The sequence below is a fragment of the Ruegeria pomeroyi DSS-3 genome (genome assembly GCF_000011965.2).
Taxonomy (GTDB): domain Bacteria; phylum Pseudomonadota; class Alphaproteobacteria; order Rhodobacterales; family Rhodobacteraceae; genus Ruegeria_B; species Ruegeria_B pomeroyi.
Genome location: NC_006569.1, coordinates 166,767 through 223,990, shown reverse-complemented (window position 1 = coordinate 223,990; position 57,224 = coordinate 166,767). Strand labels below are relative to the sequence as shown.

Sequence of the window (57,224 nt, the reverse complement as noted above, 5' to 3'; positions counted from 1 at the left end):
GCCGCCGCCGGTCGAAAACGTGGGCGATGTGATCTGGGACCTGTGCCGTGCGCATACGCCGCCGCTGGCGGATCGCAACTGGGCGCTGCGGCTGATCAAGGCCGACCGGGCAATGTCGCGGTTCGGGGTCACCGGGGCCGGGCAGCGGATCGGCCAGCCCGATACGGGCGTGGCCGCCCATCACGAGCTGAAACACGGTGTCGACAAGGCGCGCGGATACAACTTTGTCGACAACACGCCCGACCCGACCGACCCCCTGTTGCCCTCGATGGGATCGCCGGGCCATGGCACCGGCACCGCCTCGGTGGTGATCAGCCGCCGCTCGGGCCGGGTCAATGGCAGCGCGCCGCGCGCCTCGCTGGTGCCTCTGCGCACCAATAACGCCGTGGTGATCGGATCCTGGGCGCCGGTGGCGCGCGCGTTGGACCACGCACGGGCACAGGGCTGCCGGATCGTGACCATGAGCCTGGGCAGCGGCTTTGCCCCCCGGCTGATCCGCCGCGCGGTGGCGCGCGCGGTTTCGGCCGACATGATCCTGCTGGCGGCGGCGGGCAATTGCGTGCGTTTCGTCACCTATCCCGCCTTTGACCGCAACGTGATCGCGGTGGCCGGGGTGGATCATGCCGGCCGGCGCTGGCGCGGGTCGTGCCGGGGCCCCGAGGTCGATATTGCCGCTCCGGCGGAGAATGTGCATGTGGCGCGCCGCCGCCCGGGCGAGACCGATCTGAGCGATGTGACCGATACCGGGCAGGGTACCTCGTTTGCGGTGGCGCTGACGGCGGGGGTGGCGGCGCTGTGGCTGGAACATCACGGCTGGACCGCGCTGCGACAAGAGGCGCGGCGCCGGGGCCTGCCGCTGCAGGAACTGTTCCGCGCCGCCCTGCGCCAGAGTGCAAATGCGCCTGCCGGGTGGGATCACTCCCAGATGGGCGCGGGCATCGTTGACGCCGAGGCGCTGCTGGCGCTTGATCCCGCCGATATCATGGTCGGCGCCGCCCCCGAAAGCGCCGGTCCCGCCGAACTGCTGTTCGGCGCCGATTTCGACGCGGGTGGCCTGCAGGCCGAGGCGGAATACCTTGCCTTCGACTGGCGGCTGCGCGAACGGCCCGAGGCCTCGGCCACGGTCGAGAACGCGATGCGCGAAATGCCGTCTCCGGCGCTGGCTGCGCTGCTGGGTGACCGGCAGCCGCTGGGCGAGCCGGGGCTGGTGTTGGCCCCCGCCGCACCGCCCGCGCCGCTGGACCGTGCCTTTCGCCGGCTGGCCGCCGGGCGCGGCGGCACCACCGAAAGCGCCGCCGATCTCAGCTATGAGGCCTCGGTCGACCGGCTCAGGGGCGAGGGGCTGGACACGGTGATGGAGACGGTGAACGAGCTGTTCCAGGCCCGTGCCGAGTCCGCCCCCGACCTGGTCGACACCGACATGCAGGCCGAAGCGGCGGACAAGATCCGCCAGGCGGTGCAATCGCATCTGGACCCGGATCGCGACGTGCGCCTCAGCCCGGGCGAGGTGGGCTTTGCGCTCGAGGCGCTGGTCAAGCTCAGCGGGCGGCCTGCGATCCGGGTTCAGGCGGACGGGTCCGAACTGTTCGATCCGCTGCTGGGCACCTGGCGGGCCGATCTGCTGACGGCGGTCAGCCGCTGGCAACCGCTGGTGCGCGCGGTGGGCCGCATCGACGCGCGCAATCCGCAAGGGGTCTGGGTGCATGTGGGCACCGGGTTCCTGCTGGCGGACGGGTTGGTGATGACCAACCGCCACGTGATCGACGCCTTTGCTGAGCCGATGCCCGAGGAGAACGGCCAGCGCCCGTTCAAGCTGCGCTTTCCGGTCTCGATCATCTTCGACCCGGACGCCGCCGACGAGACCACCCGCTATACCCTTACCGAGGTGGCGACGGCGGGCGGGGCACGGATCGGGCGCACGGTCAACATGGCGCGGCTCGACATGGCGCTGATGCGGATCGACCCGGACAATGGCCATGCTCCGCCGCCCGACCCGATCGACCGGGGTCTGATCTCGACCACCGATCTGGCGCTGACCAAGATTCTGGTGGCCGGCTATCCGGCCGAGCCGCGCAATGTGCGCGGCCCCGACCCGCGTCAGGACCAGGATACCTATCTGGCGTTCTGGGCGCGGCTGGGCGAGCTTTATGGCGACCGCTACGGGGTGAAATACATCAGCCCCGGCATGATCGAGGCGCGCCCGGGCGCGGTGACGGGCGATCCGCGCGGCTGGGCCTTCAGCCATGATGCGACCACCTTACCCGGCAACTCGGGTTCGGCCATCCTGTCGCTGCACAATCCGGGTCAGCTGTGCGGGCTGCATTTCGGCGGGCAGTCGCTGGAAACCAACCTGGCGCATGATATTCAGGCGGTGCTGGGGATGGGCGACGGGGCCTTTGCCACCGGGTTGCTGAACGGGCAGGGGGAATGACGGAACAGGACTGGACCGAGGAACGGCTGATCTCTTGCGTGCTGGGCGTGGTGCGGGGGCTTCATTTTGCGCGCCCGCAGCTGCGCGGCTGGTACGATGGCTGGCTGGCCGCCAGGCGTCTGCCGGGGGCACCGGTCAGCTTTGCCCATGCGATGGTGGTGACCGGGCGCGGCGGCGGGCTCAACCCGGCCCGCGACGGCGATGCGCTGTGCCTGGCGCTGGCCGCGCTCGGCGGGCCGCAGGCGGTGGCCGACTGTTTCGCCGCCGCCGTGTCGGCGGGCCTGTTCGATATCGGTGCCTCGGATCCCTTGCCGGTGCATCGCCGTCAACTGGCGCAAAAGATGATCAGCGCGCTGGGGTTGAAGCGCGCCCATGCCACGCTGCAACGGGCCAATACCGAAGCCCTGGTCGACGAGACCGCGTTCTGGACCGATCCCGGCAACATCCTGCCCGGCATCATCCTGGGGCGCAGGCGGCTCTGCCGGGTCGAGGCCCTGAACGAGATGGGCGACCGGGTCACCGGCAGCGGCTTTCTGATCGGGGCCTTCGACGGTGCTGACCAATTTCCACGTGATCAAGGATATGATCGACCTGCCGCTGGAGCCGGGCGATCTGCAGATCCGCTTCGACTATTCCGCGACAACCGGCATCGAAGAGGGCAAGGGCGCGGTGTTCGACGTGGCCGAGGACTGGTTGATCGCCCACAGCGAGACCGGGCCCAAACTGGAAGAGGATTACGCCTGGGACAAGCTGGCCAAGCGGCGCGCCTGGCTGCGCGCGGTCGATGGGTTCTGGGACTATGCTGCGATCCGGCTGACCGGCGCGCCGGGTCTGCAACGGGGTTGGTTCGATCTGGCGCGGGTAACGCAGGACGTGCCGAATGGGGTTTGGATCCTGCATCATCCGGGTTCGGAGGAACACACGATCACCGGCGGCAAGGTGGTCTATGGCCAACCGCGCCAGCAGCGGTTGTTTCATCAGGCGACTACGGCGCGTGGCTCCTCGGGCGGGCTGGCGCTGGACCAGAATGGTCAACCGGTGGCGCTGCACTATCTGGGGCTCGAGGCCCTGACCCCTCCGCCCGATGCCCGTCATCATCCCGCGCTCAACGTGGCGGTCCCGCTCACCGCCGTCGCCGCCGATCTGGCAGCCAAGGAGGTGCTGGGCAAGCTGGCCGAGATCCCCGGCCTCAGCCCGGTGGGGGGCTGTCTGGACGGGCGCCGACCGGTCTTTGGCCGCGCCGATTACATCGCCGCGCTCGAGCAGCTGTGGAAGGGCGACCGCCGCATTCTGCGCGTGCATGTGGAATCCCACGAGGAGGTGGCGGTCACCCGCCCGGGCAAAAGCTTTTCGGTCGAGATCCTGCGCGCGCTCTTTGCCGCGCCCGAACACCATCATATCGTGTTTCGCGCCGGCGACGTACAGGTCGATGCCTATCGCATGGCCTGCGATACGCTGGCCAGCTTTGCCCCCGATGCGGTGGCCAGCCTGCCCGAGGCACCCGACACCACCACCCCGGCCTATGTCAAACGGCTGGTGTCGAAGTTCATGCAGCAGGTCAGCGACCGGCTGGGCGACCGCATGGTCTGGATCCTGCTTGACGATCTGGACCGGCACGACCTGTCCGATGCCTCGGGGCGCGAATTCCTGTCGACGCTGTATGAACAGATCGGGCGGCAGGACAATCTGCGGCTGGTGTTGATCGGCTTGCGCGAGGATATCCAGATCAACGGGCTCGACCCCCAACTGGTGCTGCACTCGGCCATTCGCCTGAGCGACCTGTCCGATCCGGGGCAGATCTTTCGCGAATGGCTGAACATGCGCGGGGCGCGGGACAAGCCCTTTGACGAGACCAGCCTGCGTTTCCTCAGCAGCATCATCGCCTCGCTTGCCGGGTCCGAGGCGCCGCTGGAGCGGATGTCTGACTTTGTCGAAACCCATGTGGCTGGCGCGGCGGATGCGCTGTTCGGGCGGGTCGGCGCCCGCGATCCGCAGGGTCTGGAGGGCGAGTGATGCGGCAGGCCCTGATCGACCTCGCACAAGAGCTGAGTGCGGTGTGCGGCTGTTACGAACCCGACGCCTTGTGTGATGCGCTTGGGGTCGAGGACCGGCCCGACCTGCGCCATGATGTTCTGGGCGCGCTGTCGCGCGGCGTGACCGAGGTTCTGTGCCCGGTGCCGGAAGCGTCCCCCCGCTATGGCTGGATGTTGGCGCCCGATCCGCGCGCCGCCGCGCTGCGCCGGTTTCTGACTCGGGCGCAGCTGGATCAGGCGCTGGAGCTGGCGCCCACGCCCTGGCAGGACGATCTGTTCGGGCAGGTGCTGCATCAGCTGCTGGCCGGTGCGCAGGTCGAGGTGGCCCGGCCCAAGGGCAGCGACAACGAGACCCGCCTGCTGACCCATCTGCGCCACAACGCGGCCATTCTGGACGCGGTACAGTTCGCCCGCGCGGTGCCGGCGCTGGATGCTCGCGCACTCGAAACGCTCGAAAGCGAGGCCAAGCGGCAAATCCAGGAGGTGCAGAAATGGCGCGATCTGGTCATCGTGCTGCCGCGCCGCCATTTCGGCTATGACAATATCCGCCGGCGCCTGTCGCACTTTCTGCGCGGCAAAACCAAGGACACGCGCCCGCTGTTGCTGACCGGCACAGGGGGCATCGGCAAATCGGCGGTGCTGGCCCGGCTGTTGCAGGATTGGCAGACGCGGCGCGATGCCCCGATCACCGTGATCCTCGATTTCGACCGGCCACAGCTGAAAACCGGCGCGCCGTTCCAGATCGCCCGTGAGATCCTCAACCAGATTGCCGTCGGCGTGACCCGCACGCTGGACCCGCCCGAAGCCGCCGCCAATGTTTCGAAACAATTGCGCATGCGGCGCGCGATGTTGTCCTCGACCGACCTGATGGGCGAGGTGCGCGATCACGGTGCCCAGGCCGATTTCCTGGAAAGCCAGCTGCCCGGCTGGTTCAGGGGTGATTGGACGCATGGCCTGCGGTCGCAACCCATCGCCCTGGCCTTTGACAGTTTCGAGGCGGTCGACCGGCAGGGCGGCGAGGTGGTGCGGTTGATCCTGGCGGTCGAGGAACAGTTCCGCCGCGAACTGCCGGGCCTGCGCTGTGTGCTGTCGGGCCGCGCCGAACCGCTGGAAGGCGAGGAGCTGGACGACCGATTTGGCCCGTCCTCGCGCCGGATCACGCTGGATGGCCTCTCGGTCGAGGCGGGCGCGCAGCTGATCGAGGAAGAGGATCGGCGCCTGTCCGAAGAGGACCAACAGCGCAAGGGTATCGACCGCCCACCGGTGCTGACCGACGAGACCCTGCGCCGCACTGTCAGCCGCCTGCTCAAGGGGCACCCGCTGGCGCTGTTGATATTTGTTAAATACGCGCGCACTCATGACGGTGATATCGCCGACCTGATCGCCGATCTGGAAGAGGACGGGGCCGGGGCCTTTCGCTCGGAATTTGCCCATCGCTTCCTTTATGAACGCATCCTCGACCGGATCGACGACCCTGAATTGCGCAGCCTGGCGCATCCCGGTCTGGTGCTGCGTCAGATCAATACCGACCTGATCCGCTTTGTGCTGGCGGTGCCCTGTCTGGGTCTGCCCGAGGGCACCGTGTTGCCCGAGGGCAGGGCCGAGGCGCTGCGCAAAAAGCTTGAGAATGAATACTGGCTGGTCGATCCGGGCGAGCCGCCCTTTGACCTGCGTCACCGGGCCGATGTGCGGCGGATGATGGTTGCTGGCCTGTTTGCCGGCCCGCGCGAGGCCGATACCGCCGCCGACCACAAGCGCAAGGCGCGGCTGCGCGAGGATGCGCTGGCCGTCTGTTCCGCCGCGCGCGACTATTTCCGACTGGGCCCGCCCGACGGGTCCGATGAGGGCGCCCGCCAGCGGTGGCAGGCGATGGACCCCGAGATGCGCAATCTTCACGCGCTCTATTACGAAGCGTTTCTGTCGCCACGGGATGTGCCGGAATTCGATGCTCAAACCGCGCGCGCGCTGGATCTGTCGTTGGGCGAGGATCTGGAAACGTTGCCCGCCGCCTGGCGGGCGCGGGTCAATGTTCTGCTGGGCCGGGTGTTGAGCAAGGAAGAGGCGTTCGACCTGGGCGACGATCTGCGCGAGCTGGCCGAAAAGCAGGAATTCACCTCGGCCGCGCAACATGGGCTGAGCACGGCGGACGAGGATTTCACCACCGTCAGCGAAGCCAGCGAAAGCCGCGCCGGTGATCCGCTGGGCGTACGCGCCCATGAGGATGTCTATCGTCCCGACGGGTCCGACTGGCGGTCCGCCTCGCGCCTGTCGCGCGACATCCAGCGCGCCTTTGCCGCTGCCCGCTTTGCCGAGGTGGCCGATCTGGCGCCGCGCTATTTCGAGGCTCTGGAGTTTCGCAGCAACAAGGAGATAGCTGAAGATCATGCCGACGCGATGCAGCGCGGCTACTGGCGACACCCGATGTGGCAATGCCTGCTGGTGGCGGGCAGCGGGGTCGAGACATCCGCGATGGCCCAGGCCGCCAGCGTCTTTCTAGACTCCGCAGATCATCAGCGCGCCTTGCCGGGCGTGATCGCGTTCATTGCCCAGCAAACCGATCCGATGCAACGCCACAAGGAACTGGATGTTCTGCAAGGCGCTGATTTCAAATCCTACGTGGATGCCTATCGCATGTCCGGGAGCATTCTTGACGGATGGCTGGGACGCAAGACCGCCTTGATGGCGTCGGGGCGGGGTGTCCCCTTGTCAGGCAAACCCATTTCTCGCTCTCCGCGTGCCCTGTCGCTGGCGGCGGGGCGGGCTGGTCGGGCGGAGGAGGAATTTGGTGCACTGTTCGAAGCCGCCCCCGATCTGGCCGGGCGGCTGGAGAAATTCTGGGCGCATGGCGCGCCGGGGATTTCGGATATCACCGATCTCTATCGTCAGTTCGGCGAGGAAGAGGACCTGACCCGGTTGCTGGCCAGCGAAGCGCTGCCGCAAACGGACCTGGCGTTTCGCATGTTCCGGGGGTTGAACCCCGACCTCTACCCACCCTTGCGGCGCATCCTCGAGGAGCAGGAGGGCGAGGTGGTGCTTCGCCTGGCCGAGGCGCTGGCCCAGCGGGCCCGCCATTGGCCCGAAGAGCTGCGGATGTCGGCGCTGAGCGGGTACAGCCGCAACCAGTCGGCGACACTGGTCGAGGTGGCCGATCAATGCGGCGAACTGGGCACGCTTTGCGCTTGTCTCGCGGAGTTCGACAGCCGCGCGGGGACCGTGCGCGAGATGTTCGACAGCCTCAGCGCCTGGTTCTTTCCCTTTGCCCGCGATCTGGAAATCTAGCCGTTCAACCGGTCGAGCCGGGCCTGAACCGACAACCCATGCGCTTCGAGGCTTTCCGAGCGCGCCAGCTGTGCCGCCGCCGGGCCGATGGCGCGCAGCGCCTCGGGTGTCATTCGCGACATTGTGGTGCGCTTGAGGAAGTCCATCACGCTCAAACCGGATGAGAACCGGGCCGAGCGCGCGGTGGGCAGCACGTGGTTGGGGCCGCCGACATAATCGCCGATTGCCTCGGGCGTATACTGACCCAGGAAGATGGCCCCGGCATGTATGGTCCTGGCCGCCAACGCCTCGGGGTCTGAGACGCACAGCTCCAGGTGCTCGGGCGCGATACGGTTGGACAGCGCCGCCGCTTCGTCCAGGTCGGATACGGTGATGACGGCGCCGAAATCGCGCCAGCTGACCCCGGCGATGGCGCGGCGTTCCAGCGTTTCCAGCCGCTTGTCCACCGCTTCGGCCACGGCCCGGCCAAAGGCGGCATCGTCGGTGATCAGGATCGACTGGGCGCTTTCGTCATGTTCGGCCTGGCTGAGCAGGTCGAGCGCGATCCAGTCGGGATCGTTGTCGCGGTCTGCAATCACCAGGATCTCGGAAGGACCGGCGATCATGTCGATGCCCACCTTGCCGAACACCCGTCGCTTGGCTGCCGCAACAAAGGCGTTGCCGGGGCCGGTGATCTTATCGACCGGGGCGATGGTGTCAGTGCCATAGGCGAGCGCGGCAATCGCCTGGGCGCCGCCGATGCGATAGACCTCGTCAACGCCCGAGATCTGCGCGGCCAGCAGCACCAGCGGGTTGACCTGCCCATCGGGGGTGGGCACGGCGATGGCCAGACGACCCACGCCCGCCACCTTGGCCGGAATGGCGTTCATCAGCACCGAGGAGGGGTAGGAGGCCAGACCGCCCGGCACGTAAAGCCCCGCCGCCGAGACCGCCGACCAGCGCCAGCCCAGCCGCGCGCCGGTGTCATCGGTCCAGTCCGCATCCTGCGGCATCTGCCGCTCGTGATAGGCCCGGATGCGCGCGGCGGCCAGTTCCAGCGCGGCGCGTTCGGGGGCGGGCACCTCATCGACCGCTTGCGCGATCTCTTCGGTGGAGAACCGCAGCGACTGTGGCGTCAGCGCGACCCGGTCGAACCGCTCGGTCAACTCGATCACCGCCGCATCGCCGCGGGCGCGCACATCGGCGATGATCCCGGCCACCACCGCATCGACATCTGGGCTGTCCTCGCGCTTGGCACCCAGGAGGGCGGTAAAGGCGGTCTCGAAATCGGGTTGGCGGCTGTCGAGGAACTGGGGCATCGGGCTCTCCTTTGGCGGTGACATAACCGGACTGCCCGCCCGCCTCAAGCGTTAGGCGTTTCGTCACCGGGTGACAGGTGCCAAGCGTGTTCGCAGTATCGGTAACCTCGGCGAACGGGCAATTTATGAGTTATACATGACTCTCATTATCGGTTTCGTGGACGTGCCGCGGAGCGCGCTACACTGAAGTGTGACTCCTGTTAGAAATCAATGGGTTATCTTCAACCTGCTTCAGCACAAACGCAATTTTCGCTTTTGCGTCTCTTCATCGAATTCTCCTTCTCCCGCATGCGGGATCATAAATGGAAAATTCCAGCTTGAATTGGTCCGGTTTTCGGGACGCAGGTCGCCGCAGGTTTGCCCTTGCCCCCGTTCCGGACCCGTGCCGGGGCAGGGGGTCTTTGTGTTGATGACTGAGGCCCGAGGATCAAGCGATTCCGGGCGGCTGAAAAGCGCGCTGCTATCTTCGTAAGCTACTGTAATAAAGTTATTTATCGCCGGACCTATCGGAAATGATACCGGCGGCTCTACACCCCCGGCCCGCTTTTCCCAAAGATCCAGGCTGACGAAGTCCGTTGCCCGCACCATGCGCAGGGAGAGGAAAATGATGGCAGCCAAGTTGAATTTCCTGAACAAGATCCGGCCGGCGCTTTGTGTGTTGTTCAGCGCGTTACTGATAACCCCGGCCCGGGCGGAAATACCCGACGCGCTTTACACCGCGCTGGGTCTGGACAAGGATGTTGCGCCGAATGTGTTGTATGACGCGTTGGTGAAACGCTACCGCGATCCCGAGCAGGGCGCCGGTGAGGGCGCTTTTGCCGACCTGTGGGAGCCGATCCCGTTTTCGGCCTATATGGCGCCGCAGAATTTCTACCAAGGCCCGGATCTGGACATCGAGGTGTCGCGCACCGAATGCGTGGAATGCCATGAAAGCGTGACCCCGGGCTGGGTGCATTCCTGGGAAAACTCGGTGCATGGCAATCTGGACGAGATCCGGGGCCTGGATGCCTCTGACAGCCGTCATTACAAGCAGGAACTGATCGGGCAGGTCGAAACCAACCTGCACTCGATGGGTCTGCTGGAAGAAGGTCAGCGTCTGAATGATGTCGGTTGCATTGACTGCCACATGGGCGTGGGGGTCGAAAGCGGCAATCACAAGACCGATCTTTACATGCCGGATGCAGCGAGTTGCGGGCAATGCCACGTTCAGGAGTTTGCCGAGCGAGAATCCGAGCGTGACACGCTGGACTGGCCACAGGATCAGTGGCCGGACGGGCGCCCGAGCCATGCGCTGTCATATATCGCCAATGTCGAAACGGCGATCTGGGCCGGGATGGAGCAGCGCGAAGTGGCCGCAGGCTGCACCATGTGCCACACCACGCAGAACACCTGTAACTCCTGTCATACACGTCATGAGTTCTCGGCTGCCGAGGCGCGCAAGCCCGAGGCCTGTTCGACCTGCCACAACGGCGTGGACCACAACGAGTTCGAAAACTTCATGCTGTCCAAGCATGGCGTGATCTACAACGCGTCGGGCGACGAATGGGACTGGGAACTGCCGCTGGCGCAGGCCTTCGAACAGGGCGGGCAGACCGCGCCCACCTGCCAGACCTGCCACATGGAATATGAAGGCGAGTATGGCCACAACCTGGTTCAGAAGGTGCGCTGGGGCTTCAACCCGATGCCCGAGATCGCCGACAATCTTGACCATCCGTGGTTCGAGGAGCGTAAGGAAAGCTGGGTTGCCACCTGTACGCAGTGCCACTCGGAAAGCTTTGCTCGCTCGTATCTTGACGTGATGGATCAGGGCACGATCGACGGCATCGAGCTGGTGAAAGAAGCCAAGGTCATCATGCAAGGTCTCTACGATGACGGGATGCTGACCGGTCAGACCACCAACCGTCCGGCGCCCCCGGCACCCGATGAGGATGCGCCCGGTGGCTTCTTCGGCTTCTTCGCCAGTCAGGGCAACAATCCGACCGCGATTGATGTCGAATATGCCGAGATGTGGGAACAGCATATCATGAAGCACTTCAAGGGGCTGGCGCATGTCAACCCGGGCGGCTTCACCTACTCGAATGGCTGGGCCAAGCTGATCCGCAGCCTTGCCCGGATCAAGGACGCAGACACCACCCTGCGTGAGAAGGCCGACATGCTGGCCCGCATCAAGAAACTGGAGGAGGGCAATTGAGCCCTCTTCCCCTCCAAGGTGCCGGTGACTGACATGTACAGACTTCTCCCCTCCCGAACGATCGCTGTCCTTCTGTCGGTCATTGTACCGATGGCGGTTGCTGGTATTTTCTTTTTTTCCCGAGGCGGCAGTGTCGCCGATAACACGCCGGATCCCTACGCCTATAAGGTAGCAGAGGAGGAGCTGTCGGAAGAAACACGGCAACTGGCAGGTATGATCGAAGGCGCGCAGGCAAAGATCTATGACCTGACGGTGCCGGAAACCGATCTGGCGCTGGCACGGGCCGAGGTGATCGAATTGCCGGGCGGGCGTGATCTGATCGTTGGCTGGCAAAGCCGGGTGACCGAGCCTGTCCTGCGGTCGGATATCAAGCCATCCGAGGAAATTGCGCTGATCACGGCGCTGAAGTCGCATCTGCCCGAGGATGCAGTTGTTCTTGCGATGCCGGATCTGTCGGATCGTCTGAGCCAGTTTGCGCCCAGTCACTATCCGCTGGCGGCGATGGCGGGCCAGCAGGCATATCGCGCCCCGGCGGGCACCGAGGATACCGTTCTGAGGATGGAAAAGCGGTGGCTGGGCGAACGCTCCGAAACCGAGCAGCCGGAATTGTTTCGTGACTTCATCGACGCAATGGTGGCCGAAGATGCCTATGGTCTTGCCCGGTTGCAGGTTATGGCCGGGGGCAGTGAAGCTTACATCGCTTTGCATGTCCGCGACAGTTTCGATGTGGGCATCACCGCACCGGACAAGATCCTGGTGGGGCTCAAGGATTTCCCTGGCGGCACCCATGCCCATGACGTGACCCGGCAGGTCAAGACCTGGATCGCCGATCAGGATTATGCCGCCTACACGGTCAGCCAGATCGGTGATGACACGATCCGGAGCTACTTCCTGGCCGATGCCAAGGACAAGGCCACGCTGCTGGGGCAGCTGTTGCCGTTCAACACCGCCCGTGTCGGCCTGGTGCCCGGAGCGAAGCTGGTTTTTCAAACCGGCGGCTACTGGGTCTACCGGATCGACCCTGTCGCGGCAACAAACTGAGATTTTCCAAAAGCTTAATTGTGGACTCATGAAATTCGTTAACACCGGATCCATGCGCTCATAGAGTTCCTCTTAGTCTATGGTACCGGGGGGATGCGTCCGTGCAGGTTGTACTCAGAATCGACGAAAAAGATACGCGCACGCTGCAGCAGCAGGTTTTTCACCAGATACGTGCGCTGATCCTTGAGGGGCGTCTGCGCAGCGGTGATCCGGTTCCGGCCTCGCGGGAGCTGAGCCAGCAGCTGGGCGTATCGCGCAATACCGTGCTGATCGCTTACGAACACCTTCTGTCCGAGGGTTATCTGGAAAGCCGCGCAAATGTGGGCACATTCGTCAGTTCCGCCTTGCCGGAAATGTCGATGAGCACTCTGACCAGCCCCGCAAACGATCAGCCCTCGGAGCCGTCCGGCCAAAGCCCCGCGCCCGCCTGCATGCCACTGCTGGAACATTCGGTGATATCTCCCAACCGCAAGAAAGACACGGTGGATTTCTGGGTCGGGCGTTCGGACGGCTCCGCCTTTCCGGCGCGGGAATGGCGGCGCATACTGGACACGAAGCTGCGGCATGCCAAAGGCCAGCTGTCGGAATATCATGACCCGCGCGGTTTGCGCGAATTTCGTCAGGCGCTTGCCGATCACATCGGGCCGACGCGCGGCGTTCTGGCCAAGCCCGAGGATGTGGTCTGTGTCGGCGGGTCTCAGGACGGGCTGGCCCTGATCGCGCGGGCGTTTTCCCGCACGTTCAGGACCTTTATCCACGAAGACCCCTGTTACCTGGGCGCGCGTGCGGTGTTTTCCAATTTCAGCTATGACACGGTTGCGGTCCCGGTTGACCGGGATGGTCTGAGAGTTGATCTGCTGCCGGAGACCGGGCGTTCGCTTCTTTATGTGACGCCGTCGCACCAGTATCCGACGGGCGTTACCCTTTCGCTGGAACGTCGCCTGCAGTTACTGCAATGGGCGGAACGCACCGACAGCATTGTCATTGAGGATGATTACGACGGGGATTTCCGATACGAGGGCACGCCCCTGACAGCGTTGCGCGGGCTCGACCGTGCGGGGCGGGTCATCTATCTGGGGACCTTTTCCAAAAGCTTCGGGCCGGCGATCCGCATCGGTTATCTGGTATCGACCGCAGAGCTGTCGGATGCTTTCGCGATGTGGAAAGGCATCCTGAGCAACGGCCAGCCCTGGCTGGAGCAGGCGGCCATGGCGGATTTCATCACCGGCGGCAGCTTTCGCCGCCACCTGCGCCGTATCCGGTCGACCTATATGGCGCGGCGCGATCTGCTGGCCCGGGAGCTGACAACGCGCATCCCCGGAACTTCAATTCACGGAATGCGGGGCGGCATGCACATCTCGGCGCGGCTTCCGAAAGGGATCTGTGCCGAAACGCTGCAGAAAGCGGCGGCGGAACACCGGATCGCCATCTACCGCGCCCGGGATTGCGGGGCCTGGCTGTCGCCGTCGAACACGGATTTCGACGACCTTCTGGTGCTGGGCTATGCGGCGGTGTCCGACCGGAACATCAGGAAAGCGGTCGACGTTCTGGCGCACGCCGCGGAACAACAATCAGGATAGTGGCCCATGATCGAAACGTCGATAGAGCTTGGTCAGTTCGCGGTCAGCCTTGCCCTGATCCTGAGCGTATTTGGCTGCTTTCAGGCTGTGCTGGCGGCCCGGTCGGGGGCAGCGTCACGGCTGGTATCGGCCCGAAACGCAATCTTCGCAAACTTCGTGCTTGCGACGATTGGCTGCGCCGTTCTGATCCAGGCGTTCGTGACCTCGGATTTCTCGGTCGCCTATGTGGCGCAGAACAGCAACCGGGATCTGCCGATGCTCTACAAGGTGACGGCAATGTGGGGCGCGCATGAGGGCAGCCTGCTTCTGTGGCTGTGGTATCTGACGCTGTTTTCGGCCGCCGCAGTCTGGCTGCACTGGCGGGACTACCCGAAATCCATGCCCTGGGTGATCGCCACGCTGGCGGCGATTCAGCTGGGGTTCCTGGCCTTTGTCGTTTTCCTGTCAAACCCGTTCCTGACGCTCACGCCGATGCCCGGAAACGGGCGTGATCTGAACCCTCTTCTGCAGGATCCGGGCCTCGCCTTTCATCCGCCGGTTCTCTATCTCGGCTATGTCGGCTTTGCCGTGCCCTTTGCCTTTGCCATCGCTTCGCTGATCCGGGGTCAGACCGGGGTGGAATGGGTCACCGTGGTGCGCCGCTGGGTGCTGTTTGCGTGGACGGCGCTGACCTCGGGCATCATTTGCGGCGGTTACTGGGCCTATTACGAGCTGGGCTGGGGCGGGTACTGGGCCTGGGACCCGGTCGAGAACGCCTCGTTGATGCCCTGGCTCACCGGCACCGCGTTGCTGCATTCGATGATGGTGCAGGACAAGCGCGGGATGTTCCGGGCCTGGAACGTGTTTCTGGTGGTCACCACCTTCCTGCTGACCCTGCTGGGAACATTCCTGGTGCGTTCGGGCGTGCTGACATCGGTCCATGCCTTTGCCGTCGATCCCGGGCGCGGAGCCTATATGCTGGGCTTCATGACTGTCGCGATGGTGGTCGGTTACGGGCTGATCATTCTGCGGGCGGACCGGCTGCAGGATGACGGCGGCATCTCGTCACTTCTGTCGCGCGAGGCTGCGATCCTTGGCAACACGGTGCTGCTGCTGGTGGTGACGGCCACGGTCATGGCCGGTACGCTTTTCCCGCTGGTGGTCGAGGTCTTCTCGGACGCCAAGATCAGCATCGGCGCGCCCTACTATAACAAGGTCATCGTCCCCATCATGGTGGCGCTGGTCTTTCTGCTGGGGCTGGGGCCATCGGTGCCCTGGCGGCAGATGAGTGCGAAACGCTTCGTGGGCCGGTTTCGCCTGCCGCTGGCTTTTGCCGGGCTGACGGCTGTTGCCGCGGTGCTGGTCAGCGAGGCCGGGATCATCACTCTTGCCGCGATCTTTGCGGTAGGTTTCGCGGGCTTTGCATCACTGGCGGATATTGCCAGTGCGATTGCCGCTCGGCGCCGGGTGATGGAGCAGGGGGTGCTGCGCGCCACGGGCGACGTGCTGACACATTCCCGACAGCGTATCGGCGCGCTGATCATTCATTTCGGGGTCGTCATGATCGGGGCTGGCATGATTGCATCGGGCCTGTTCCAGACCACCCAGACCGTGGCCATGCGCATCGGCGACAGGGCAGAGGCGGGCGGCTACACGCTGACGCTGCGCGAGCTTCAGGATACCGGCAGCGCCAATTACAACGCGCGGGTCGCACGGTTCAGTATCAGCCGCGACGGGGAGTTGCTGTTCGAGATGGCGCCCGAAAAGCGATTCTATCCGGTCCGCGAAATGGCAACGACCGAGATTGCCATCCGGTCATCGCTGGCCGGGGATCTCTACATGGTCATGGGCGATGAGGATGGGCAGGGAACGGTTGTCGTCCGCATCTTCTGGAACCCGCTGGTCAACTGGATCTGGCTGGGATGGCTGGTTCTGCTGCTGGGCGCGTTGCTGTCCTTGTCAAAACCGTCGCGCCGGGCGGCGCGGAGCCGCACGCCCGAACCGATCGAAGGAGTGCCCGCAGAATGACGATCGAAGTCGATATGCCGCGCAAAAAAGGCGGTTTGGAGTGGAAGTTGCCGCTGTTGGCCGCGCTGGTGGGCCTGCCTTTGCTGCTGGGCATAGGCCTGACGCGGGACCCGAACCGTATCCCCTCGGCGCTGGTTGGAAAATCCATGCCCGCCTTTGAAATCCCCTATCTTCAGCGGGCCGGCATGCTGAATTCAGCGGAACATGCGGGCAAGCCGATGCTGCTTAATTTTTGGGCCAGCTGGTGCACCACCTGCCGGGTCGAACATCCGAAACTGGTCGAACTGGGCGTGCGGTCGCAACTGAGTGATGAGTTTTCGATCCTGGGCATCAACTATCGCGACGACCCGGCCCGCGCCGCCGGGTTCCTGAACCGCGAGGGTCATTTCGGCTATCCGTCCGGATATGACGAACGCGGGCGGTTGGGGATCGATTTCGGCGTCTACGGCATGCCCGAGACGTTTTTCATTGATGCGGACGGCGTCGTGCAGGCCCGTCATGCCGGGCCGGTCACGGACAAGGTGCTGGCGAAGTATCTGCCCCTGATCGGAGTTGATCCATGAAACGCCTGATGCTGATCCTGGCGCTGATCGTGATGTCGTTCCCCGCCGGGGCCGCGTCGGTAAGCGAAGACCCGACCGAGCCGCGTGTGCGTGACCTGGCGGTCTTGCTGCGCTGCCCGGTCTGTCAGAGCGAGAACATTCTGGACAGTCATTCCTCGACCGCGCGCGAGATGCTGGTGATCCTGCGGGAACGGATCGCCGAGGGCATGAGCGACGCCGAAATCTTTGAATTCTTCCGGACGAGATACGGGGATTACGTGCTGTTGTCGCCGCCGATGACGGGTCCTGGGCGCATTGTCTGGCTGGTTCCGGCGGGTCTGGTCCTGTTGGGGCTTGGAGTGTTCATGCTGATCCTGGCCCGGCACAAGCGGCGAGCCGCACGCGAGCTGAAGGACAGCGTGCTGATGTCTCCGCTGGACGCATCGGGGCTGAAGGGGATGGAGCTTTGATGGCTGATATCTTCACACTGATCCTTGTGACGACCGTCTTTGCCGGCATTCTGTTGCCGCTGCTGCGCCCGGGGAGTGACCGCGATCTTGGCGCCGGTCTTGAGGACACCGATCCCTCCAAGCAATGGGAGGCTGAGCGCGCCCGGTTGATCGAGCAGATGCAGGACAATGACATCGCGCTGGCCGAAGGGCGGATAGGGGTGGTGCTGTATGGCGATACGTCCAGCCGGCTGACCGCCGAGGCCAACCGGTTCGTTGATCGGCTGCGGAAAATGCGGCCTCTGGTGCAGCGCCCGGGCAGCCCGCAATCTCGTTCAACCGGCGACGGCATTTCGTTTCTGTCTGCGGCGGCGGTGGTCGTGGCGGCCCTGGGCGTTCACTTTGCGGCGAATGTCAATGATCTGGACATGACCGTTTCCCCCCATGCGACAGGCGCCATTCCGCTGGCCGCTGCCAGCGATGAGGTTCGCGACCCCGTCATGGCGTCACTGGGCCCGGACGGCGCGCCCAATATCGCCGAAATGGTGGGGCGGCTGGAAGAGCGTGTCTATGACGGCAATCCCACCGAAGACGACATTCAGATGCTGCTGCGCAGTTACCGCGTGCTGGAACGCGGCGAAGATGCCATCGAGGTCTTGCAGATCGCCGCGGAAAGGTTCCCGGGCAATGTGCAGTTCAAGATGATGTTGCTGCGCGGGCGTTTGCAGGACCCGGAATTCGACCCCAGCGAAGATCTGGTCCGGACCGTTGAAACGGTGCTGCAACAGGAACCCGACCTGCTGGAGGCGCATTGGTATCGCGGCCTGATCCAAGCGCGGCAGGGGCGGCACGAAGCGGCCCGCGAAACCCTGATGACCTTGCGGCCGAAACTGTCGGCCAACCCGCGGGCGGCGGGTGCGGTCGATGCGCTTCTGGCGCAGCTTGAAACCACAACTCAGTCAGACAACTAGAGCCACGGACATGGAAGATTTTCACATGATGCTGAACGCACCTGACTACTCGTCTCATTTCGAGGATGCCTTGCAGGATTTGCGCGATACGGGAAACTACCGCGTCTTTCAGGAACATAACCGCCTGGTCGGCCGGTTCCCGCTGTCTCAGGTCATGGGCGAGGATGGCCCGCGCACCATCACGGTCTGGTGTTCGAACGACTATCTGGGCATGGGGCAGCACCCGGTTGTGCGCGGTGCCATGAAATCGGCGATCGACACCTACGGCGCGGGGTCTGGCGGCACGCGCAACATCTCGGGCAATCACGGGCCGATCGTGGCGCTGGAACAGGAACTGGCGACATTGCATGGCAAGGAGGCCGGGCTGGTCTTCGGCTGTGGCTATCTGGCCAATCTTGCAACGCTGGCGACCTTGGGGCGTCTCTTGCCCGATTGCGTGATGATCTCGGACGAGTTGAACCATGCGTCGATGATCCAGGGGGTGCTGGCCAGCAAGGCCGAGAAACGCATTTTCCGGCATAATGACGTGGCGCATCTTGAGGAAATCCTGAGCGAGCTGGCGGCGGATCGCTGCAAGGTGGTGGCCTTTGAAAGCGTGTATTCGATGGATGGCGATATTGCGCCCATCGCCGAGATCATCCGGGTGTCAAAGAAATACGGCGCGCTGACCTATATCGACGAGGTTCATGCGGTCGGCATGTATGGCGCGACCGGCGCGGGCGTGGCCGAACGCGAAGGGCTTGCCGGCCAGATCGACATCATCCAGGGCACGCTGGCCAAGGCCTATGGGGTGATCGGTGGTTATGTCACGGCCAATGCCGAGATTATCGACGCGATCCGGTCCCATGCGAACGGGTTCATCTTTACCAGCGCGCCACCGCCCACGGTGGTGGCGGGTGCGCTGGCATCTGTCCGCCATCTGCGGGACAGCACGTCAGAGCGTGAAAGCCTGCACCGAAAGGCGGTGTTGCTGCGGGCTCTGCTGAAAGACGCGCGCATACCGTTCATGGACGCACCCAGCCATATCGTTCCGGTGATGGTGGGGGATCCGTTCAAATGCAAGCAGCTCAGCGACCTGCTGCTGGAACGGCACGCGATCTATGTACAGCCCATCAACCATCCGACCGTGCCAAAAGGCACAGAACGCCTGCGCATCACCGCGTCGCCCCTGCATAGCGATGGCATGATACACGGCCTTGTTTCTGCGCTGGTGGATTGTTGGCGCGATCTTCAGATCGGATGGGCCACGCCGCTGGGATCGGGGCGATAATTGTGGCCTCGCTGAAAAAGAGCCGCCGCGTCCGGCTGATCCTTTTCAGTGGTGTTGCTCTTGTGTCTGCGACCGCCCTGATCGGCTATGCGATGCGCGATGGCATTCAGTTTTTCCGAACCCCGACCGAGGTGGCCACGGACCCGCCCGCGGCCAACGAGGTGCTGCGCATCGGCGGCATGGTCGAACATGGCAGCCTGGTGCGCGACGGTGCGAATTTCTCGTTCCGGGTCACCGATGGAGAGACCTCGTTTCCGATCAGCTATGTCGGTATCGTGCCGGATCTGTTTCGGGAAGGAGAGGGGACCATCGCCACCGGCAGCGTCATCGGGGGTGTGTTCAGGGCCACCGAAATCCTGGCGAAGCATGACGAGGTTTACATGCCCTCGGAACTGGCGGAGATGGAAGCGCTGAGAGACTAGACCGACCGCGCTTCGGCCGGCCTTGGCAGCCGGGTTGAGTGTTTAAATAGGACTTGAAAATACCTATTTAAACCGCCATAGAGATCGCGAATTTGTTCAAGGAGCGATTCGGATGTCCGGTTCCAGTTTGCGCCCGCATCAACTGTTTGACATCACACGCACGGAAATCGACCAGGTGGTGCGACGGTTCTATGCCGAGGTGCGCGCACATGATGTGCTGGGCCCGGTGTTCAATTCCGCTGTGACCGACTGGCCGGAGCACGAGGACAAGATCTCGGGGTTCTGGGCCGGGGCGATCCTGAGAGAACCCGGCTATTTCGGAAACCCGATGCAGGTCCACATTGCCAACCCGAACATCCGTTCCGAGCATTTCCCCGTCTGGCTGGACCTGTTCCAGAAAGTCCTGGAGCAGGAGCTGACGGGAGACGTTGCGTCGGCATTTTCACTACTGGCGCAACGGATCGGCAAAGGGTTGTCCATGGGGATCGAGAATTTCCGCCAGCCCGACGGTGCAGCACCGAATTTGACCTGACATGCCCAACCACCCGGGACAGCTGAAAGAGTAACCACCGATGGCGAATATTGATTACTCCAGAGCGCGTATCATCAGCGATCCGGCCCCGGCCACCATCGTCAGGTGGCTTGTCGCAGGCTGGAGAGACTTTTGCCTGAACCGGACCTATTCGCTGCTATACGGCGGTGGACTTGTCCTGTTTGGGTGGGCCTTGATCCTGCTGCTGTTCCGGAACGGGTTGGCCTGGGCATTGCTGCCGATGCTGGCGGGCGGCGTGCTGGTGGGGCCGGTGGTGACCGTCGGCCTTTACCGCGTCGCCAGCGGCAAAACACGCGTCGCCGCGAAGGGACAGATCACCCTTGTCGGGATCATCCTGATGGTTTTCGCCATGGCATGGATCCGGGCGGCCACCATTCTGTTTGCGATCGTCTACGGCCTGAAGCCTTTCGAGGGGTTTGTCGCAACGCTTTCGCTCTTGCTGAGCACATCGAGCGGCTGGGTCTTGCTGGTCAGCGGAACCCTGGTCGGAGGGTTGTTCGCCGCGCTTGGCTTCGCTGTCTCGGCGTTTTCGCTGCCGATGCTGGTCGAGCGCGACATTGACGGGTTTTCGGCCATGGGGCTTAGTTTCAATGCCACTACGCAGAATTTCCGCCTGACCGTCCTGTGGGGCATGACCATCGCTGCGCTGACGGCCTTGGGTATTCTGACCGGTTTTCTGGGTCTGGTCATCATCTTCCCGCTGCTCGGATACGCCACCTGGCACGCCTATGACGATCTGTTCCGGCAGGGCGGCGGGGCAAAGCCGCAACCCGGTTCCGAACATGTCCGGATTGTCGGGGAGGAGGTGTGAACATGCCACGCAAACTGACGTTCGAAGATCTTGCGGTGCTGCTGGCGCTTTCTGCCGTGATGCTGACCGGCATTGCCATTCTGGGATGGGGTGTGCCCACCGTCTACGTGATGCATGGCTGGCTGATTGCCGGCGCTGCAGGCTGGGGTCTGATCTGGATGATCAATCGCGCCACGGACCCGGCACAGGACGTGCCGCATGCCTATAATGACAAGGCGACCAAGTTCGGCGTCGTGGCCACCTTTATCTGGGGTGTCATCGGCTTTGCAGTTGGCGACATACTGGCGTGGCAACTGGCCATTCCGGATCTGAATGGCGATATGTCCTGGTCCAATTTCGGGCGGTTGCGGCCGGTGCATACCACCGCCGTAATCTTTGGCTTTGGCGGGAACGCCCTGATCGCGACCTCTTTCTATGTCGTGCAGCGTACCTCGCGTGCGCGGCTGGCCAGCGAAACGCTGCCCTGGCTGATCTTCTGGGGCTACAACCTGTTCATGCTCCTGTCCGTCAGCGGGTATCTGGCGGGGATCACCCAATCCAAGGAATATGCTGAACCGGAATGGTATGCCGACCTGTTGCTGGTCGTGGTCTGGGTCGGATACCTGACCTTGTACCTGCGCACCCTGGCGCGCCGGGCCGAGCCGCATATCTATGTCTCGAACTGGTATTATCTTGGCTTCATCGTGGTGATCGCGATGCTGCATATCGTCAATAATCTGGCGGTGCCGGTGTCGATCGCCTATCCCAAGAGCTATTCCCTGTTCGCGGGGGTGCAGGATGCCATGACGCAATGGTGGTATGGCCATAACGCCGTTGGCTTCCTTCTGACCGCAGGCTTTCTGGGCATGCTGTACTATTTTCTGCCCAAAGCGGTGAACCGGCCGGTCTATTCCTACCGCATGTCGATCATCGGGTTCTGGGGAATTACCTTCCTCTATCTCTGGGCCGGGTCGCATCACCTGCATTACACCGCATTGCCCGATTGGGTTCAGTATCTGGGCACGAGCATGTCAATCATCCTGCTGGTGCCAAGCTGGGCCTCGGTCTTCAACGGCATCCTCACCATCAATGGCGCCTGGGACAAGGTTCGCACCGATCCGGCAGTGCGCTTCATGATGGTGGCCATCCTGTTCTACGGGCTGACCACTTTCGAAGGCTCGTTCATGGCGATCCGCCCGGTCAATTCACTCAGCCACTACACCGACTGGACCGTCGGCCATGTCCATGCCGGTGCGTTGGGGTGGGTTGCGTTCATCACCTTCGGGGCGATGTACAAGATGGTGCCCTGGATCTGGCGGCGCGACGGGATCTATTCGGAACGGCTGGAGGCCTGGCATTTCTGGCTCGCCCTCACAGGGACGCTGATCTACGTGGGCGCGATGTGGAACAGCGGCATGACACAGGCGCTGATGTGGCAGACCTATGATGCCGATGGCGCGCTGTATTATTCGTTCCTCGACAGTGTTTTGGCGATGCATCCCTATTACGCGGCACGCGCCATCGGCGGGTTGTTGTACCTGATCGGCGCGCTGATCGGGGCCTACAATATCTACATGACGATCAGTGGGCCGAAACGCGAGACAACCCGTAAATCCGGGCCGCTGGCCCGGCAACCAGCGGAGTAGGGCGATGAGCACGGCACACCAGAAACTCGAACGCCACTCGATCGCTTTTGCGATGATGATCCTGTTCGTGGCCTCGATCGGCGGCATTGTAGAAATCGCCCCGCTGTTCACCATTGAAAACACGGTGGAGGAAGTTGAGGGGATGCGCCCCTATACGCCGCTGGAACTGGCCGGGCGCGATATCTATGTGCGCGAGGGATGTTATGCCTGCCACTCTCAGATGATCCGCACCTTGCGGTCGGATGTGGAGCGCTATGGTCATTACAGTCTGGCGGCGGAAAGCATGTATGACCACCCGTTCCAATGGGGGTCGAAACGTACCGGTCCGGATCTGGCCCGGATCGGCGGGAAGTATTCGGATGACTGGCATGTGGCGCATCTGGAAGACCCGCGCGCGCTTGTGCCGGGGTCGGTAATGCCGGGCTATGCCTTCCTGTCTGCAACGCGGCTGGACACCGGTCACCTGCCCGCCGCTCTTGAGGCTCTGCGCCGCGCCGGGGTGCCTTATACAGATGCGCAGATTGCCACCGCCGAGCAGGCGGCAGGCTGGCAGGCGGATGCGGAGCAGGCTTACGAATCCGAGCTGCAGGAACTTTTCGGCGACAATGTGCAGCTGCGTGATTTCGACGGCAGGCCCGGCGAACTGACCGAGATGGATGCCCTCGTGGCCTATCTGCAGGTCCTGGGCACGCTGGTGAATTTCGACACACTGGACCCCGAGGAGATCAACCGATGACCCATGACGCGGTACTGGTTTTCTCCAAGACCTGGGGTGCGATCTATTTGCTGGTTGTCTTTGTTGCCGCCGTACTCTGGACCTATTGGCCCTCGCGCCGTGGGCTTTACGACGAGGCGGCGCAGTCGCCCCTGCAAAAGGACGAGGACCGGCCATGTCGGTAAAGGAAAAAGACCCTGTCACCGGCACGGCCCTGACCGGGCATGAATGGGATGGCATCACCGAGTTGGATACGCCGGTGCCCTGGGCCGCCCGGTGGGCCTTGTGGGTCAGCATTGCCATTGCCGCGCTGTTCTGGGTTTTCTACCCGTCCTTTCCGCTTGTTACGGATTATGCGAAGGGGCTGGTGGGGTATTCCTCGCGTGCCGAAGTCGGCCGGGTTCTGGCCGAGGCCGATGCCCAACGGGCCATGAATTTCGCACCCTTTGCAAACGGGGATATTGCGGCCCTGGCCGGCGATACGGCACTGGAGACGCGGTATAGCGATGCGATTTCAAAGCTTTACGCCGACAATTGCTCCGCCTGTCACCGGGTTGATCTGGCAGGGCAGACCGGGTTTCCCAATCTGCGCGATGCGCACTGGCTTTGGTCGGGCGCGCCGGAAGAGATTGAATACACGATCCGCCACGGGATCAACGCGGCAGACGAGGATACGCGAGTGTCGCAGATGCCGGCGTTTGGCACGGATCAGCTGCTCGACAGGCAACAGATTGAAGACGTGACCGAGTTCGTTCTGTCGCTGTCCGAGGGGGATCACAACGCGGTGGCCGCCGGTCGCGGGCAGAATGTGTTCGCAGAAAACTGTGCGGGCTGTCACGGGGATGACGGGCGCGGCGGGTTGGAGAGCGGCGCACCGGATCTGGGCGATGCCGCATGGCTCTATGGTGGCAGCCGCGATGATATCCATGACAGCATTTACCGCGGCAGGCAGGGTGTCATGCCGGCCTGGAAAAACAGGCTGGATGACAAACAGATCCGGATGCTTACCCTTTACCTTCTTTGGCAGGCCGACAATGCCGGCAACTGACGAAACACCACGGTTTCGCAGGGCCATGTATGTTTTCATGCTGCTTTTGCTGATCGGCTATGGCGGGTTCAAATCCTGGCACATTCTTGTCGCGCTAGAAGCCTGGGAAGGTCAAAGCCTGCCGGACACGAAATACAGTGCCAAATGATACATGCTCTGGGAGCGGACTTGCAGAGGTTCTGCCGCGCGGCTCACCTCGGCGGAGGGAAACGACTGCACCAGGCCGGAAACCGGCGCTTGCCGTCGCAGGATAACCGGCGCGAAAGGGTAGACGTCAACAGGGCTTGGTAACTGGAAATCAGGCATCTTGTACCGCTGCGGAACCCGGATCGTATTTTGACCTGACGCCGAGGGCGCGGATGAGGTTCTGCATGCCGCGATTCCCGGAAAGAACATCCTGCAGCGTGCTGCCGTCAAGCGAATGAAAGAAGGCTTCCTGCGCTTCGATCAGAATTGGAAGAAGCCCGCAGGCCGGTGTCATGACACAGCATCCGCCGCCCTCTTTCATGCATTCGACCAGCGGTGTTCCGCGTTCGGATTTCCGGAGCAGACCGCCGATCGAAATAGCGTCGGGCGGCAATGCCAGACGCATGCCGCCATGCCGCCCCCTGACGGATTCCACGTATCCTTCGTGGGTCAGCCATTGTGAAATCTTGGCAAGATGGTTGAACGGCAATTGCTGCAGGTCAGCGATTTCGCGCGTCGACATAAGGCCGCCCTCGCTGGTCGCGAGGTGGATGAGGATGCGCAGGGCATAGTCGGAGAACTTGGAGATCTGCATGGGGATTTCTCACATAGAAAATGCGACTTGTGAAGGCGCATTTTGTTGACAGGCCACGCGACTCTAAATATTAGGTATTTAAAATACCTAATATAGGGCGAAGAAATGCAATCAAACGTTCTTTTGATATCGCTTGTGCTGATGGCGGCCATGGCGGTTGTTTTCTACGTTGCGGCCCGCGCGTCGGATGGGCCCGAACCCGGGCCTCGTGCCAATTCGAAACGGACCGGTCTGATCTGGGCGATGCTCGTCGTCGGAGTCCTTGTGTCAGTCGGCACGCTGCGTCCGTGGCCGCATGCGTTGGCAAGCACGGATGATACGATCAATGTTGCGATCACCAGCGGGCAGTGGTGGTGGGAAATCGACACGGTCGAGATCCCGGCCGGCAAGCCCGTCAACTTCAGCGTGACGACCGAGGACGTGACCCATGGGCTGGGCATTTACAATGCCGACATGCGGCTGCTGACCCAGGTGCAGGCGATACCCGGATACACGACCGAGATCACCTACACGTTCGACGAGCCGGGCCAGTACGAGATCCTCTGCATGGAATATTGCGGCATCGCGCATCACGAAATGGTCAACGAATTCGAAGTTGTTTCGGTGGAGGAATAAATGACCACAGCACACACACCTCAGGCCGGGGCCGTCAAGCTGACGATGATCCTGTCCGGCGCAGTATTTGCCCTTATGATGATCTTCGGCCTTGCCATGCGCGCCGCGCAGGCCCAGTGGATCGAGCTTGATCCGGCCATTTTCTACCAGCTTCTCACCGCTCACGGGGCAGGGATGGTCGGGACGGCGGCGCTGTCGGGTGCCGCGATCCTCTGGTATTTCTGCGGGCGGCACCTCACGCTCAGCGCGGGTATTTTCTGGGCGTTCCTTGGCCTTTTTCTGCTGGGCGTTGTGCTGATCCTGAGCGCGATTTTCCTGGGCGGATTTGGCGGGGCCTGGACCTTCCTGTTTCCGCTGCCCGCCAATTCCGGTGGCGCATGGGGGCCGGCCGCCGCCGCGGCCTTCATGCTGGGCTATACCTCGATCGGGGTGGGATTCCTGCTGTACTACCTGGAGCTGGGCCGGCGTATCCGGGCGCGGTACGGCAATCTGACGCGCGCCCTTGGCTGGAGTCTGATCCTGGGCAAGGCGGATGATGATGTGCCCCCGCCCACGATCATCGCCGCAACATCGGTCACGATTTTCAACTCGATCGGGATCGTTCTGGGCGCTGCCGTTCTGGTGGCCAGCCTGGTGCACCTGCTGGTGCCCGGCTTCGAAGTAAACGCCCTGCTGGCCAAGAACCTGATCTATTTCTTCGGGCACGTGTTCATCAACGCGTCGATCTATATGGCGGTGACTGCCGTCTATGAAATCCTGCCGGAATATACCGGGCGTCCGTGGAAATCGAACCGGGTCTTCGCGATTGCCTGGAACGTGGTTCTGATCTTTGTGATGGCCGTCTACTGGCACCACCTGCTGCAGGATGTGGTCATGCCGCCCTGGATGCTTGTGGTCGGGCAGTTGGTCTCGTATTTCAGCGGCATTCCCCTGATTGCGGTCACCGCGTTTTCAACCTTCCTGTACATTCGCGGGTCGAAAATGACCTGGGATCTGGCGTCGTCATTGCTGGTATTGTCGGTCGCCGGCTGGTCGATTGGCTCGATCCCGGCCTCGATCGACGGGATGATCAGTGTCAACAAGGTCATGCACAACACCATGTGGGTGCCGGGGCATTTCCACACCTATCTGTTGCTGGGCGAGGTCGCCATGGCCTTTGGGTTCATGGCCTGGCTGGTGCGCGGCAAGGCAATCTCGGAAATGGTGGGGCTGGACCGCGTGGCGTTCTATACCTACCTCGCCGGTGCCAGCGGCTTTATCCTGGTGTTTCTGTTCTCGGGGGCGGCCTCGATCCCGCGCCGCTGGGCCGTGCACTACGAAGACTGGCTGACCCATGATCGCATCGGAACGGCCTTTGGCGCCCTTGTGGTGATGGGCACGCTTCTGTTCGTGCTGCGCTTTGTCGCGCGGCTCGGGCGGAGCGACGGGTGATGTTGCGCCCGGCGCTTGCCTCGGTTCTCGCCGCCGTTATCGGTGGCGGGTTCCTGTGGTACGCGACAGATGGCGCGCAGGCCTTTACGTCAGAGGCTGCGCGCCGGCTGGACGTGGCGCGGTCGCCGCGTCCGGTGCCCGCGGTCCGTCTGGAAGATATGAATGATCGGACCATCGCGCTGACGCCGCAAAACGGCGAGGTGGTCCTGGTCGAGTTCATCTATACGGTCTGCGGTGACATCTGTCAGATCGCGGCGGGTGATTTCGCCGCCATCCGCGACAAGCTTCGCGCACAGGGCGCGGATGTGCGCCTGATTTCGGTCAGTTTCGACCCGCTTCGCGACACGCCTGAGCAAATGCGCATCTATGGCGAGAACCATGACGCTGACGGAAATATCTGGACCGTCGCGCGCCCTGCTCTGGACGATCTGGAGGCCCTGCTGACCCTCTTTGGGGTCACGGTCATACCGGACGAATGGGGCGGGTTTCAGCATAATGCCGCAATCCATGTGATCGACGGTGAAGGCAGGTTTTCGGCGGTGTTCGACACCGATGCGGTCGCCGCCGTGGTCGATCGCGTTGCTGGAGAGCCATCATGACGCGGTGTGTCCTCGCAGCACCGGCTTTCTTTACGGCGCTGGCCCTGCGATGGGGCGCGGCCGAAAGCCCGATCCAGCATGTCCTGATCCAGATGCCGCTTCTGGTGCTGGCGGGTGCTTTACTGGCCTGGAACCTGAAGGCGCGGCGTGACTGGGCCTTGCCCCTGTTCATCCTGGCACTCAGCGTCTTTCTGTTCTGGATGCTGCCGCGCAGTGTCGACTGGGCCCTGACCAGGGCGGGCGAAGTTGCAAAACTTGTCAGCCTGCCCTTGTTGCTTGGCGTTCCCTTGCGCCTGTCCTGGCCCTGGCTCGGGCCTGTGCTGCGCGGGTTCTTGCAGGCTAATGCGCTGTCCATGCTGGGGGTGCTTGGGTTTCTCTACATTCACGCGCCGATCCGGATCTGCAATTCCTACCTTGTCTCTGACCAGCAGGATCTGGGCGTCGGGTTTCTGATTGCTGCTGCCGGCCTGACCTGTCTCTGGGTCTGTCCCGTGCTGTTCGGACAGGCAGAGCAGGACGCATCACCGCCGTGGTCATTTCCGGGCGCAAAGGACCTCAAATCATGAGTTACGCTGATACCGTGTTGGGTTTTGCCCGGATTGCCAGGGCGAAAGCCGAACATCTGAATGCCGATCCGTTGGGGTTCGTGATCCTGACGCTGAAGGCGGGCGCCTATGTGGGCGCCGGCATCCTTCTGATCTTTTCGGTCGGGCAGGGGGTGGATGCCTCGATCCGGCCGATCGTGATGGGGGCAAGTTTCGGGATTGCCCTGACCCTGGTGGTGTTTGCCGGGGCCGAGCTTTTTACCGGGCACACCATGTACATGATGCATGGTGTTCTGACGGGCAGAGCCAGCATCCGTGATCTTGCACGATGCTGGTGTGCCAGCTGGGCTGGCAATCTGGCCGGTGCGATCCTGCTGGCGGCGATCTTCGTGATCGGCGGCGGTGGTCTGATCCTGGCCGCGGGGGACGAGGCTTTGCTGTATAAGGTTGCCGCGAAGAAGATGCATGGCACCGCGCCGGAGCTTTTTGCCAAGGCCATCCTGTGCAACTGGCTTGTGTGCCTGGCGCTCTGGACCTCGGCGCGCGCGCGCGACGATGTCACCAAATGCGTGCTGATCTTCTGGTGTCTCTACGCTTTCATCGCTGCTGGGTTCGAACACAGCGTCGCCAACATGACCGTATTTTCAGTGGCGCTTCTGTCGAACCATCCTGATGGAATTTCCATTGCCGGGGCAATCTGGAATCTAACCTGGGTTACTCTTGGCAATACCTTTGCCGGCGCCGTGATCATGGGTTTCGGCTATTGGGGCGCTGCGTCCAGGCCAAGTTTCAGTGACACCGGGATCGAGAAGAGCGCCCATGGCAAGCCCGAATGAACGCCGGGTGAGCCGGTTTGCGTATCATTCTTAGTTGGCCCCCCTGAAAGAAAGGAAACACGAAATGAAAACATTCATGCTGAGCGGCCTCGTGATCGCTGGTCTGGCCTGCAGCGCGCAGGCTGACGGCGATCCTGAGGAAGGAAAGAAGGTATTCAAGAAATGTGCTGCCTGCCATGCGATCGAGGAGGGTAAGAACAAGGTCGGACCCTCGATGTTTGGTGTCTGGGAGCGGCCTGCCGGTGCGGTTGAGGGTTTCAAGTATTCCCAACCCATGGCCGAGGCCGGATATACTTGGGACGAGGAACATCTGGCAGGCTTCCTTGCCGCCCCCAAGAAGTATCTGCCCGGAACAAAGATGACCTTTCCAGGGGTCAAGAAAGAAGAGCAGCTTGCTGATCTTCTGGCCTATCTCAAAACGCTTCAGTGAGCCGGTTCCGAACAGCACAATGTCAGGGGGGTGTATCCGCGCCCCCTGATGCATGGTTCGGCCCCATTCTGTTCACTCTTGCCAAAAAAAAGGCCGAACCGATCCCGGTCAGATCGGTTCGGCCGGCAGGCGCGCAGGGTTTGAAACGCGCCTGCAGGGGAGGCTTTTATCATTCTGCCGCGATGGTTCCGATATCGAGCCCAAGTGCCTGCGCGACACCTGCGCCATAGGCCGGGTCTGCCTTGGTGCAGATGCGGATATGCCGGTGTTTGATCTCAAGTCATGCCGGGCCAATCGGACGGGTGGTATTTTCGAACAGCACCTGTTGCTGCTCGGGGGTCATCAGGCGGAACAGGTTACCGGATTGCGAGAAGTAATCCTCGTCCTCGCGATGGTTCCAGTGATCGCCGTTCTCGATACTGTCGCAAAGATCACGCTGGTGGCTTTCGCGATCCCCGGCAACGATTTGCCCGGCCTCTTCATCGGTCAGGTTCCTTATGCCCTGCTGGGTCTTGAAATGGAATTTGACCCAGAACCGTTCATCGCTGGCATTGATGAAGCTGAACGTATGGCTGCCGAATCCGTCCATGTGCCGGTAGGTGGCAGGCAGACCGCGATCGGACATTACGATGGTGACTTGGTGCAGGGCCTCGGGCAGATTGGTCCAGAAATCCCAATTGTTGTCGGCGCTGCGCATGTTGGTACGCGGATCACGTTTGACCGCATGGTTGAGGTCGGGGAACTTCAGCGGATCGCGTAGAAAGAAGACCGGCGTGTTGTTTCCGACCAGATCCCAGTTGCCCTCTTCGGTGTAGAATTTGACGGCAAAGCCGCGAATGTCCCGCTCGGCATCCGCGGCACCGCGTTCACCCGCGACGGTGGAAAACCGCAGGAACAGATCGGTCTTCTTGCCAATGTCAGAAAACAGTTTGGCACGCGTGTAACGGGTAATGTCCCGGGTGACGGTGAAGGCGCCATAGGCGGCCGAGCCCTTGGCGTGCATGCGCCGTTCGGGGATCACTTCGCGGTCGAAATGCGCCATTTTTTCAAGGAACCAGACATCCTGCAGCAGCGCGGGCCCGCCGTCAGCGTGTTCTGGTTGTCGGGGACCGGCGCGCCGAATGCGGTGGTCAGTTTAGGTTTGCTTGTCATTTCGATCTCCTGATTTGGCGTCGAAATGCAGCAAACCAGAACCGGTCGAAATCGTCCAAGTCATACAAATTATGCGGTTGATAATCACAGGTGATACATGACCGGGAAAACCTCGATGAGTGGTTTGTCACTCCGGGATCTTGAATATATTCAAAGCATTGCGCAAGAAGGTCACTTTGGCGCCGCCGCAGTGGGTTGCGGCGTTTCGCAGCCGGCGATCAGCCAGCAGGTTCTGAAGCTGGAAGCGCGTCTTGGCTTTGCCATTTTCGAACGCCAGGGAAAGCACGTGTCGTTGACGCCAAGTGGTGCGCAGTTCCTGCGCAAGGCCGAGGTGGTCCTCGCCGGGGCACGGGAACTTCTGGATATGTCTGTGGGTCTGAGTGACAATCTGGAGGGCGAGTTGCGTGTTGGCGTGATCTCCACGCTTGGCCCCTATCTGCTGCCTCTGGTGCTGGGGTCAATCAAATCCCGATATCCGCAAATCCGGCTGCGCCTTTCCGAGGAACCCACGACGGTTCTTGAGCAGATGCTGGCGGACCGGGAACTGGATGCCATCCTGATCGCGACGGAACCGAAACATCAGCATCTGGAAACGGCCGGGCTGTTCTTTGAACCGTTTGCGCTGGCCTGTCCCGCCGATCACGGCAGGACGCCGGGCCAGCCCGTGGCCTGGGCGGACGTGCGCGGTGCCGAACTTGTCCTGCTGTCGGAAGAACATTGCCTGCGCGATCAGACCATGGCGCAACAGCGATCCGCGGGCCAGATACCTGGAAAAATTCGCAGAATTTCTCGGGTCTCAAATGGATGAACCAGAGCTTGCACGGCATCTAACCTTCGGCAGTGGCAGGGCGCTTGCCGGGGTCGGGACGCTGCCGGATTTAGGTGCCGTCAGGGGTGGCGGTCTGAAAGCCCGTAGCGAAGGATAAGATAGTCTTCGATGTCCGCCGTGTTCTCAATGCGCCGGGCATCCGCCGCGCCAGCCACCGACCATCGGCCTGAAAGCTCATCATCGCCCGCCGGGAGAACCAGCTGCGGACAGGATTGGCTTTCCGCCCCGGCCAGCTGTGCCAGCGCACCGCGTGGTTTCGGGAAATCGACATAGCAGATTTGCAGGGAATGGCGCAGCACCGGATAGATCGAAAGCAACCCCTCGAGGCGAAGGCAATGCGGGCAAAAGAAAGCGCCATCGCCGGTCGCCGGATCCAGAAAGTCGGGCCTCAGCAAAAACAGGATGGGTTGGGCGGGGTCCGTCATGGGTGTCGCTTTCGTCACAAGTCTACAGGTCCAGGGTGATCGACGCACCCGCGCAGCCTGAAACACAGGGGGTCAGGTGGGTGTCGCGCTCGGATTTGGGCATGGTGATGTCACGATGCACCGGGGTTCCCTCCAGGTAGCGGGTCTTGCATTCCAGGCAGATCCCGCCCTCGCAAGACGCGGAAACGTCGACATCAGCGGCCCGCAAGGCTTCGAGCATTGTTTGGCCCTGCTTCACTGGAACGGTTCGAGAAGACCGGGCGAGGCGGATTTCATAGGCTTGCTGGCCGACATCGGCCGAGACCCCGAAATATTCGACATGCACCCGGTCGCGCATATGGCCGGTCTTGGCCAGAAGCTCTCCGATCATCCGTTCCGGACCGCAACAGTAGAGATGCCCGGTGGCGTCGATGGCGGAAATCACATCGTCCAGCCTGAGCCGTTGCCCCCGCTCGGCGTCATAGCGGGTCATGCGCCCTGCGCAAAGCGCTTCAAGTTCGGGCAGGAAGGCGGCATCGCTTTGGCGGCTGGCATAATGCAGCTCAAAGGTGCGGCCTTGCCGGGACATCTCGTGGATCATCGGCATGAAAGGGGTGATCCCGATGCCGCCCGCAATCAGGATCACATGGGGCGCGTTGGTCAATGGCAGAAGGTTCTTGGGCAGGGAGACCAGTATGCGCTCACCCTGTTGAAGGGCATGGACCTGCCGCGATCCGCCGCGACCGTCGGGTTCTTTCTGAACGGCGATGAAGTAACTCGACCGGTCCGCCGCGTCACCGCAGAGGGAATAGGGTCTGACAAGCCCATCGGGAAGGTGAATGTGGATATGTGCACCCGGTGAAAACGGCGGCAAATCCCAACCATCCGGGTCCGAAAGACGCAGCAGCCGCACCCCAGGCGCGATGTCGCGGGTCTCTTTGATAACGGTTGTGACCCGGTGAATAGGCTTGACCATGTCGCGTTCTCCTTACGCCGGGCAGATCGTATCGCCGGCGCGGATGATGCCGCCCTCAAGGATACGGGCATGCAGGCCGGACCGGTGCAACAGGGGCTCGAAAATATCCTTGCCGGTGATCTGTTCGATATGTCGGCAGGGCGTCGACAGGCGGGTTGCTTCGAGCAGGCAGTCACCGATCCTGATCCGCTGCCCGACCAGATGGTTCAGAGGCACATGGCGGGTGGTCACATTGCGCCGGTGCTCGTCCGCGGCCAGGTCGATCCCGCAATCGCGTTTGAGTGCCTCGAGGGTTTCGGCCTCGAAAAGCGTGATTTGGCGGCCTTCCTCGGGGCGGTCCGAGTAATACCCGTCCTCGGAAGCATACCGGTCACCCGTGATCCCGACGTTTGCAACCAGCTCCAGCTGAGGCACGGTTTTCATCGGCAGAAACGACCGTGGCGCGATGTGCAGCCCGATGACGATACCCTTCCAGCTCATGTGCATTTTCCCTTGGTCCGTTCGGTCTTGCAGAAGATGACGATGAATGACGGGCGAGGGCCAGGCCCGCCGATCTAGACGGTGCAGCCGTCATTGTCGCAGTTTGCATCGCCCTGCGGGGTTCCGGCCTGTTTCTGAACGCTCGGGGCGGCCTCGCCCAAAAGCGTGGCAATTTCGGCGCCCAGCAGAAGTTCTGAGACATCGCCGAAATGATGCGCCCGCAGGTCCCCGGCCTTGTCGATCAGAAGCAGGCTGGGGGTGCCGCGCATCTGATAGGCGGCCATGGTTCTGGGCATGGCGCCATCGCCCGGCTGATCGACGCCTACGGGAAACTTGATGCGGTATTCATGCAGAAACGCCTTCAGTGAGATCGGTGTCATCGCTTCGTGATGCTCAAAGACCGTGTGCAGGCCCAGAACCGCAACCTTGTCTTCGGGGAATGCGGCGCGGACCTTCTGTGCCAGCGGTATGCCGTGCATGACGCAGCCCGGGCAAAGCATCTGAAACGCTTCGATAACGATGACCTTGCCGCGCAGGTCCGCCAACGTCAGGTCAGTGGCGGAGTTGAACCACTGCTGTATCTGCAGTTCCGGAGCCTTCATGGTCAGTCCTTCCAGTAATCATTGGCTGCGGCAATCGTCTGGAAATGGGTTGCCACGACCGCTGAAACCGCGATGAGTGCGTTGGCATCCTTTTCGTAGACCGCACGCAGTGTGTCCCGAACCTGTGCGTCAGGCTGTGTTTTCTTTACGGCGATGCGCGAGAGTTTGACCGCCAGATCGAACCCTTCCTGAGGCGTGGCCGTTACCAATGTCGGCAACCATGTTTCGGACATTTTTCGCTTTCCTTTCCAGGTAGGTTGAAGCGCGGCGTTTCCGCCGCACCTTCAGTTTACTCGATTTTGCCCGGAAGGCTCAGATTGCCCGAGGCAACGTCAAAGACGTCCACGACGCACAGCAGTGGCGAATGGACATTGGCGTTGACCTTCAGGGCCGATGTTACGCCATCATAGCTGACGCCGCCCAGCTCTATGTCGCTGTTGAATGCGGCTTTGACGGTAATCTCCGGGCCGTCGAAGACCGGCGAGAATCCCGGGCTGTCCAGGAAGATCGGAAAGCCCGGCCATGTCGCGGGAAGTTTCGGGGTTGCGCCTTCGGGGATATCGCGCACCGCCAGCGCGCCTGTACCGCATTCTTCGGTCGGGGTCAGAACCACCCAGTGGCTGTGCCAGATGACACCGTCATTCGCCGGGTCACCGTCAAGGTTTTCGTCATAAAGTGGGGTATCATCGAAATCCGGATGGCTTGTGGCGGCCATGGCCAGAATTCCGGTACCTTCCTCAAAGCCGACGGCAGAAGGTTCAAGCGATGTTGGCCAGACATAGGTCCAGACATCCGATCCTCCAACCGCACCGGTCGCGGCGGGCACATTTTCACCGGCTTTACCGTTTGTGGTCATGTGGAAGGTGACCACATTCCCAGTTCGATGAGCGTGGGCAGCCAGGATGTCAAAGGCAGCGACTTTCCCACCATCGACAGCGGATTTGATGGCGCCTTCCTGTTTGATTGCATGGTTGGCGTGATCACCGCCAGCTGTTGCTGACGCCGCTGATAGAACCAAAGCAGCGAGAGCGAATCCTGATGTGGTTTTCATTCGAAGTTCCTTTCTGTGTGGTGGAGAATATTTAGTAGCGAGTCTAAACTATTGCAAGTTTTATTTCGGGTCGCTACCATTTGCTGATGAGCAAGGAATACCATATTCGAGAGCTGATCATGCGACTCGCCCGCCTGGATGTGTCTGAAAGCTGGGCCGAAGATCTAAACCCGGCGCAAAGGGCGGTTCTGGAATACCTGTCACGCGCAAACAAGTTTTCGCGCAGCCCTTCACATGTGGCCGCGTTTCTGGGTACGACGCGCGGCACGATTTCCCAGACGTTCAAGGCGTTGTTGCAAAAGAACTACGTCACTGAAAAGCGTTCTCAGTCGGACAAGCGGGTTATCAGTTTCGATCTGACGCAAAAGGGTAGGGCGCTGCTCGCCCGCCCCCGTTTGCTGATTTCCGGTCTGGAAAGTCTGGACAGCTCTGAACAGAACGCGTTGCTTTCTACGCTGCAATCGACGCTGAACAGTTTGCTGGAACAGAACAAGGGGCAACCCTTCGGCTTGTGCAAGGAGTGCAGGCATTTCACCAGCAGCAATGGCGGTGGCTATTGCAACCTGCTTTCAGAAAAACTGGCGCCGCCGGAAACCGAACAGATTTGTCACGAACAGGACCCCTTATGACCGAACCAACATTGAACGCTCGAATTGATGGTATTTTCCTGGGCAGTGTCGCCGAAAGATGGCCCGGACGCCCGCCATCGGCCATCGGAAAGACAGCTGTCGGGGGATGCCGGGAAATCAATGAATTCGGATTTATCGGGGATGCGCAGGCTGATCTTGACCATCACGGCGGTCACGACAAGGCCATCCATCACTATCCGTCTGACCATTACCCGAGCTGGATTGCCGAAGGCCAGATCCCGGCCGAGGCCGTGCCCGCGGCGTTCGGGGAAAACATTGTGTCTGTCGGCATCACCGAGACCAATATCTGCATCGGTGACAGGCTGCGTCTGGGGACTGCAATTGTCGAGGTCAGTCAGGGTCGTCAACCCTGTTGGAAGGTCAGCGAGCATACCGGTAACGCCAAGATGGCCTATCTGTTCCAGAAAACTGGCCGAACCGGCTGGTATTACCGGGTCCTGGAACCAGGGCAGGTATCCCCGGGTGATCAGATTAGCCTTATTGAGCGCCATCACCCGGAATGGACCGTTGAAACGGTCACGCGGGCGCGCCTGACTCGCCGCATCACATCGAAAGATGCAGCGGCATTGGCTGAACTTGTGGTTTTGGCCGAAGGATGGCGATCAGCCTTCGCGCGAATGGCTGCCGGGGAAACTCATGAAGATACGGACGCGAGACTGATCGGCTGATTGGCTGTTGGCCAACCGATAGAACTCAACGCTCGGATTTCTCAATGCTCACAAAGTAGAGCCTGCGCATTGGTTGATGTATTAACATAATCATCATTATGAGCTTCTAGATGTGCAGCAGAGCGCGCTACCCTCTTTGTCAAAAAGAGTCGCGCTTCAGGTATTGCTCACTGGCCAGAACCGTTTGAACCGCGTTGCCTTGTAAGGTGAGAGATCGGTGTTCGCCATCCGTCCCGTCACGATATCGGCAACCAGCTCGCCGGTCTTTGGCGCCATCATAAGCCCATAATGACTGTGGCCAAAGGCAGCGACAAGGCCCGGCAGGCCTTCGACCTCGCCAATACAGGGCAGGCTGTCGGGCAGGCTGGGGCGCTGGCCGGACCAGGTGGCGTGGGGCTCGGCAGTCAGATCCGGCGACAGGCGACATGCCAGTCTGACCAAACCGTCAAGCCGCCGTTTGTTGAGCGCGGCGTCAAGACCTGCGAACTCTGCCGTGCCCGCGACCCGCAGCCCGTCGGTCATCGAGGAAGCGACAAATTTCATCTCGGCATCCATGACCGAGTGATTGAGTGTTATCCCCGGCTTGGTGAAGGTGACGTGATACCCGCGCTCGGCTTCAAGCGGAATATGGACTCCAAGCGGCGACAGAAGCCGTGCCGACCAAACCCCCATGGCCAGAACGATCTTAGCCGCCTTGAGGTCCCCCTGATCCGTGCGGCAAAGCCAGCCGCCATCGTCCTGCCGGTGCAGCGATTGCACCGACGTCTGGCGCAACCTGCCCCCAAGCTGCTGGAACTTGTCGGCCAGGACCGCGCCCAGCTGGCCGGGCGACAGCGCACGGGCCTGTCCCTTGATAAGGACCGCCGCGGTGAAATCCGGTGACAAGGCCGGCTCCAATGCGCGCAGATCGGCGGCGTCGATCCGTTCGACCTCGGCACCGGCGCGGCGGCGCAATTCCGTATCCAGCGTATCCAGGCGTGCGGCGCTGGCATCGCGATAGGCGTGAACGTAATAGCTGTCGCGGATCAGCCCCTCGTGCCCGGTGCCTTTCAGATGGCGCCGGTAGAGGTCGATGCAATCCCGGTTCAGGAACTCCATCGCTGCTGAAACCGCGCGCACGCGGGCTTCGCGGCCCTCCGCCAGAAACCGCATCCCCCAAGGTGCCAGACGCGGCAGATAGGTGGGGCTGACCGCAAGCGGGCCGACCGGGTCCAGCATCATGCCGGGGACTTTCTTCCACATGCCGGGCATGGATTGCGGAATGACCGACCAGGGCGAAATGACGCCTGCATTGCCAAACGAGGTGGCCTGTCCAGGTGCGTCGCGGTCAATCAGGGTGACCTTCAAGCCGCGCTCGATCAGGGACAGGGCCGTGCAGATTCCGACGATACCAGCGCCCAGAACGGTGATTTCCTCTGACATCGCCTCATCCCGCCTCGGTGGTGCGCCGGCGCAGGACGATCTGGCTCAGGACCGCTGGTGCGGCGATCAGGGCGGCGATCAGGTCAGCCTGCAGTGAGGGCGCGATAAAGACCAGCCCGGCCATCGCAAGAAGAACACGAAATAGCGCACCCATTGGCGCCAGCCAGTACCCCACAACGGCCACAGACAGGCAGATCACGCCCAGGATACAACTGGTCGCGGTATAGCTGAAGGTCCAGAGGTCGAACCCGGTCTGCGAAACGATCAGAAGGACGGGCGCATAAACGAAGGCCATCGGTGCCACGATCTTGCCCAGCCCCAGCGTGAAGGCAGATATGCCGGTGCGGAACGGATTCGAATTGGCGATGGCGGCCGCGGCATAGGCCGAGGTGCAGACAGGTGGTGTGATCTCGGCCACGACGCCGTAATAAAGCACGAACATATGGCTGGCGATCGGCGGCACACCAAGCTGAGCCAGCGCGGGCTGCGCGACCGAGACGAGCATGATGTAAAGCGCCGTGGTCGGTATGCCCGCCCCCATCAGGATACAGGCGACCGCGATGAAGATCAGGCTGATGAACAAGGTGATATCGGTGACCGAGAACAGCTCGAACCTGCCAAAGCTGAGCAGGGAATGCAGGCTGGCGCCCAGTTCTCCTGCGCTTTGCGTGACCATGAAACCAACGCGAAAGCCGACGCCGGTGGTGTTGATGACGCCGACGACGATACCCACGGCGGCGGCAGCAGCGCCGACTGCCAGCGCGTATTTGACGCCGGTTTCAAAGGTCTCGGCCATTTGTGGCAGGCGGATCCGCTCTTGGGGGTTCAGGCTTCCCAACAGCGTCAGCGCGACCAGAAGGGCCGACATCGGCAGGTCAAAGCCACCGCCCGTGCATTTCCAGACAACAAAGGCGATGAAAGCGGCCGGATAGGCCAGCGTGACCGGCGCCGATCTGCGCGCCATGCCTGTGACAATTGCCAGCGAAATGCCGCAGAAGGCCGACATATAGGGCGTGTAGCCGGAAAAGAGCACCACCAGAAGCCCGACAAGAGGCACCATATTGGCCCAGCCTTCGCGCCAGACTGCGCCAAGGCGGGGCAGCATCTCTTTGGACAGGCCCTGAAGGTTCAGCCGGCGGGCCATCAGGTGGACGACGCTGAAGACGCCGACGTAATGCAGCAAGGCCGGAAAGATCGCCGCGATGACGATGGTGGTATAGGGCACCTCCAGGAACTCGGCCATGATGAAGGCCGCGGCCCCCATGATCGGCGGCGTGATCTGGCCTCCGGCACTGGCTGCGGCCTCGACCCCGCCGGCGAAATGGCCCGGATAGCCCAGCCGCTTCATGTTGGGGATGGTCAGCGCGCCGGTCGAGACGGTGTTGGCCACGGACGAGCCCGAGATGGTGCCGAAGAAGGCCGACGACACCACCGAGACCTTGGCCGGTCCGCCGGTATAACGCCCAGCCAGGATGGTTGCGTTGTCGATGAAAAGCTGACCCAGCCCGGTCCGCTGTGCGATCACCCCGAACAGCACGAAATGGAAGACGATGGTCGAGACAACCCAGAGGGTGACGCCAAAGATGCCCTCTTGCGGGAAGTACATCGACGAAACAAAGGTGCGGATCTTGACGCCGGGATGTTGCAGGATGCCGGGAAAGACCGGACCGAAAAGCGCATAGGCCATGAAGACGCAGATGATCGCGGGCAGCACCCAGCCCAGCGTCCTGCGGGCGATGTCAAGCACGAGAACGATCAGGATACTGCCGAAAAGCATGTCATAGCCATTCGGATTACCCATGCGGAATGTCTGCTCCTCGATCCCCAGCCAGGGCACGCCACGCCAGGCAAAACCGAGATAAAGCGCAGAGGCCACGCCAAGCCCCATCAGAAGGATGTCCAGATAGGGAACGCCGCCGTAATGCATCAGGCCGGTCTTGAGGTCATAGGTTCCACGTGTCCGGATCGCGGGAAACAGCGCATAGGTCAGGATGAAAAGGCCCGACAGGTGCCAGCCCATATGCCAGTGGTCTGTGGGTAGGGCGAAACCGGCAGTCAGATAGTGATAAGTGGCAAAGCTTAGCGCGACCACTTTCAGAAAGCGGGCAAAGCCCGGCGAAACCGGCCGGGTTGCGGCGCTCTCGTCGTATTTTTCCTCGATCGCGGCCAGTTCCTCGGCTGTAAGGGTGTCGGTCTTCTGAGAGGTGGCGTCAGTCATGGCGGTTTCCCTGGCACGCTATCAATAAATTGGGGCGGCGGTGTGAGAGGCCGCCGCCCAAACCGGGAGCGAAACTGCTGGCGCTTATTTCAGCAACCCGGCCTCACGGTAGAAACGCTCGGCACCCGGGTGCAGGGGCACGCCAAGATTGTCCATGCCGCCAAGCGCCGTTTCCAGTGTGATCAGCTTGCCCTTGGCATGGCCGTTGTCGAGCAGGTTACGGGTGTTGTCGTTCCACATCGCCTTGGTGATGCCATAGACCAGCTCCTCGCTCAGGTCCGAGGAGACGACCAGCAGCGCGCTGACAGCGGGCGTGTTAACGACATAATCCAGCCCTTCGTAGACACCGGCCGGGATCTTCGACGGGATATAGGCGGGGATGATGTCGTTGATGACTTTCATGTCCTCTTCGGTAAAGGAATGAAGCTCAAGCCCCTTGGTCGAGGCAAGCTGAACCACGGCGGCAACCGGCCAGCCTGCGGCATAGAAATAGGCGTCAAGCTGACCGTCGGCGAGCCGCTCAGAGGATTGTGCCAGATTCAGCTCGGCCTCTTCGATATTGTCGCGGGTCACGCCCCAGTTCTCGAGCATCTGCAGCACCGCGACCTGGGTGCCCGAGCCAGCCTGGCCGATGCCGACGCGCTTGCCCTTGAGATCGCCAAGATTGTTGATTGTGACGCCTTTTGGCAGAACCAGATGCAGGTCCTCGGGGTAAAGATTTGCGATGACGCGCAGCTTTTCGTGGATCTTGCCCTCGAACTTGCCCTCGCCAAGATACATGTCGCGGGTCACATCGGCCGCGGCCAGCCCGGCCTCAAGCTCGCCGTTCTGAACGGCGGTGTTGTTGTAGACCGAGGCTGTGGTTGATTGCGCGATGGCGATCAGACCCGGCACGCCGCACTGACCGCCCTCCTCGCAGGGGCGCGAGCCCGGCGGGGCCGAGATGCCGTTGGCGATGGTGCCGCCGATCGGGAAATAGGTGCCGCCGGCGCTTCCGGTCCCGATGCGGAAAAAGGTCGGATCCTGCGCCGCGACAGAGCCCGCGGAAACCAGCGTGGCAAGGGCCGCCCCGATGAAATACTTCTGAAGTCCCATTTGTTTCTCCCTGTTATCAAGTCGTGTCAGCAGCCTCTGCAGAGCCAGAGCGCGCTTGCGCCCATCAATGCGAAATCACAGTCATAAAATCCAATTGGTAATTTTATGGTTTTAATAGATTTTGCTGATATACTCGCGGTATGAACCTGCAACAGCTCGCCGTCTTTCGCGAAGTCATGGAAACCGGCTCGGTCAGCGCGGCCGCGCGCAATCTTGGCCGTACCCAACCCGCGGTCAGCGCGTCGCTCAAGGCGCTGGAGGTCAATCTAGGGATCGCACTTTTCGAGAGGGAAGGACGGCGCCTGGTGCCGGTGCCCGAAGCGCATTACCTGCTCTCCGAAGCGGCGGAAATCCTTGCGCGCGTGAACACCACGGAAATGAACCTTGTTGGCATGCGCAATCGCACCAGAGGCTCGTTGAGCGTTGTCGGGATGCCCGGCCCGTCGGTCTATCTGCTGCCCGATTTTGTCAGCCGGTTCGGGTCGAAGGCGGATGATCTGAAGATTTCGCTGTCGACGCGCAGTTCTCCGCAAATCCTGAACCTGATCGCCGCCCAGGCCTTTGACGTCGGATTTTGTGACCTTGGTTTCTGTGACATGTCCGCCGAGGATCTGAACAGCAGCCTCTATCACACCAAAACGATCATGAGCGACTGTCTCTGCGCGTTGCCCGCCCAGCATCCGCTTGCCGGGCGCGCGGTGATCGACGCGCGGCAGCTGAGCGGCGAAAGAATGGGCGTTCTTGCTGGCACTCATTCGACAAACCGGGATACGCGCGCCGCATTCGAACAGGCGGGGGCGGTATTCAATCCCAGGGTCGAGGCGCAGTACTTTATCCCCCTTCTGCGTTTTGTCGAAGCCGGGCAGATCTGTACCGTGCTCGACCCGCTGAGCGCGGAAACATACAAGCGCATGAATGGTGGCGAGGTCGGAATCTGGTTTGCCCGTTTCCTACCTTCGGTCCGCTTTGGTTATTCGATCGTGACCCCGAAACAGCGCCCATTGTCCTTGCTGGCGCAGGACTTTGTCGATGGCTGGAGCGACCATGTGCGTGAGATAATCGCCGATCACAGCTAGGTCTCCGATCCCTCGGGGGCGAGGGTGCGGTTCGATCGGTCCTATCAATGCGCGCTCAAACCTGCCCGTCGATCACCTGTCGCTTCAAAAAACGATAGAAACGGGGATCGTCGGCGCGGGTCACATTGATACGCAGCGCCGGGCGCGCCGGGTTCTCGTCCACCGCAAAAAGCCGTCCGGGGGCCAGCATGATACCGGCAGCACTCGCCTTGCGCACAAGTTGGCCCTCGTCGACGGTATGTGGCAGTTGCAGAAAGCTGTAATACCCCGTCTCCTGCGCGCAGAAGACATCCAGACCCAGTTTGCGCACCTTTCGGTGATAGTCCCGCCGCGCCTCTTCAAGGCGGTTCACCAGCTTGTTCAGATGGCGGCCATAGCGCTGGCTCTTGATCAGTTCGGCGATCACCATCTCGGAAAATCGCGAGGAATTGACGACCGTCAGCAGCTTGAGTTCGGTCAGCTCGCGCGCCACCTCGGGCCGGGCAATGACATAACCGACGCGGAAGCTGGCCGACAGAAGTTTGGAAAAGCTTGAAATCGCGATGACCGAGTTGAACGCATCAAGGGCTGAAAGCGGGACACCGGCATTGCCCGGCAGATCGGTGAACGGGTCGTTATCAATGACCATCAGCCCAAACCGCTGGGCCACTTGCAGCACCCCATGCGCGACGGGAAGGGACATCGAGCTTCCGGTCGGATTCTGACAGGTCGACTGGGTAAAGAACATCTTTGGCCCATGCGCCGCGGCCAGCGTCTCCATCACGTCAAGATCGGGTCCGGTTGGCGTGCGGGGAACGCCGATTGCCCGGATCTTGGCAAGCTTGAACTTGCCAAGCAGCGGGTAATATCCCGGGTCGTCGACCAGCACGACATCGCCGGGTTCCAGATAGCGGCGGATGATCAGGTCCAGCGCGTGATTGGCCCCAAAGGTCGTGACGATCTGGTCCGGGTGCACGCTCATATCCGCCCGATTGCTGCGCGCCGCGATCAACTCGCGCAGCTGCAAATGGCCGCTCACCCCGCCATAACCCGACGGATCGCCGACGAAATTCTTGAAGATATTCCCCTTCATCCGCAGCGGCAGAGCGTCATTCATCCAGGATTGCGGCGGGCGCCCATCGCCGACGCGAACGGGCAGCTTCTCTTGGTCAAGCTGCGCCGTCAGAAGCGTCAGCCGGTCCACGGCTTCGACGATATGCGCGGGTTGCGTGGCCTTGCTCAATGGGGCGGGCGTGCTGGCGCAGACAAAAAAGCCAGCGCCATGCACCGACCGTATCAGGCCACGTGCCGAGAGGCGCTCATAAGCCTCGATCACCGTGTTTTTCGAGACCCCGAACTCGTCAACCGCCTGGCGGATCGACGGCAGCTTCTGCCCGGGTTTCAGGCGGCCCTCGGTTATCCTGCTTTGGATGCTTTCGATCACTCGATCGATCTTCTTCATCTCGGCGCGCCTGCCACTGATCCCTTCTTTGAACGGGTACAGTTTTCAAGAACTGCTGGCAACTGTAACTTATTTTGCCCGGTTTTCGCAGATAGGTCTGGCGAATAACTGGAGGATCAGATGACAGGCAAGACGGGTCACATCGATGGTTTGAACTCGCGCATTGAAAAGATGCGAGATCTCGACCCCGCACAACGGCTGGTGCGCGTTGCCGAGGCGGCGGGCCTCGAGCCCGAGGCGATCAGCGCGCTGGCGGGTAACGGCGCCCTGCCCCTCTCGCTGGCCAACGGGATGATCGAGAACGTCATCGGCAAATTCGAACTGCCGCTGGGCGTGGCCACGAATTTCACTGTGAACGGCCGCGACTATCTGATCCCGATGGCGGTCGAAGAGCCCTCGGTGGTGGCGGCCGCGTCCTATATGGCGCGTATCGCGCGCGAGAATGGCGGATTCACCGCGCATGGCACCGCGCCCTTGATGCGCGCCCAGATCCAGGTGGTCGGGTTGGGTGATCCCGAGGGCGCCCGGCAGCGTCTCCTCGCCCACAAGGCCGCGTTCATGGAGGCGGCGGACGCTGTCGATCCGGTGCTTGTCGGGCTGGGTGGCGGCTGCCGCGATATCGAGGTTCACGTGTTCCGGGATACGCCGGTGGGCGCGATGGTCGTCCTGCACCTGATCGTCGATGTGCGCGACGCGATGGGGGCCAATACGGTCAACACGATGGCCGAACGGCTGGCCCCCGAGGTCGAGCGGATTGCCGGTGGCACCGTGCGGCTGCGCATCCTGTCGAACCTCGCCGACCTGCGATTGGTCCGGGCGCGGGTGGAACTGGCCCCGGAAACACTGACAACGCAGGGCTATGACGGCGCCGACGTGGCGCGGGGCATGGTCGAGGCCTGCGCGCTTGCCATCGTCGACCCCTATCGCGCGGCGACCCATAACAAGGGGATCATGAACGGCATCGACCCGGTCGTCGTCGCCACCGGCAATGACTGGCGCGCGATCGAGGCGGGTGCCCATGCCTATGCCGCCCGCACGGGTCATTATACCTCGCTGACCCGCTGGGAACTGGCGAATGACGGGCGGCTTGTGGGCACGATCGAACTGCCCCTGGCGCTTGGCCTTGTCGGCGGCGCGACCAAGACGCACCCGACCGCACGGGCGGCGCTGGCCCTGATGCAGGTAGAGACTGCAACCGAACTGGCCCAGGTCACCGCCGCCGTGGGTCTGGCGCAGAACATGGCCGCCATCCGCGCGCTGGCGACCGAAGGCATCCAGCGCGGTCACATGACCCTTCATGCGCGCAACATCGCGATCATGGCCGGCGCAACAGGCGCCGATATCGACCGCGTCACCCGGGTCATTGTCGAAGCGGGCGACGTCAGCGTGGCCCGTGCAAAACAGGTGCTGGAAAACACCTGACAGCTTCATAAGGGAGGAAAAGAAATGACAAATTTGAACAGACGGAACGCGTTGCAACTGGGTGCCGTGGCACTAGCCGCGCCTGCCATTCTTACCGGCGGAGCCGCCCGCGCCCAGGGGGTGACCCAGTGGCGGATGCAGGCCCTTTGGGGCGGCGGCACGACGCCCATGCTCTATGAAGAGAAGTTCTGTGCCCGGGTTTTGGAACTGACTGGCGGCACGCTCGAGATCACGCCGTTTTCGGGCGGCCAGATCGTACCGCCGGCACAGGCCTTTGATGCGGTCCGGGGCGGTGCGTTTCAGATGATGAAGACCTTTGATGGCTATACCGCCGGCAAGATCCCGGCGCATGGCTTCTCGTCCACGGTGCCGTTCGGCTTTCCCGAACCGGACCAGTACGAGGCATGGTTCTATGAGCGGGGCGGTCTGGACCTGGCGCGCGAAAGCTATGCGGCGGCCGGGCTGACCTATGTGGCGCCCACCGTCTATGGCGAAGAGCCGATCCATTCCAAGGTCGAGATCCGGGAAATCGCCGACCTCAAGGGCCTCAAGGGCCGCTTTGTCGGGCTTGCGTCCGCGGTGATGGCCGATTTCGGGGTTGCGGTGTCGCCGCTGCCCACTTCGGAGGTCTATTCGGCGCTCGACAAGGGGCTGATCGACGTGGCCGACCGCGGCGACATCAAGGCCAATTACGAGGAAGGCATTCACGAGGTCGCCAAATACCTGATCCTTCCCGGCGTCCACCAGCCGACGACCGCAACCTCTTACATCGCCAATACAGGCGCCTACGAAGCGCTGGACAATCAGCAGAAGGCCGCGCTGGCCGTCGCCGCGCGCGAAGTCTCGGGCGCGCTGCGTCAGGACATCCTTGTGTCCAACGGCGAATACCTGCGGAAATTCGCGGATGCGGGTGTCGAGATCATTGACTTTGATCCGGCCGATGTTGTGCAAGGGCGCGAAAGAGCGGTGGAGTCCTGGGCCAAGGCGGCAACCGATGACCTGTCCAAGCGGATGATGGAATCGCAGATGGCCCTGATGCAGGAACTGCGCCTGCTCTGAACCGGTAAAACAGCTATCGACCTCGGCACGCGGTGCCGGGGTCGTTGCGTCTCTCGAGGTAATTCATGACATCTCTCGCCCGGCGTATTACCGCGCTCAACCACAACCTGTTCATGTGCGCCAGATGGCTCGTTTTCATCATTGCGCTGATGATGCTGTGGGAAGTTCTATCGCGCTATTTTCTTGAGCACCCGACATCCTGGGCACCGGAGTTTGCAACACTTATCTTTGGCCCGTTCTTCTTGCTGGGCGGCCCTTATCTGTTGCATCTTGGCGGCCATGTCGCGGTCGACGTGCTCTCGGCGCGTGCGCAGGGGCGACTGGCGACGGGCTTGCGGCTCGCCGGTCTGGTCCTGGCGGCGGCTTTCGGCATCATCCTGCTCTGGTTCAGCCTGCCGCTGGTTCTGCAATCCTATCAGTACGGCGAAACCAGCTATTCCGCCTGGAACCCGGTTCTGTGGCCCGCCAAGGCGTTCCTTCCTCTTTCCGCGCTGTTGCTGGTGTTGCAGGCCATCGCGGATGCCATCGACATATTCGCGGAAGAGATACACGCCTGATGGAAAGCTCTTTCGTCCTTCTGTTCATGTTCACCTCGCTTGTCGCCTTCATGCTGAGCGGCGCGGGGCTGGCATTCGTGCTGGGTGCCATCGCCTTTATCTCGACGATCCTGCTTTGGGGCCCCGCGGCGCTGATCGTTGCGGTGCTGAACACGTTCGAGACCATGACATCCGAAGCGCTGATGGCGATCCCGCTTTATGTGCTGATGGCCTCGATCCTGCAGAAATCGGCGATCATCGACGCGCTGTATGACGCAATGGAAACCTGGTTTTCGCGGTTGAATGGCGGGCTGGCCGTGGGCACCATCGCGATCTGCACCATCCTGGCGGCCATGACCGGCGTGGTGGGGGCGGCGGTTGCGGCGATGGGCATTCTTGCGCTGCCCTCGATGTTGTCGCGCGGTTATCACCCGCCTCTCGCGCTTGGCGCCATCTGCGCCGGGGGCACGCTGGGCATTCTCATTCCGCCATCGGTCGTCACCATCGTTTATGCGATCACCGCCCAGATCTCGATCGGCCAGATGTTCGCCGCCGGGATCGTGCCGGGGCTGATGCTGGCGGGCAGCTATATGGCTTATGTTCTGGTGCGGACCTGGTTCAATCCGGCGCTTGCGCCGAAACCTGTCCACCTGAAACCGATCCCGCTGGCAGTCAAGCTCGGCAAACTCAAAAGCCTGATTTTGCCCGCCCTGGTGGTTATCGGCGTTCTCGGGTCGATCTATGCCGGCATCGCCACCCCGACCGAGGCCGCCGCCGTTGGCGTGCTTGGCGCGATGCTGTCGGCGCTGGTCACCGGCAAGCTGCGCCTGTCGGTCCTGTCAGACGCCGCGACCGATACTTTGCGTGTCACTGCGATGATCCTTTGGATCACCATCGGCGCTCGTGCCTTCATCTCGGTCTTCGTTGCCACCGGGGGTGCGGATTCGATCCTGACCTTTGTCGAAACGCTCGAGGCCTCGCGCTGGGTCGTGCTGGGGGCGATGGTGCTGATCCTGATCTTTCTTGGCCTGTTCCTGGACGAGATCGGGATCATCCTGCTGTGCGTGCCGGTGTTTCTGCCCATCGTCGACACACTGGGCTTTGACCCCCTGTGGTTCGGGGTGCTGTTCATGATCACCGCCCAGATGGCCTATATCACGCCCCCGTTCGGCTATACGCTGTTCTATCTGAAAGGCGTGCTGCCCGAAGGCATCGGGATCGGGCAGGTCTATCGCGGAGTGATCCCGTTCTTTCTGATCCAAGTTGCGATCCTGATCCTGTTCGCGCTGTTTCCCGCGCTGGTCACATGGCTGCCCGAACTGCTGACCCAGAATGCCAGATAAGGCCCTGCTCAAATGCGCATGCGGCACAAATTTGGGATGGAGGGCGCCTATTGCCCGGCGAGGCGATCAGTCCTTTGGGCCTGACGAAACACCGGGCTGGCCACACAGCATCAGCCAGCTTCGATCGCCCCGGCGCGCACTGGCGCCCGACAGCCGCATAAGGGTGACCGTCAGCGGCTGTTCCGGCAGGCCATCGGCGCGGCAGAGCCGCCCCGCCGCCAGATGCGGCGCCACCAGTGTCAGTGGCAGCCAGGCCACCCCGATGCCCCCCAGCGCATATTCGCAGGCGGCGAGTGTCAGCGCGGTCTCGGCGCGCACCTCGTAGGTGAAACCCGCCGGCAGGCGCGGCGCGACAAAGCGGTCGAACACCTGCCCCAAAAACACATCCGGCGGATAGCCGATCACCGGCATTGCGGTGCGCGCGCCCGCTGCCTCCAGCCCCGGCGCATGGACAGGGACCAGCAGGTCGGTTTCCAGCTCGGCCCGGTCAAAGGCCTGCGGCAGCATCGGGTCACGCTCGCCCGGCACCTCGTAGGCGACCGCGAAATCGGCCTCGCCCGACAACAACAGCATCAGGCATTCATCCCGGTTGCCCGAACGCACCCGGACCGAGATATCCTGAGACGCCGTCAGATCCCGCACGATCCGGGGCGAGATGGTGGTGGTGATCGCATGCTGGCAGACCAAGGTGACCCCGCGCCGGGCATCCTCGGCCGAGACCCGCAGATCCTGCTGCAACCGCCGCAACCGCCCGCTGAGTTCGCGCAGATCGGGTTCCAGTGCCAGCACGCCGGGCAGCACCGCCACCGGTTTGCGGCTGCGGTCGAACAGCGCCGCGCCGATCCGTTCCTCGATCCCGCGCACCCGGCGGGTAAAGGCCGGCTGGGTCAACAGCCGGCGTTCCGCCGCCGCCGCAAGCGACCCGGTGTCAATCACCGCCAGGATGTCGTCGATCCAGTCCAGTTGCATCGCCCTGCCCCACTAATATGCCGATCATGCATGTTATCCCGCGCAGTTTGCATTAGATTGCCCGTAAATTCGAGGGTAAGTTGCCCTAAACCCAATTCAGGAGTTAAGCCCATGCATCTTGCCCGCTATCCCCGCCGCTTCATCGCCCATCTGCCGACGCCGCTGGAACGGCTGGACCGGCTGACCGCCGAACTGGGCGGGCCCGAGATCTGGATCAAGCGCGACGACTGCACCGGCCTGTCCACCGGCGGCAACAAGACCCGCAAGCTGGAATTCCTGATGGCCGAGGCCGAGCTGCAAGGCGCTGACATGGTGATGACGCAGGGCGCGACCCAGTCCAACCATGCCCGCCAGACCGCCGCATTCGCCGCCAAGCTGGGCATGGATTGCCATATCCTGCTCGAGGACCGGACCGGCTCGAACAACGCCAACTACAACAACAACGGCAACGTTCTGCTCGACCATCTGCATGGCGCCACCACTGAAAAGCGCCCCGGCAGCGGTCTGGACATGAATGCCGAGATGGAAAAGGTGGCCGAGAAGTTCCGCGCCGACGGGCGCAAGGTCTATACCATCCCCGGCGGCGGCTCGAACCCGACCGGCGCGCTGGGATATGTCAACTGCGCTTTCGAGATGCTGAACCAGTTCAATGAGCGCGGGCTGAAGGTGGACCATATCGTGCATGCCACCGGCAGCGCGGGCACCCAGGCAGGGCTGATCACCGGGCTTCAGGCGATGAACGCTCAGATCCCGCTCTTGGGCATCGGCGTGCGTGCGCCCAAGCCCAAGCAGGAAGAGAATGTCTATAACCTGGCCTGCGCCACCGCCGAGAAGCTGGGTTGCCCCGGTGTCGTCGCGCGCGAGGACGTGGTGGCCAATACCGACTATGTCGGCGAAGGCTATGGCATCCCGACCGAAAGCGGGCTGGAGGCGATCCGCATGTTCGCCGAGCTTGAGGCGATCCTGCTTGACCCGGTCTATTCGGCCAAGGGCGCGGCTGGCTTCATCGACCTGATCCGCAAGGGTCATTTCAAAAAGGGCGAGCGGGTGGTGTTCCTGCATACCGGCGGCGCTGTGGCGCTGTTCGGCTATGACAACGCCTTTGACTATTCGGGACGCTGGGTGGCCTAAGGCCACCCCTACCCCCCCTTTCCTGCCAAGGACATAACCGATGGTATCGGCGCTCAAGTCCCGTTGGGACACCCACTTCGGTGGCATTCTACTGGTTTGCGTTGTGGCGGCCGCCGCTACCTTTCTGTCCGAGCATTACGGGGCGCCGGCGATGCTGTTCGCGCTGCTTATCGGCATGGCCTTTCACTTTCTGCATCGCGATGCCGCCTTTGCCCCCGGCCTCGACTTCTCGGCCAAGACACTGTTGCGGTTCGGGGTCGGGTTGCTGGGCCTGCGGCTGAGCATCGGCGATGTGGAAAGCATCGGCTATGGCGCCGTGGGCGCGGTTGGGGGCTTTGTGCTGGCCACGCTCGCCTGTGGCGCCATGCTGTCCTATCTTTTTGGTCGCCGCATGGCCTTTGGCCTGCTGGCAGGTGGGTCGGTGGCTATCTGCGGGGCCTCGGCCGCGCTGGCCATCGCCTCGGTCCTGCCCGCGCGGGCCGATCGCGAGCAGGACACGCTGTTCGTGGTGATCGGGGTGACCGCGCTGTCGACCATCGCGATGATCGCCTATCCGATCCTGTTCGCCAGCCTGGGTATGAGCGACCTGCAATCGGGGTTCCTGATCGGCGCCACCATCCACGACGTGGCGCAGGTGGTGGGCGCGGGCTATTCCATCAGCGACGAGGCAGGGGTGATCGCCACATTCGTCAAGATGGTGCGGGTGGCCCTGCTTCCGGTGGTGATGCTGGTCGTGATGTTTAGTTTTCGCGGCGCGCAAAGCCAGCGGGTCACCCTGCCCTGGTTCCTGGTCATGTTCATCGTTCTGGCGGTGCTGGCCAATGCCGGCGTGGTCCCTCAGGTCGTGATCGACGCCATCGGCACCCTGTCGCGCTGGTGCCTGGTGATCGCGATCTCGGCGCTGGGGGTCAAGACCAGCCTGGCCACCATCGCGCATGTCAAGCCGAGCTATGGGGTGATCCTGGTGGTCGAAACCCTGTTCCTGCTGGCTATCGCCATCGGTTTCGTTCTGCTGGGCGGGGTCTGATCGCCCTGCGGACATGTAGCGGGGACCGGGCGTAGACCGGTCCCGTTGTCATGCCGTTGACGGAGTGGCGAGGAGAGCGATTCCTCCTTCCATTCGGGATTTGAAATGTGTCAGCAAATCGCCTAGGATCGTTTCCACAAAATCGTCAAGCCAGCCCTTTGGACGCTTAGTTGTTAAAAAACCAGAATAAAACTCTGTTGACCATTGATTGTTGTTACCCTGTCCGGGGGCAGTTTTTCGAAGATTGATCTGCGTCAATTCTCGCGCATGCGATCCATATTAAGAATGGAATAAGTCGATCCTGGGGAGATGCGCATCAGCAGGTGAAAAGGATGCGGATACAGGCTTCTGCCCTAGGGGGGAAACGGATTGAAAGACCTGATTGGTGAGTTGCATGCGCAACGAAATGGCAGGTGAAGCGAAGGGAATGATAGGGCCGCGCCTGCTCTCGGGTCTTGTTTTGGTGCTTGGTTTTCTCGGTACGGAACTCGTTGCAAAGGGGGAATGCAATGAAGACGGCGGTTGGAAAATGACTGTGTCGGCAGCATCCGGCGACATCCTGAATAGTGTCAGCAATCAGCGCGAAGCGGATGAGAATACGCTTGCTCTGGCAGGTCAGCATCGCGACTTGCTTGAGGCGGCTTTGACCGCAGCGGGTCAGCGCGGCGCGTCCGCCGATATCTTTGTCGTGACGGCTCCGGCCTTTACGGATGCCACAGCGGGACCGGTTTCCTGGCCACCGGCAGGGGCACAGCTGGCTTCGCCCTGGCTGACAATGTCACGGACCGGGACGGGGCGCCTGACGCTCACCCTGTTCGTGTCCGACCTGCGCGTGATCGCAGACGGCGCCTTGCAGGCGCGCGGCGCCGCGCCCGCGGATTACCGGACAGGACCGGGTTGGCGCAGCATGACATTTTCCTGTCTGGCGCAAGCTGCGGAGTCCTATGTATCGCATGTTTCCGCCAGCCAGCCGCCCGAAAGCTGGGTCGCCGGGCAAGAATGCGTGCCCCCGACATTTGCCGGGCCGATGGCCTGGTTGTTTCGTTCGGCGCCACAGAACTTTTTCGCTCCGTTCGACATGACCGTGATGAAACGGATCGAAGCCGCGCGCGGCAGCAGCACTGCATTTTACGAAGCCCTGTATCGCGCGCTTATCCGCCATGGAGTTGCGCTTCTCGCCAGCGAAGCCGGGAGCGGTGACGCCTGGTGGCACGATGCGTTGCGTGAGGTTACCGAGTGATCTCGTGGGGTACGAGGTAGGAATTGACCGGTTGCGGAAAGAGAGGCCGCACCGACAGCAGATTACACATTTGGGGGAACGAACATGACTATTGAAACAGTTTTGTCGCATACGACATTCACCGGTTACACGGCCGCGCAGCGAACAATTCTCGAAAACGCGCTGCGCGACATGTACGCGAATTCGGCAACAGGCAAGATCCTGTTGGACAAGGTCACCGCCGCCTTGCCGCTCGACATCAAGTTCGTTGCCGGAGAGGCCCAGGCCTTTAGAGGAACCGGTCGGGTCGAGCTGGATTTCGCGGCGGTTGCCAATCTGGCCTATTTCGATGCCAACGGCAAAGGTGTTGCGGTCGAGATCGAACATGTCTTGCGGCACGAACTTGTTCACGCGCTCCAGGGGATCGGGGACAGCCCGCGGGGCACGACCAGCACCGACAGCGCCAAGGGGCCGACGCTGGTATTTGAAAAAGCCATCAACGACGAGATGTCGAAATCGAACCGCCTGTCCTATGAAGGCGTCGATTCCGACACCGCCATCATTCCCGGCACCGATTACACCGGCGGGGCTGCCATCGACCTGGCATTGGCGCGCTCGGGCAACGAGGACACTTCGGGCAACAATCCGGCCACCAACGACCTGCTTTGGGGTCGCGGCAACGGCAGCAACTATTTCAAGTCGGGCAACGGCACCGACTATCTTTACGGCAATGGAGGCAATGACGTCCTCGAAGGCGGCGGCGGCAATGACTCGGTGAACGGTGGCACCGGGACTGACCGGGCCGTGTTCAGCGGCAATTGCAGCGACTACACGATCACCTCCAATGCCAATGGCACCATCACGATTGCGGACAACCGGGCCAACAGCCCGGATGGTACCGATACGCTGAAAGATGTGGAATATGCCCGTTTCGCCGATGGCGAGATGAACCTGACCACCGGCGAGTTCGCCTGCCCTGGTCAGAACGTGGTGATCGTGATCGACAAGACCGGCTCGATGTCCAATGACATCGCGGCGGCAAAGGCGGCGGCGATCGAGATCGCCAATGCCCTGTTCGGAACCACCGAGAAACCGGTGGCCAGTACCCTGGCGATCGTCACCTATTGGGACAGCAACACGGTCACCAACCTGTCGTTCACCAAGCATGACAGCGTGGCCGACCGCAAGGCGGCGGCGCTGGCGGCGCTGAACAACCTGTCGACCTCGACTTCGGGCATGACCGAGAACCTGAACACGGCGCTGTTGCATGCCATCAATGGCAATGCGGGCACCTGGGATACCCGCAACAAATCCAACAAGATCATCGTGTTCACCGATGAGGATGCCGACGACCCGCACCTGCGTGCCGAAGTGGTGAGCAAGGCACTCGCCGCGGATATCGCGGTGCCGCCACCGCCTGTCGGCAATGCAGTGCCGTTGCAGAGCGCGATCGAGCAGGTTCAGGGGACGAATTTCGTCGATTATACCGACACCCCCTTCTCGGATCCCTATGGCGCGGCACCGCTACAGATCCTGCCGGTGGTGATCGGCAACAGCTCGACGGCGAACTCGGATCTTGAATCGCTGGCCGATCAGACCAACGGGCAGGTTTTCAACGCAAGCACCAGCGATCCCTCGCAGGCGGCCCAGAATGTCATCGCGGCCATCAATGCGTCGTCGGGCACAGACGGTGACGACAGCCTGACCGGTGACGATAACCCCAACTCGATCGGGGGTCTGGCCGGCAATGACACGATTTCGGGCGCGGGTGGCAACGACACCCTGTCTGGCGGCCCGGGCGACGACGTCCTCAATGGCGGGGCCGGCGACGACAGCCTGCGCGGAAACGCTGGCTATGACACAGTTGATGGTGGCGCCGATACCGACACGGTTGTGGTGAATGCCAACAGCACCGATGTGAACATCATCGGCAGCTCGGATCCCATCACCATCCAGAGCCCGGATGGCGATGTGGTCATCAGCAATGTCGAGTTCGTGCGTTTCCTCGACCGGACTATGGCGGTGTCGACTCTGGCCACGCTGACGACGGTCAATACCTTCGGTGGTCGTGGCGACGACAGCATGGACGGCGATGCCAATGGTAACCGGCTCTGGGGGCGCGAGGGCAACGATACCGTCAACGGCAACGGCGGCAATGACACCCTGAATGGCGGACTTGGAAATGATGCCGTCAATGGTGGCGAGGGTGCCGATCAGCTTTCCGGCGGCGGCGGCAACGATACCCTGGACGGGGGCGACGGAACCGATACGGCGGTGTTCGACCTTACCAGCGCCAGCGCTTCGGTCGATGGGCCGGACGATGCGCTGAGGGTCGACACCGGCCAGGGGATTGTCACCCTGCGCAACATCGAATTCGTGCGCTTCACTGACAGGACGTTCAACCTCACTGACCTGCAGGCCTTGCGCGATCAGACCCTGATCGGGACGCCCGGGAACGACACGTTGCGCGGCAGCTATGGCAACGACACCATTCTGGGTCTCGACGGCGACGACGAGCTGGACGGCGGGCTGGACAACGACGTTTTGAACAGCGGCGAAGGCCAGGACACATTGCTGGGCGGACCGGGTGACGACCTTTTGCGGGTTACGCAGACGATCGCCCCCACGGTGGTCGACAATACGGTAAGCAACCCGGTGTCGAACCCGATGACCCTGCCCGAGAACTGGTCGCTGGATGCGTTTGGCGATGTCGCCGATCCGACCACCGTACCGCACCAGACGCTTGCGATCACCGGTTCCGACGAAACGCAGGAGGCCTTCCGCTTTACCGCCACTGCCGGACAGATCTGGACCTTTGATATCGACGGTGCGGATTTCGATACCGTGCTGGCGCTATACGACAACAACGGCACGCAGATCACGTCGAACGACGACAGCAGCACCTCGAATGGTGCCGGTGGTTCGACCAGCGGGCGGGATTCCTTCATTCAGCACACGTTTGCGGCCGATGGCACTTATATCATCGCCCTGCAACGTTATGGTGGTGGGACGATCTCGTCGACGCAGATGGCAACCCTGAACATCTCGGCCACGGGGGTCACGGTGCCGCCAGTGACGACAACGGACGCCAATCTGCTGGATGGCGGCGCCGACAATGACACGCTCGAAGGCGGCGGCGGGGATGACACGCTGATCGGCGGCCTGGGTGACGATTCGATGACCGGTGGCGCGGGTTCCGACACCGCCATCCTGGCCACGTCGCAGCAGTTTGTGTCCGGTCAGAACGTGACCGGGGGCGTTCAGCTCACCTCGTCGCAGGGGGTCGATTTCCTCGGGTCCGACATCGAATTCGTCCAGTTCAACGATGGCACTCTGACCTTGGCTCAGGCGGCGGCGCTGGCCGGAACCGTCCCCAGCGCCATCAACGGCACCAATGCAGGCGAGGCGGTGGATGGCACCACCGCGACGGAGATCATCAACGGTCTGGAGGGCGCCGACTGGATCTCTCCGGGTGGTGGTTCGGATACCGTCGATGGTGGTCCGGGCAATGACATGTTGAGCTTTTTCAACCTGCCCGACACCCCGGGGCGGACCAACCTGGATTATCGCCTGACCATCGACATGGGCGCGGGAACGGCCGTCAGCCATGACGGGGCCGAGCGGATCCAGTTCGCCAATATCGAGCGGCTGACCGGCACCATCTTTGCCGATCACATCACCGGCAGCTCGAGCGACGATTACATCCGGGGTCTGGGCGATTACGACTGGATCGTCGCGACCGAGGGCGCCGACACGATCGACGGCGGTAACGGTCAGGACATGATCTCGTTCCTGGAATGGCAGAATACCGACCCGAACACGATCAGCGACGCCTTTACGCCGAACGGCGCCCCGCCGACGGGCGCGCAGGCAACCGGTGTTCTCGTCAATCTGGCCAACCCGACCCAAAACACCAATCTGGCAAGCGGGCTGACCCTTGTCAGCGTCGAGCGGGTGACCGGCTCGGCGCGACAGGATGTCTTTTATGGCGATGACGGGCAGAACGATTTCCGGGGTCTGGGCGATTTCGACTGGTTTGTATCCTCGGATGGCGGGCGTGAACGCTACTATGGCGGAGACGGTGTCGACACGGTGACCTATTTCAACGCGCCCGGCGCGGTGACGGCGAACCTGCGTAACGGGGCCGTCGTGAACGGCAACGAATCCGGTTACGGGACCCAGGGCTGGGCCGCGCGGGACCTGTATTTCGAGATCGAGAACCTGGTCGGTTCGAACTTTGGCGACCATCTGACGGGGTCTGCCGACCGAAATCAGCTCTCGGGCCTCGACGGGGACGACTTCCTGTTTGGCTTCGGCAATATCGACTATCTCAAGGGGGGCGCCGGCAATGACACGATCGACGGTGGCGGGTCTTCGGACTATGCGCTGTTCGATGGTGATCTGGTCGATTACACGCTGACACGGACTGCCGAGAACCGCGTGACGGTGGTCGGCCCGGATGGCAATGACAGCCTGATCGACGTGGAATACTTCCGCTTCGACGATCAGGATGTGCGGATCTGGGACCTGCCCTTGGTCTGAGGCTAGGGACCGGCATCGGCTATCGGGCAGGCAAAGATCTGTCCGGGGCCGCCCGCCGGGGTCGTTGCCCGTGACCACCGCCACCGCGGCATCTGACGCGGTGGCTTCTTTGCTCAGAGCGTGGATCAGGCCAACATGTCCTGATCCACGGCATTACTGACCCAGTTCTTCAAGGATGTAGCGGGCGATTGCGTCCAGCGTCTCTTCGCCAAGATAGGTCTGCGGCGGCATTTCGGGAAAGCCGTCGCGCTTGCGCACGGGATTGGAGATGTAGTTCACCATGCCGCTCGGGTCGCCGTCATAGAGCGCCTGGATCGACTGTACCGAGGGGCCGTGCAGGACGCTGTCATAGGCGTGACAGCCGGTGCAGACCGCCAGATAGGTCAATCGACCCTTCTGTTCACGCGTA

Annotated in this window: 53 protein-coding genes and 1 pseudogene (2 of these 54 cut by a window edge); 37 read left to right on the top strand and 17 right to left on the bottom strand. The window is 62.2% G+C overall.

The window, feature by feature from the left end:
• A protein-coding gene (locus tag SPO_RS20860) for a S8 family serine peptidase (RefSeq protein WP_011241984.1) crosses the window boundary here: on the top strand, nt 1-2,431 show its 3' portion. It extends 335 nt beyond the left edge of the window; the window shows 2,431 of its 2,766 coding nt (coding positions 336-2,766); its start codon lies beyond the left edge, outside the window; it ends in the stop codon at nt 2,429-2,431.
• Here SPO_RS20860 and SPO_RS22690 read toward each other — a convergent pair.
• Complete coding sequence (locus SPO_RS22690; protein ID WP_144084102.1) at nt 2,365-3,009, bottom strand: hypothetical protein; 645 nt, start codon at nt 3,007-3,009, stop codon at nt 2,365-2,367. The two genes, SPO_RS20860 and SPO_RS22690, sit on opposite strands and share 67 nt — an antisense overlap.
• Between SPO_RS22690 and SPO_RS20855 the strand changes: the two genes are divergently transcribed.
• Together SPO_RS20855 and SPO_RS20850 are read left to right on the top strand one after the other, a co-directional pair.
• A complete protein-coding gene (locus SPO_RS20855) occupies nt 2,984-4,444 on the top strand; it encodes a trypsin-like serine peptidase (RefSeq protein ID WP_044029530.1) in 1,461 nt (486 codons plus the stop codon). The genes SPO_RS22690 and SPO_RS20855 overlap by 26 nt on opposite strands.
• Nucleotides 4,444-7,743, top strand: a complete 3,300-nt coding sequence (locus SPO_RS20850; RefSeq protein ID WP_011241982.1) for a hypothetical protein — start codon at nt 4,444-4,446, stop codon at nt 7,741-7,743. Before SPO_RS20855 ends, SPO_RS20850 begins: the two co-directional genes overlap by 1 nt.
• Here SPO_RS20850 and hisD read toward each other — a convergent pair.
• Nucleotides 7,740-9,041, bottom strand: a complete 1,302-nt coding sequence (hisD, locus tag SPO_RS20845) for a histidinol dehydrogenase (RefSeq protein ID WP_011241981.1) — start codon at nt 9,039-9,041, stop codon at nt 7,740-7,742. The genes SPO_RS20850 and hisD overlap by 4 nt on opposite strands.
• A gap of 231 nt (nt 9,042-9,272) precedes the next feature.
• Nucleotides 9,273-9,659 (bottom strand): hypothetical protein, encoded by a 387-nt coding sequence (locus SPO_RS23010; RefSeq protein ID WP_144084101.1) that lies wholly within the window; start codon nt 9,657-9,659, stop codon nt 9,273-9,275.
• Between SPO_RS23010 and SPO_RS20840 the strand changes: the two genes are divergently transcribed.
• From SPO_RS20840 to SPO_RS23450, 16 genes are all read left to right on the top strand, one after another.
• Entirely contained in the window at nt 9,649-11,232 is a 1,584-nt protein-coding gene (locus SPO_RS20840) for a multiheme c-type cytochrome (protein WP_230981831.1), read from the top strand. The genes SPO_RS23010 and SPO_RS20840 overlap by 11 nt on opposite strands.
• Before the next feature lie 33 nt (nt 11,233-11,265).
• Nucleotides 11,266-12,273, top strand: coding sequence for a hydroxylamine oxidation protein HaoB (gene haoB / locus SPO_RS22350; RefSeq protein ID WP_011241979.1), 1,008 nt, complete (start codon nt 11,266-11,268; stop codon nt 12,271-12,273).
• 101 nt (nt 12,274-12,374) lie between these two features.
• Entirely contained in the window at nt 12,375-13,853 is a 1,479-nt protein-coding gene (locus SPO_RS20830; RefSeq protein ID WP_011241978.1) for a PLP-dependent aminotransferase family protein, read from the top strand.
• Between the two features lie 6 nt (nt 13,854-13,859).
• Nucleotides 13,860-15,860: a heme lyase CcmF/NrfE family subunit gene (locus SPO_RS20825; RefSeq protein WP_011241977.1), complete on the top strand. Its 2,001-nt coding sequence runs from the start codon at nt 13,860-13,862 to the stop codon at nt 15,858-15,860.
• The gene (locus SPO_RS20820; protein WP_011241976.1) at nt 15,857-16,423 is read left to right on the top strand and encodes a DsbE family thiol:disulfide interchange protein; all 567 of its coding nucleotides are present in this window, start codon (nt 15,857-15,859) and stop codon (nt 16,421-16,423) included. Before SPO_RS20825 ends, SPO_RS20820 begins: the two co-directional genes overlap by 4 nt.
• Nucleotides 16,420-16,872, top strand: a complete 453-nt coding sequence (locus tag SPO_RS20815) for a cytochrome c-type biogenesis protein (protein ID WP_011241975.1) — start codon at nt 16,420-16,422, stop codon at nt 16,870-16,872. Before SPO_RS20820 ends, SPO_RS20815 begins: the two co-directional genes overlap by 4 nt.
• Nucleotides 16,872-17,822, top strand: a complete 951-nt coding sequence (locus SPO_RS20810) for a tetratricopeptide repeat protein (protein WP_011241974.1) — start codon at nt 16,872-16,874, stop codon at nt 17,820-17,822. The genes SPO_RS20815 and SPO_RS20810 overlap by 1 nt, the downstream gene beginning before the upstream one ends.
• Nucleotides 17,823-17,832: 10 nt before the next feature.
• Entirely contained in the window at nt 17,833-19,092 is a 1,260-nt protein-coding gene (hemA, locus tag SPO_RS20805; protein WP_230981830.1) for a 5-aminolevulinate synthase, read from the top strand.
• A 2-nt stretch (nt 19,093-19,094) separates the two neighbouring features.
• Nucleotides 19,095-19,514: a cytochrome c maturation protein CcmE gene (gene ccmE / locus SPO_RS20800; protein ID WP_011241972.1), complete on the top strand. Its 420-nt coding sequence runs from the start codon at nt 19,095-19,097 to the stop codon at nt 19,512-19,514.
• A 112-nt stretch (nt 19,515-19,626) separates the two neighbouring features.
• The gene (locus SPO_RS20795) at nt 19,627-20,046 is read left to right on the top strand and encodes a group III truncated hemoglobin (RefSeq protein WP_011241971.1); all 420 of its coding nucleotides are present in this window, start codon (nt 19,627-19,629) and stop codon (nt 20,044-20,046) included.
• Between the two features lie 193 nt (nt 20,047-20,239).
• Nucleotides 20,240-20,878, top strand: coding sequence for a DUF2189 domain-containing protein (locus tag SPO_RS20790; protein ID WP_230981829.1), 639 nt, complete (start codon nt 20,240-20,242; stop codon nt 20,876-20,878).
• Between the two features lie 2 nt (nt 20,879-20,880).
• Nucleotides 20,881-22,503, top strand: a complete 1,623-nt coding sequence (gene ccoN / locus SPO_RS20785) for a cytochrome-c oxidase, cbb3-type subunit I (protein WP_011241969.1) — start codon at nt 20,881-20,883, stop codon at nt 22,501-22,503.
• A gap of 4 nt (nt 22,504-22,507) precedes the next feature.
• Nucleotides 22,508-23,239: a cytochrome-c oxidase, cbb3-type subunit II gene (ccoO, locus tag SPO_RS20780; RefSeq protein WP_011241968.1), complete on the top strand. Its 732-nt coding sequence runs from the start codon at nt 22,508-22,510 to the stop codon at nt 23,237-23,239.
• Entirely contained in the window at nt 23,236-23,403 is a 168-nt protein-coding gene (locus SPO_RS20775; RefSeq protein WP_011241967.1) for a CcoQ/FixQ family Cbb3-type cytochrome c oxidase assembly chaperone, read from the top strand. Before ccoO ends, SPO_RS20775 begins: the two co-directional genes overlap by 4 nt.
• The gene (gene ccoP / locus SPO_RS20770) at nt 23,394-24,266 is read left to right on the top strand and encodes a cytochrome-c oxidase, cbb3-type subunit III (protein ID WP_011241966.1); all 873 of its coding nucleotides are present in this window, start codon (nt 23,394-23,396) and stop codon (nt 24,264-24,266) included. The genes SPO_RS20775 and ccoP overlap by 10 nt, the downstream gene beginning before the upstream one ends.
• Before the next feature lie 25 nt (nt 24,267-24,291).
• Entirely contained in the window at nt 24,292-24,414 is a 123-nt protein-coding gene (locus SPO_RS23450) for a hypothetical protein (RefSeq protein WP_269138915.1), read from the top strand.
• Between the two features lie 150 nt (nt 24,415-24,564).
• On the opposite strand, the gene SPO_RS20765 is transcribed toward SPO_RS23450, so the two are convergent.
• On the bottom strand, nt 24,565-25,047 hold the full coding sequence (locus SPO_RS20765; protein WP_011241965.1) for an RrF2 family transcriptional regulator: 483 nt from the start codon (nt 25,045-25,047) through the stop codon (nt 24,565-24,567).
• A 141-nt stretch (nt 25,048-25,188) separates the two neighbouring features.
• On the opposite strand from SPO_RS20765, the gene SPO_RS20760 reads away from it, so the two are divergent.
• The 6 genes from SPO_RS20760 (at nt 25,189) to SPO_RS20735 (ending at nt 29,503) form a co-directional block, all read left to right on the top strand.
• Nucleotides 25,189-25,662 carry a cytochrome C oxidase subunit I gene (locus SPO_RS20760; protein WP_230981828.1) on the top strand — a complete coding sequence of 158 codons (474 nt, stop codon included), beginning with the start codon at nt 25,189-25,191 and terminating at the stop codon, nt 25,660-25,662.
• Entirely contained in the window at nt 25,663-27,093 is a 1,431-nt protein-coding gene (locus SPO_RS20755; RefSeq protein ID WP_011241963.1) for a cbb3-type cytochrome c oxidase subunit I, read from the top strand.
• On the top strand, nt 27,093-27,692 hold the full coding sequence (locus SPO_RS20750) for an SCO family protein (protein ID WP_011241962.1): 600 nt from the start codon (nt 27,093-27,095) through the stop codon (nt 27,690-27,692). Before SPO_RS20755 ends, SPO_RS20750 begins: the two co-directional genes overlap by 1 nt.
• On the top strand, nt 27,689-28,258 hold the full coding sequence (locus SPO_RS20745) for a hypothetical protein (RefSeq protein ID WP_011241961.1): 570 nt from the start codon (nt 27,689-27,691) through the stop codon (nt 28,256-28,258). Before SPO_RS20750 ends, SPO_RS20745 begins: the two co-directional genes overlap by 4 nt.
• Nucleotides 28,255-29,073 (top strand): formate/nitrite transporter family protein, encoded by an 819-nt coding sequence (locus SPO_RS20740; protein WP_011241960.1) that lies wholly within the window; start codon nt 28,255-28,257, stop codon nt 29,071-29,073. The genes SPO_RS20745 and SPO_RS20740 overlap by 4 nt, the downstream gene beginning before the upstream one ends.
• 64 nt (nt 29,074-29,137) lie before the next feature.
• The gene (locus SPO_RS20735; protein ID WP_011241959.1) at nt 29,138-29,503 is read left to right on the top strand and encodes a c-type cytochrome; all 366 of its coding nucleotides are present in this window, start codon (nt 29,138-29,140) and stop codon (nt 29,501-29,503) included.
• Nucleotides 29,504-29,672: 169 nt separating this feature from the next.
• Here SPO_RS20735 and SPO_RS20730 read toward each other — a convergent pair.
• A pseudogene (locus tag SPO_RS20730) lies at nt 29,673-30,655 on the bottom strand (catalase).
• A 97-nt stretch (nt 30,656-30,752) separates the two neighbouring features.
• On the opposite strand from SPO_RS20730, the gene SPO_RS20725 reads away from it, so the two are divergent.
• Complete coding sequence (locus SPO_RS20725) at nt 30,753-31,463, top strand: LysR family transcriptional regulator (protein ID WP_051420472.1); 711 nt, start codon at nt 30,753-30,755, stop codon at nt 31,461-31,463.
• Between the two features lie 80 nt (nt 31,464-31,543).
• Here SPO_RS20725 and SPO_RS20720 read toward each other — a convergent pair whose 3' ends face one another.
• From SPO_RS20720 to SPO_RS20695, 6 genes are all read right to left on the bottom strand, one after another.
• The gene (locus tag SPO_RS20720) at nt 31,544-31,909 is read right to left on the bottom strand and encodes a DUF3088 domain-containing protein (protein WP_044029528.1); all 366 of its coding nucleotides are present in this window, start codon (nt 31,907-31,909) and stop codon (nt 31,544-31,546) included.
• 22 nt (nt 31,910-31,931) lie between these two features.
• A complete protein-coding gene (locus SPO_RS20715; RefSeq protein ID WP_011241956.1) occupies nt 31,932-32,864 on the bottom strand; it encodes a PDR/VanB family oxidoreductase in 933 nt (310 codons plus the stop codon).
• A gap of 12 nt (nt 32,865-32,876) precedes the next feature.
• Entirely contained in the window at nt 32,877-33,344 is a 468-nt protein-coding gene (locus tag SPO_RS20710) for an MOSC domain-containing protein (RefSeq protein ID WP_011241955.1), read from the bottom strand.
• A 74-nt stretch (nt 33,345-33,418) separates the two neighbouring features.
• The gene (locus SPO_RS20705; RefSeq protein ID WP_011241954.1) at nt 33,419-33,946 is read right to left on the bottom strand and encodes a redoxin domain-containing protein; all 528 of its coding nucleotides are present in this window, start codon (nt 33,944-33,946) and stop codon (nt 33,419-33,421) included.
• A 2-nt stretch (nt 33,947-33,948) separates the two neighbouring features.
• Entirely contained in the window at nt 33,949-34,179 is a 231-nt protein-coding gene (locus SPO_RS20700; protein ID WP_011241953.1) for a hexameric tyrosine-coordinated heme protein, read from the bottom strand.
• Nucleotides 34,180-34,235: 56 nt separating this feature from the next.
• Complete coding sequence (locus tag SPO_RS20695) at nt 34,236-34,997, bottom strand: hypothetical protein (RefSeq protein WP_011241952.1); 762 nt, start codon at nt 34,995-34,997, stop codon at nt 34,236-34,238.
• A gap of 86 nt (nt 34,998-35,083) precedes the next feature.
• Between SPO_RS20695 and SPO_RS20690 the strand changes: the two genes are divergently transcribed.
• Together SPO_RS20690 and SPO_RS20685 are read left to right on the top strand one after the other, a co-directional pair.
• The gene (locus SPO_RS20690) at nt 35,084-35,626 is read left to right on the top strand and encodes a MarR family winged helix-turn-helix transcriptional regulator (protein ID WP_011241951.1); all 543 of its coding nucleotides are present in this window, start codon (nt 35,084-35,086) and stop codon (nt 35,624-35,626) included.
• Entirely contained in the window at nt 35,623-36,315 is a 693-nt protein-coding gene (locus SPO_RS20685) for an MOSC domain-containing protein (RefSeq protein WP_044029526.1), read from the top strand. The genes SPO_RS20690 and SPO_RS20685 overlap by 4 nt, the downstream gene beginning before the upstream one ends.
• Before the next feature lie 156 nt (nt 36,316-36,471).
• Here SPO_RS20685 and SPO_RS20680 read toward each other — a convergent pair whose 3' ends face one another.
• The 3 genes from SPO_RS20680 to SPO_RS20670 all read right to left on the bottom strand — a co-directional run bounded on the left by SPO_RS20680 (nt 36,472) and on the right by SPO_RS20670 (nt 41,050).
• Entirely contained in the window at nt 36,472-37,737 is a 1,266-nt protein-coding gene (locus SPO_RS20680) for an NAD(P)/FAD-dependent oxidoreductase (protein ID WP_011241949.1), read from the bottom strand.
• 4 nt (nt 37,738-37,741) lie between these two features.
• Nucleotides 37,742-39,955 (bottom strand): TRAP transporter permease, encoded by a 2,214-nt coding sequence (locus SPO_RS20675; RefSeq protein WP_011241948.1) that lies wholly within the window; start codon nt 39,953-39,955, stop codon nt 37,742-37,744.
• 84 nt (nt 39,956-40,039) lie between these two features.
• Nucleotides 40,040-41,050 carry a TAXI family TRAP transporter solute-binding subunit gene (locus tag SPO_RS20670; protein ID WP_011241947.1) on the bottom strand — a complete coding sequence of 337 codons (1,011 nt, stop codon included), beginning with the start codon at nt 41,048-41,050 and terminating at the stop codon, nt 40,040-40,042.
• A gap of 140 nt (nt 41,051-41,190) precedes the next feature.
• Between SPO_RS20670 and SPO_RS20665 the strand changes: the two genes are divergently transcribed.
• Nucleotides 41,191-42,126: a LysR family transcriptional regulator gene (locus SPO_RS20665; RefSeq protein ID WP_011241946.1), complete on the top strand. Its 936-nt coding sequence runs from the start codon at nt 41,191-41,193 to the stop codon at nt 42,124-42,126.
• Nucleotides 42,127-42,181: 55 nt separating this feature from the next.
• Here the strand turns inward: SPO_RS20665 and SPO_RS20660 are convergent, their stop codons facing one another.
• A complete protein-coding gene (locus SPO_RS20660; RefSeq protein WP_011241945.1) occupies nt 42,182-43,567 on the bottom strand; it encodes a PLP-dependent aminotransferase family protein in 1,386 nt (461 codons plus the stop codon).
• A 120-nt stretch (nt 43,568-43,687) separates the two neighbouring features.
• Here SPO_RS20660 and SPO_RS20655 point away from each other — a divergent pair, with 120 nt between their 5' ends.
• The 4 genes from SPO_RS20655 (at nt 43,688) to SPO_RS20640 (ending at nt 47,927) form a co-directional block, all read left to right on the top strand.
• The gene (locus SPO_RS20655; protein ID WP_011241944.1) at nt 43,688-44,989 is read left to right on the top strand and encodes a hydroxymethylglutaryl-CoA reductase, degradative; all 1,302 of its coding nucleotides are present in this window, start codon (nt 43,688-43,690) and stop codon (nt 44,987-44,989) included.
• 24 nt (nt 44,990-45,013) lie between these two features.
• Nucleotides 45,014-46,048, top strand: a complete 1,035-nt coding sequence (gene dctP / locus SPO_RS20650) for a TRAP transporter substrate-binding protein DctP (protein ID WP_011241943.1) — start codon at nt 45,014-45,016, stop codon at nt 46,046-46,048.
• 65 nt (nt 46,049-46,113) lie between these two features.
• On the top strand, nt 46,114-46,605 hold the full coding sequence (locus SPO_RS20645) for a TRAP transporter small permease subunit (protein WP_011241942.1): 492 nt from the start codon (nt 46,114-46,116) through the stop codon (nt 46,603-46,605).
• Nucleotides 46,605-47,927: a TRAP transporter large permease gene (locus SPO_RS20640; RefSeq protein WP_011241941.1), complete on the top strand. Its 1,323-nt coding sequence runs from the start codon at nt 46,605-46,607 to the stop codon at nt 47,925-47,927. The genes SPO_RS20645 and SPO_RS20640 overlap by 1 nt, the downstream gene beginning before the upstream one ends.
• Before the next feature lie 66 nt (nt 47,928-47,993).
• On the opposite strand, the gene SPO_RS20635 is transcribed toward SPO_RS20640, so the two are convergent.
• Entirely contained in the window at nt 47,994-48,896 is a 903-nt protein-coding gene (locus SPO_RS20635; RefSeq protein ID WP_011241940.1) for a LysR family transcriptional regulator, read from the bottom strand.
• 111 nt (nt 48,897-49,007) lie between these two features.
• Here SPO_RS20635 and SPO_RS20630 point away from each other — a divergent pair, with 111 nt between their 5' ends.
• From SPO_RS20630 to SPO_RS20615, 4 genes are all read left to right on the top strand, one after another.
• Complete coding sequence (locus tag SPO_RS20630; protein WP_011241939.1) at nt 49,008-50,027, top strand: D-cysteine desulfhydrase; 1,020 nt, start codon at nt 49,008-49,010, stop codon at nt 50,025-50,027.
• 40 nt (nt 50,028-50,067) lie between these two features.
• Nucleotides 50,068-51,054: a YeiH family protein gene (locus SPO_RS20625; RefSeq protein ID WP_011241938.1), complete on the top strand. Its 987-nt coding sequence runs from the start codon at nt 50,068-50,070 to the stop codon at nt 51,052-51,054.
• A gap of 394 nt (nt 51,055-51,448) precedes the next feature.
• Complete coding sequence (locus SPO_RS20620) at nt 51,449-52,294, top strand: hypothetical protein (protein WP_044029522.1); 846 nt, start codon at nt 51,449-51,451, stop codon at nt 52,292-52,294.
• Nucleotides 52,295-52,378: 84 nt separating this feature from the next.
• Nucleotides 52,379-56,815 (top strand): beta strand repeat-containing protein, encoded by a 4,437-nt coding sequence (locus SPO_RS20615; protein WP_011241936.1) that lies wholly within the window; start codon nt 52,379-52,381, stop codon nt 56,813-56,815.
• 153 nt (nt 56,816-56,968) lie between these two features.
• Here the strand turns inward: SPO_RS20615 and SPO_RS20610 are convergent, their stop codons facing one another.
• Nucleotides 56,969-57,224: the end of a parallel beta-helix domain-containing protein gene (locus SPO_RS20610; RefSeq protein WP_011241935.1), read on the bottom strand. The gene runs 1,121 nt beyond the window's last position; the window shows 256 of its 1,377 coding nt (coding positions 1,122-1,377); its start codon lies beyond the right edge, outside the window — the gene reads right to left on this strand; it ends in the stop codon at nt 56,969-56,971.

Bases quoted from the DNA above. Each gene is read 5' to 3' on its own strand.
- SPO_RS20850 (WP_011241982.1), top strand. From the start codon at position 4,444: ATGCGGCAGGCCCTGATCGACCTCGCACAAGAGCTGAGTGCGGTGTGC.
- hisD (WP_011241981.1), bottom strand. From the start codon at position 9,041: ATGCCCCAGTTCCTCGACAGCCGCCAACCCGATTTCGAGACCGCCTTT.
- SPO_RS20840 (WP_230981831.1), top strand. From the start codon at position 9,649: ATGGCAGCCAAGTTGAATTTCCTGAACAAGATCCGGCCGGCGCTTTGT.
- haoB (WP_011241979.1), top strand. From the start codon at position 11,266: ATGTACAGACTTCTCCCCTCCCGAACGATCGCTGTCCTTCTGTCGGTC.
- SPO_RS20825 (WP_011241977.1), top strand. From the start codon at position 13,860: ATGATCGAAACGTCGATAGAGCTTGGTCAGTTCGCGGTCAGCCTTGCC.
- SPO_RS20820 (WP_011241976.1), top strand. From the start codon at position 15,857: ATGACGATCGAAGTCGATATGCCGCGCAAAAAAGGCGGTTTGGAGTGG.
- SPO_RS20815 (WP_011241975.1), top strand. From the start codon at position 16,420: ATGAAACGCCTGATGCTGATCCTGGCGCTGATCGTGATGTCGTTCCCC.
- SPO_RS20810 (WP_011241974.1), top strand. From the start codon at position 16,872: ATGGCTGATATCTTCACACTGATCCTTGTGACGACCGTCTTTGCCGGC.
- hemA (WP_230981830.1), top strand. From the start codon at position 17,833: ATGGAAGATTTTCACATGATGCTGAACGCACCTGACTACTCGTCTCAT.
- SPO_RS20795 (WP_011241971.1), top strand. From the start codon at position 19,627: ATGTCCGGTTCCAGTTTGCGCCCGCATCAACTGTTTGACATCACACGC.
- ccoN (WP_011241969.1), top strand. From the start codon at position 20,881: ATGCCACGCAAACTGACGTTCGAAGATCTTGCGGTGCTGCTGGCGCTT.
- ccoO (WP_011241968.1), top strand. From the start codon at position 22,508: ATGAGCACGGCACACCAGAAACTCGAACGCCACTCGATCGCTTTTGCG.
- SPO_RS20775 (WP_011241967.1), top strand. From the start codon at position 23,236: ATGACCCATGACGCGGTACTGGTTTTCTCCAAGACCTGGGGTGCGATC.
- ccoP (WP_011241966.1), top strand. From the start codon at position 23,394: ATGTCGGTAAAGGAAAAAGACCCTGTCACCGGCACGGCCCTGACCGGG.
- SPO_RS23450 (WP_269138915.1), top strand. From the start codon at position 24,292: ATGTATGTTTTCATGCTGCTTTTGCTGATCGGCTATGGCGGGTTCAAA.
- SPO_RS20765 (WP_011241965.1), bottom strand. From the start codon at position 25,047: ATGCAGATCTCCAAGTTCTCCGACTATGCCCTGCGCATCCTCATCCAC.
- SPO_RS20760 (WP_230981828.1), top strand. From the start codon at position 25,189: ATGGCGGCCATGGCGGTTGTTTTCTACGTTGCGGCCCGCGCGTCGGAT.
- SPO_RS20755 (WP_011241963.1), top strand. From the start codon at position 25,663: ATGACCACAGCACACACACCTCAGGCCGGGGCCGTCAAGCTGACGATG.
- SPO_RS20750 (WP_011241962.1), top strand. From the start codon at position 27,093: ATGTTGCGCCCGGCGCTTGCCTCGGTTCTCGCCGCCGTTATCGGTGGC.
- SPO_RS20745 (WP_011241961.1), top strand. From the start codon at position 27,689: ATGACGCGGTGTGTCCTCGCAGCACCGGCTTTCTTTACGGCGCTGGCC.
- SPO_RS20740 (WP_011241960.1), top strand. From the start codon at position 28,255: ATGAGTTACGCTGATACCGTGTTGGGTTTTGCCCGGATTGCCAGGGCG.
- SPO_RS20735 (WP_011241959.1), top strand. From the start codon at position 29,138: ATGAAAACATTCATGCTGAGCGGCCTCGTGATCGCTGGTCTGGCCTGC.
- SPO_RS20725 (WP_051420472.1), top strand. From the start codon at position 30,753: ATGACCGGGAAAACCTCGATGAGTGGTTTGTCACTCCGGGATCTTGAA.
- SPO_RS20720 (WP_044029528.1), bottom strand. From the start codon at position 31,909: ATGACGGACCCCGCCCAACCCATCCTGTTTTTGCTGAGGCCCGACTTT.
- SPO_RS20715 (WP_011241956.1), bottom strand. From the start codon at position 32,864: ATGGTCAAGCCTATTCACCGGGTCACAACCGTTATCAAAGAGACCCGC.
- SPO_RS20710 (WP_011241955.1), bottom strand. From the start codon at position 33,344: ATGAGCTGGAAGGGTATCGTCATCGGGCTGCACATCGCGCCACGGTCG.
- SPO_RS20705 (WP_011241954.1), bottom strand. From the start codon at position 33,946: ATGAAGGCTCCGGAACTGCAGATACAGCAGTGGTTCAACTCCGCCACT.
- SPO_RS20700 (WP_011241953.1), bottom strand. From the start codon at position 34,179: ATGTCCGAAACATGGTTGCCGACATTGGTAACGGCCACGCCTCAGGAA.
- SPO_RS20695 (WP_011241952.1), bottom strand. From the start codon at position 34,997: ATGAAAACCACATCAGGATTCGCTCTCGCTGCTTTGGTTCTATCAGCG.
- SPO_RS20690 (WP_011241951.1), top strand. From the start codon at position 35,084: ATGAGCAAGGAATACCATATTCGAGAGCTGATCATGCGACTCGCCCGC.
- SPO_RS20685 (WP_044029526.1), top strand. From the start codon at position 35,623: ATGACCGAACCAACATTGAACGCTCGAATTGATGGTATTTTCCTGGGC.
- SPO_RS20680 (WP_011241949.1), bottom strand. From the start codon at position 37,737: ATGTCAGAGGAAATCACCGTTCTGGGCGCTGGTATCGTCGGAATCTGC.
- SPO_RS20675 (WP_011241948.1), bottom strand. From the start codon at position 39,955: ATGACTGACGCCACCTCTCAGAAGACCGACACCCTTACAGCCGAGGAA.
- SPO_RS20670 (WP_011241947.1), bottom strand. From the start codon at position 41,050: ATGGGACTTCAGAAGTATTTCATCGGGGCGGCCCTTGCCACGCTGGTT.
- SPO_RS20665 (WP_011241946.1), top strand. From the start codon at position 41,191: ATGAACCTGCAACAGCTCGCCGTCTTTCGCGAAGTCATGGAAACCGGC.
- SPO_RS20660 (WP_011241945.1), bottom strand. From the start codon at position 43,567: ATGAAGAAGATCGATCGAGTGATCGAAAGCATCCAAAGCAGGATAACC.
- SPO_RS20655 (WP_011241944.1), top strand. From the start codon at position 43,688: ATGACAGGCAAGACGGGTCACATCGATGGTTTGAACTCGCGCATTGAA.
- dctP (WP_011241943.1), top strand. From the start codon at position 45,014: ATGACAAATTTGAACAGACGGAACGCGTTGCAACTGGGTGCCGTGGCA.
- SPO_RS20645 (WP_011241942.1), top strand. From the start codon at position 46,114: ATGACATCTCTCGCCCGGCGTATTACCGCGCTCAACCACAACCTGTTC.
- SPO_RS20640 (WP_011241941.1), top strand. From the start codon at position 46,605: ATGGAAAGCTCTTTCGTCCTTCTGTTCATGTTCACCTCGCTTGTCGCC.
- SPO_RS20635 (WP_011241940.1), bottom strand. From the start codon at position 48,896: ATGCAACTGGACTGGATCGACGACATCCTGGCGGTGATTGACACCGGG.
- SPO_RS20630 (WP_011241939.1), top strand. From the start codon at position 49,008: ATGCATCTTGCCCGCTATCCCCGCCGCTTCATCGCCCATCTGCCGACG.
- SPO_RS20625 (WP_011241938.1), top strand. From the start codon at position 50,068: ATGGTATCGGCGCTCAAGTCCCGTTGGGACACCCACTTCGGTGGCATT.
- SPO_RS20620 (WP_044029522.1), top strand. From the start codon at position 51,449: ATGCGCAACGAAATGGCAGGTGAAGCGAAGGGAATGATAGGGCCGCGC.
- SPO_RS20615 (WP_011241936.1), top strand. From the start codon at position 52,379: ATGACTATTGAAACAGTTTTGTCGCATACGACATTCACCGGTTACACG.